Origin of the sequence: uncultured Martelella sp. (assembly GCF_963677965.2) — a bacterium.
In the GTDB taxonomy this organism is placed as follows: domain Bacteria; phylum Pseudomonadota; class Alphaproteobacteria; order Rhizobiales; family Rhizobiaceae; genus Martelella; species Martelella mangrovi.
The window spans coordinates 918755-976425 of the sequence record NZ_CAXXFM010000001.1 but is presented as its reverse complement, the minus strand read 5'-3'; the positions used below and the strand labels follow the sequence as shown (position 1 = coordinate 976425).

General features: G+C 58.9%; 53 protein-coding genes (2 of these 53 running past the window's edge). 31 read left to right on the top strand and 22 right to left on the bottom strand.

Annotation, left to right across the window (positions count from 1 at the left end):
• The 6 genes from ACHZCU_RS04750 to ACHZCU_RS04725 form a co-directional block, all read left to right on the top strand.
• Positions 1–143: the 3' portion of a hypothetical protein gene (locus ACHZCU_RS04750; protein WP_319517865.1), read on the top strand. 70 nt of this gene lie to the left of the window's left edge; only the last 143 of its 213 coding nucleotides appear in the window; the start codon falls outside the window, past its left edge; the stop codon is at positions 141–143.
• A gap of 198 nt (positions 144–341) precedes the next feature.
• The gene (locus ACHZCU_RS04745; RefSeq protein ID WP_319517864.1) at positions 342–677 is read left to right on the top strand and encodes a DUF883 family protein; all 336 of its coding nucleotides are present in this window, start codon (positions 342–344) and stop codon (positions 675–677) included.
• 3 nt (positions 678–680) lie between these two features.
• Positions 681–1097 carry a hypothetical protein gene (locus tag ACHZCU_RS04740; protein ID WP_319517863.1) on the top strand — a complete coding sequence of 139 codons (417 nt, stop codon included), beginning with the start codon at positions 681–683 and terminating at the stop codon, positions 1095–1097.
• A 113-nt stretch (positions 1098–1210) separates the two neighbouring features.
• Positions 1211–2227 carry an aldo/keto reductase gene (locus ACHZCU_RS04735; protein ID WP_319517862.1) on the top strand — a complete coding sequence of 339 codons (1017 nt, stop codon included), beginning with the start codon at positions 1211–1213 and terminating at the stop codon, positions 2225–2227.
• Between the two features lie 36 nt (positions 2228–2263).
• Complete coding sequence (locus tag ACHZCU_RS04730; RefSeq protein WP_319517861.1) at positions 2264–3076, top strand: aldo/keto reductase; 813 nt, start codon at positions 2264–2266, stop codon at positions 3074–3076.
• A gap of 137 nt (positions 3077–3213) precedes the next feature.
• Positions 3214–3486: an usg protein gene (locus ACHZCU_RS04725; protein WP_319517860.1), complete on the top strand. Its 273-nt coding sequence runs from the start codon at positions 3214–3216 to the stop codon at positions 3484–3486.
• Between the two features lie 4 nt (positions 3487–3490).
• On the opposite strand, the gene deoA is transcribed toward ACHZCU_RS04725, so the two are convergent.
• The 11 genes from deoA to ACHZCU_RS04670 all read right to left on the bottom strand — a co-directional run bounded on the left by deoA (position 3491) and on the right by ACHZCU_RS04670 (position 13572).
• Complete coding sequence (gene deoA / locus ACHZCU_RS04720; protein WP_319517859.1) at positions 3491–4807, bottom strand: thymidine phosphorylase; 1317 nt, start codon at positions 4805–4807, stop codon at positions 3491–3493.
• Between the two features lie 8 nt (positions 4808–4815).
• Complete coding sequence (gene deoC, locus ACHZCU_RS04715; RefSeq protein ID WP_319517858.1) at positions 4816–5589, bottom strand: deoxyribose-phosphate aldolase; 774 nt, start codon at positions 5587–5589, stop codon at positions 4816–4818.
• A 3-nt stretch (positions 5590–5592) separates the two neighbouring features.
• The gene (locus tag ACHZCU_RS04710) at positions 5593–6387 is read right to left on the bottom strand and encodes a purine-nucleoside phosphorylase (RefSeq protein WP_319517857.1); all 795 of its coding nucleotides are present in this window, start codon (positions 6385–6387) and stop codon (positions 5593–5595) included.
• Positions 6384–6782, bottom strand: a complete 399-nt coding sequence (gene cdd / locus ACHZCU_RS04705) for a cytidine deaminase (protein WP_106302934.1) — start codon at positions 6780–6782, stop codon at positions 6384–6386. The genes ACHZCU_RS04710 and cdd overlap by 4 nt, the downstream gene beginning before the upstream one ends.
• A gap of 4 nt (positions 6783–6786) precedes the next feature.
• Entirely contained in the window at positions 6787–7758 is a 972-nt protein-coding gene (locus tag ACHZCU_RS04700) for an ABC transporter permease (RefSeq protein ID WP_319517856.1), read from the bottom strand.
• A gap of 3 nt (positions 7759–7761) precedes the next feature.
• Positions 7762–8874, bottom strand: a complete 1113-nt coding sequence (locus ACHZCU_RS04695; RefSeq protein WP_319517855.1) for an ABC transporter permease — start codon at positions 8872–8874, stop codon at positions 7762–7764.
• A 7-nt stretch (positions 8875–8881) separates the two neighbouring features.
• Entirely contained in the window at positions 8882–10393 is a 1512-nt protein-coding gene (locus ACHZCU_RS04690) for an ABC transporter ATP-binding protein (RefSeq protein ID WP_319517854.1), read from the bottom strand.
• A gap of 134 nt (positions 10394–10527) precedes the next feature.
• A complete protein-coding gene (locus tag ACHZCU_RS04685; RefSeq protein WP_319517853.1) occupies positions 10528–11517 on the bottom strand; it encodes a BMP family ABC transporter substrate-binding protein in 990 nt (329 codons plus the stop codon).
• Positions 11518–11806: 289 nt separating this feature from the next.
• Positions 11807–12610 (bottom strand): hypothetical protein, encoded by an 804-nt coding sequence (locus ACHZCU_RS04680; RefSeq protein WP_319517852.1) that lies wholly within the window; start codon positions 12608–12610, stop codon positions 11807–11809.
• 137 nt (positions 12611–12747) lie between these two features.
• Positions 12748–12888: a hypothetical protein gene (locus tag ACHZCU_RS04675; RefSeq protein WP_324292337.1), complete on the bottom strand. Its 141-nt coding sequence runs from the start codon at positions 12886–12888 to the stop codon at positions 12748–12750.
• A gap of 30 nt (positions 12889–12918) precedes the next feature.
• Positions 12919–13572: a TetR/AcrR family transcriptional regulator gene (locus tag ACHZCU_RS04670; RefSeq protein WP_319517851.1), complete on the bottom strand. Its 654-nt coding sequence runs from the start codon at positions 13570–13572 to the stop codon at positions 12919–12921.
• Positions 13573–13659: 87 nt separating this feature from the next.
• Here ACHZCU_RS04670 and ACHZCU_RS04665 point away from each other — a divergent pair, with 87 nt between their 5' ends.
• The 3 genes from ACHZCU_RS04665 (at position 13660) to ACHZCU_RS04655 (ending at position 17483) form a co-directional block, all read left to right on the top strand.
• Positions 13660–14547: an aldo/keto reductase gene (locus ACHZCU_RS04665; RefSeq protein ID WP_319517850.1), complete on the top strand. Its 888-nt coding sequence runs from the start codon at positions 13660–13662 to the stop codon at positions 14545–14547.
• Between the two features lie 158 nt (positions 14548–14705).
• A complete protein-coding gene (locus ACHZCU_RS04660; protein ID WP_319517849.1) occupies positions 14706–16217 on the top strand; it encodes an aldehyde dehydrogenase family protein in 1512 nt (503 codons plus the stop codon).
• 81 nt (positions 16218–16298) lie between these two features.
• Positions 16299–17483 (top strand): MFS transporter, encoded by a 1185-nt coding sequence (locus tag ACHZCU_RS04655; RefSeq protein ID WP_319517848.1) that lies wholly within the window; start codon positions 16299–16301, stop codon positions 17481–17483.
• 131 nt (positions 17484–17614) lie between these two features.
• Here the strand turns inward: ACHZCU_RS04655 and ACHZCU_RS04650 are convergent, their stop codons facing one another.
• The gene (locus tag ACHZCU_RS04650; RefSeq protein ID WP_319517847.1) at positions 17615–18526 is read right to left on the bottom strand and encodes an AraC family transcriptional regulator; all 912 of its coding nucleotides are present in this window, start codon (positions 18524–18526) and stop codon (positions 17615–17617) included.
• A 162-nt stretch (positions 18527–18688) separates the two neighbouring features.
• Here ACHZCU_RS04650 and ACHZCU_RS04645 point away from each other — a divergent pair, with 162 nt between their 5' ends.
• A complete protein-coding gene (locus tag ACHZCU_RS04645) occupies positions 18689–19408 on the top strand; it encodes an SDR family NAD(P)-dependent oxidoreductase (protein WP_319517846.1) in 720 nt (239 codons plus the stop codon).
• A 198-nt stretch (positions 19409–19606) separates the two neighbouring features.
• A complete protein-coding gene (locus ACHZCU_RS04640) occupies positions 19607–19789 on the top strand; it encodes a hypothetical protein (RefSeq protein ID WP_319517845.1) in 183 nt (60 codons plus the stop codon).
• A 97-nt stretch (positions 19790–19886) separates the two neighbouring features.
• Here ACHZCU_RS04640 and ACHZCU_RS04635 read toward each other — a convergent pair whose 3' ends face one another.
• A complete protein-coding gene (locus tag ACHZCU_RS04635; protein WP_319517844.1) occupies positions 19887–22034 on the bottom strand; it encodes a glutaminase domain-containing protein in 2148 nt (715 codons plus the stop codon).
• 170 nt (positions 22035–22204) lie between these two features.
• Here ACHZCU_RS04635 and ACHZCU_RS04630 point away from each other — a divergent pair, with 170 nt between their 5' ends.
• From ACHZCU_RS04630 to ACHZCU_RS04600, 7 genes are all read left to right on the top strand, one after another.
• Positions 22205–23245, top strand: a complete 1041-nt coding sequence (locus tag ACHZCU_RS04630; protein ID WP_319517843.1) for a LacI family DNA-binding transcriptional regulator — start codon at positions 22205–22207, stop codon at positions 23243–23245.
• A gap of 362 nt (positions 23246–23607) precedes the next feature.
• Positions 23608–24789: an extracellular solute-binding protein gene (locus tag ACHZCU_RS04625; protein ID WP_319517842.1), complete on the top strand. Its 1182-nt coding sequence runs from the start codon at positions 23608–23610 to the stop codon at positions 24787–24789.
• A 76-nt stretch (positions 24790–24865) separates the two neighbouring features.
• Entirely contained in the window at positions 24866–26299 is a 1434-nt protein-coding gene (locus ACHZCU_RS04620; RefSeq protein ID WP_319517841.1) for a sugar ABC transporter permease, read from the top strand.
• A gap of 2 nt (positions 26300–26301) precedes the next feature.
• Positions 26302–27381, top strand: coding sequence for a carbohydrate ABC transporter permease (locus ACHZCU_RS04615; protein ID WP_319517840.1), 1080 nt, complete (start codon positions 26302–26304; stop codon positions 27379–27381).
• On the top strand, positions 27378–28469 hold the full coding sequence (locus ACHZCU_RS04610; RefSeq protein WP_319517839.1) for a sn-glycerol-3-phosphate ABC transporter ATP-binding protein UgpC: 1092 nt from the start codon (positions 27378–27380) through the stop codon (positions 28467–28469). The genes ACHZCU_RS04615 and ACHZCU_RS04610 overlap by 4 nt, the downstream gene beginning before the upstream one ends.
• Positions 28470–28507: 38 nt before the next feature.
• On the top strand, positions 28508–29527 hold the full coding sequence (locus ACHZCU_RS04605; protein ID WP_319517838.1) for a Gfo/Idh/MocA family oxidoreductase: 1020 nt from the start codon (positions 28508–28510) through the stop codon (positions 29525–29527).
• A complete protein-coding gene (locus ACHZCU_RS04600; RefSeq protein WP_319517837.1) occupies positions 29524–30588 on the top strand; it encodes a Gfo/Idh/MocA family oxidoreductase in 1065 nt (354 codons plus the stop codon). Before ACHZCU_RS04605 ends, ACHZCU_RS04600 begins: the two co-directional genes overlap by 4 nt.
• Positions 30589–30786: 198 nt before the next feature.
• On the opposite strand, the gene ACHZCU_RS04595 is transcribed toward ACHZCU_RS04600, so the two are convergent.
• Positions 30787–31755: a 2-dehydropantoate 2-reductase N-terminal domain-containing protein gene (locus ACHZCU_RS04595; protein ID WP_319517836.1), complete on the bottom strand. Its 969-nt coding sequence runs from the start codon at positions 31753–31755 to the stop codon at positions 30787–30789.
• Positions 31756–32133: 378 nt separating this feature from the next.
• On the opposite strand from ACHZCU_RS04595, the gene ACHZCU_RS04590 reads away from it, so the two are divergent.
• Positions 32134–33063 (top strand): aldo/keto reductase, encoded by a 930-nt coding sequence (locus ACHZCU_RS04590; protein ID WP_319517835.1) that lies wholly within the window; start codon positions 32134–32136, stop codon positions 33061–33063.
• Between the two features lie 17 nt (positions 33064–33080).
• On the opposite strand, the gene ACHZCU_RS04585 is transcribed toward ACHZCU_RS04590, so the two are convergent.
• Complete coding sequence (locus ACHZCU_RS04585) at positions 33081–34067, bottom strand: LacI family DNA-binding transcriptional regulator (protein WP_319517834.1); 987 nt, start codon at positions 34065–34067, stop codon at positions 33081–33083.
• 201 nt (positions 34068–34268) lie between these two features.
• On the opposite strand from ACHZCU_RS04585, the gene ACHZCU_RS04580 reads away from it, so the two are divergent.
• Positions 34269–36113: a sugar-binding domain-containing protein gene (locus ACHZCU_RS04580; protein WP_319517833.1), complete on the top strand. Its 1845-nt coding sequence runs from the start codon at positions 34269–34271 to the stop codon at positions 36111–36113.
• A gap of 106 nt (positions 36114–36219) precedes the next feature.
• Here ACHZCU_RS04580 and ACHZCU_RS04575 read toward each other — a convergent pair whose 3' ends face one another.
• The 5 genes from ACHZCU_RS04575 to ACHZCU_RS04555 form a co-directional block, all read right to left on the bottom strand.
• Positions 36220–37536, bottom strand: a complete 1317-nt coding sequence (locus ACHZCU_RS04575; RefSeq protein WP_319517832.1) for an extracellular solute-binding protein — start codon at positions 37534–37536, stop codon at positions 36220–36222.
• A 46-nt stretch (positions 37537–37582) separates the two neighbouring features.
• Positions 37583–38434, bottom strand: coding sequence for a carbohydrate ABC transporter permease (locus ACHZCU_RS04570; RefSeq protein WP_319517831.1), 852 nt, complete (start codon positions 38432–38434; stop codon positions 37583–37585).
• Positions 38427–39389 carry a sugar ABC transporter permease gene (locus tag ACHZCU_RS04565; RefSeq protein WP_319517830.1) on the bottom strand — a complete coding sequence of 321 codons (963 nt, stop codon included), beginning with the start codon at positions 39387–39389 and terminating at the stop codon, positions 38427–38429. The genes ACHZCU_RS04570 and ACHZCU_RS04565 overlap by 8 nt, the downstream gene beginning before the upstream one ends.
• Positions 39386–40489 carry a sn-glycerol-3-phosphate ABC transporter ATP-binding protein UgpC gene (locus ACHZCU_RS04560; RefSeq protein ID WP_319517829.1) on the bottom strand — a complete coding sequence of 368 codons (1104 nt, stop codon included), beginning with the start codon at positions 40487–40489 and terminating at the stop codon, positions 39386–39388. The genes ACHZCU_RS04565 and ACHZCU_RS04560 overlap by 4 nt, the downstream gene beginning before the upstream one ends.
• A gap of 78 nt (positions 40490–40567) precedes the next feature.
• Positions 40568–42052, bottom strand: a complete 1485-nt coding sequence (locus ACHZCU_RS04555) for a sulfatase (RefSeq protein ID WP_319517828.1) — start codon at positions 42050–42052, stop codon at positions 40568–40570.
• 115 nt (positions 42053–42167) lie between these two features.
• On the opposite strand from ACHZCU_RS04555, the gene ACHZCU_RS04550 reads away from it, so the two are divergent.
• Entirely contained in the window at positions 42168–43148 is a 981-nt protein-coding gene (locus ACHZCU_RS04550; protein ID WP_319517827.1) for a LacI family DNA-binding transcriptional regulator, read from the top strand.
• Positions 43149–43829: 681 nt separating this feature from the next.
• On the opposite strand, the gene ACHZCU_RS04545 is transcribed toward ACHZCU_RS04550, so the two are convergent.
• Positions 43830–44615, bottom strand: a complete 786-nt coding sequence (locus ACHZCU_RS04545; RefSeq protein ID WP_319517826.1) for a methyltransferase domain-containing protein — start codon at positions 44613–44615, stop codon at positions 43830–43832.
• Between the two features lie 113 nt (positions 44616–44728).
• Between ACHZCU_RS04545 and ACHZCU_RS04540 the strand changes: the two genes are divergently transcribed.
• The 8 genes from ACHZCU_RS04540 to ACHZCU_RS04505 all read left to right on the top strand — a co-directional run bounded on the left by ACHZCU_RS04540 (position 44729) and on the right by ACHZCU_RS04505 (position 54353).
• The gene (locus ACHZCU_RS04540) at positions 44729–45865 is read left to right on the top strand and encodes an ABC transporter substrate-binding protein (protein ID WP_319517825.1); all 1137 of its coding nucleotides are present in this window, start codon (positions 44729–44731) and stop codon (positions 45863–45865) included.
• A gap of 6 nt (positions 45866–45871) precedes the next feature.
• Entirely contained in the window at positions 45872–46942 is a 1071-nt protein-coding gene (locus tag ACHZCU_RS04535; protein WP_319517824.1) for an iron ABC transporter permease, read from the top strand.
• Positions 46936–47691: an ABC transporter ATP-binding protein gene (locus tag ACHZCU_RS04530; RefSeq protein WP_319517823.1), complete on the top strand. Its 756-nt coding sequence runs from the start codon at positions 46936–46938 to the stop codon at positions 47689–47691. The genes ACHZCU_RS04535 and ACHZCU_RS04530 overlap by 7 nt, the downstream gene beginning before the upstream one ends.
• Before the next feature lie 941 nt (positions 47692–48632).
• Positions 48633–50141 carry an alpha-N-arabinofuranosidase gene (locus ACHZCU_RS04525; protein WP_319517822.1) on the top strand — a complete coding sequence of 503 codons (1509 nt, stop codon included), beginning with the start codon at positions 48633–48635 and terminating at the stop codon, positions 50139–50141.
• Between the two features lie 4 nt (positions 50142–50145).
• Entirely contained in the window at positions 50146–51228 is a 1083-nt protein-coding gene (locus tag ACHZCU_RS04520; protein WP_319517821.1) for an ABC transporter ATP-binding protein, read from the top strand.
• Positions 51229–51301: 73 nt separating this feature from the next.
• Complete coding sequence (locus tag ACHZCU_RS04515) at positions 51302–52579, top strand: extracellular solute-binding protein (protein ID WP_319517820.1); 1278 nt, start codon at positions 51302–51304, stop codon at positions 52577–52579.
• Positions 52580–52647: 68 nt separating this feature from the next.
• A complete protein-coding gene (locus tag ACHZCU_RS04510; RefSeq protein ID WP_319519743.1) occupies positions 52648–53526 on the top strand; it encodes a sugar ABC transporter permease in 879 nt (292 codons plus the stop codon).
• A complete protein-coding gene (locus ACHZCU_RS04505) occupies positions 53523–54353 on the top strand; it encodes a carbohydrate ABC transporter permease (protein ID WP_319517819.1) in 831 nt (276 codons plus the stop codon). The genes ACHZCU_RS04510 and ACHZCU_RS04505 overlap by 4 nt, the downstream gene beginning before the upstream one ends.
• 3 nt (positions 54354–54356) lie before the next feature.
• Here the strand turns inward: ACHZCU_RS04505 and ACHZCU_RS04500 are convergent, their stop codons facing one another.
• Positions 54357–55136: a FadR/GntR family transcriptional regulator gene (locus ACHZCU_RS04500; RefSeq protein ID WP_319517818.1), complete on the bottom strand. Its 780-nt coding sequence runs from the start codon at positions 55134–55136 to the stop codon at positions 54357–54359.
• A gap of 315 nt (positions 55137–55451) precedes the next feature.
• Between ACHZCU_RS04500 and araD1 the strand changes: the two genes are divergently transcribed.
• Together araD1 and araD are read left to right on the top strand one after the other, a co-directional pair.
• Positions 55452–56456: an AraD1 family protein gene (gene araD1 / locus ACHZCU_RS04495; protein WP_319519742.1), complete on the top strand. Its 1005-nt coding sequence runs from the start codon at positions 55452–55454 to the stop codon at positions 56454–56456.
• A gap of 13 nt (positions 56457–56469) precedes the next feature.
• Positions 56470–57671, top strand: the 5' portion of a protein-coding gene (araD, locus tag ACHZCU_RS04490; RefSeq protein WP_319517817.1) for an L-arabinonate dehydratase. Its footprint extends 541 nt past the window's final position; the window shows 1202 of its 1743 coding nt (coding positions 1–1202); the start codon lies at positions 56470–56472; the stop codon falls past the right edge of the window.

Sequence of the window (57671 nt, the reverse complement as noted above, 5' to 3'; positions counted from 1 at the left end):
GATTTGTTGCCGTCAAGTTTCACGTTCATGCGCTTGATGGCGGCCTCTACAGCTCGATGGAGGAATTGCGCCGCGCAATCCGCGATCATATCGCGCAGTGGTCCGGAGACGGTCCCGATGAGCAGGTCGCGGCCGCGAGCTGATCCCTCCCGAGCCGTCTGCATTATTCTTCGCTATTGTGTGCGATGGTTCCCCGGCGTAGGCTTGATGTTGATAGCAGCCGTTTTTGGCCTTTCGCAGGCCGAGACCGCAACCCGGAGCGCAGCGGATGACGGCTGGAACAATAGCGGAACTGATGCGTTGAAGGGATCAGTAACCGTTTAAGCATTGGGAGATCCAACATGGCAGAAAGCAAAAGCACCGGCGGACAGGGTTCTGCAGGCAAAACGACCGAGGCCGATATTCAGGCCCAGATCGACCAGTTGCGCGATGATATCGCCGGGCTGACGAAACTGATCGGTTCTCTTGGTGGCGAGAAGGCTTCCGAAGCCCGTGAGCGAGCCGAGAAATTCCGCGATGACGCGACCAAGAGAGGCCAGGAGGCCTATGACCGGGCGCGCGAGGAAGCGATGTCGCTCGAAGAGGATTTCGAGGACCATATCCGCAGCCGTCCGCTGCAGTCCGTTCTGGTGGCTGCGGGCGTCGGTTTTCTTGCGGCGCTTCTGACGCGGCGTTAAGGCATGGATCGTTTCGTCTCACTGGTGGCGACCATGATGGCGGTCGATGGCCGCGTCATGGCGCGGTCTGCCAGGCGCAACTCCATCATTGTTGTCATTCTTCTGTTCCTGTTCATGTCGGCCTATGTGAGCGGGGTGATCGCGGTTGCGATCTGGCTGGCAGAAATTTTCGGTCCCCTTGGTGCGGCACTGACCATTGCAATCGCCTCCCTGACATTGGCGGTCTTCGTGCTTGCCTATGCCTTGCTGATGAACCGTGCCGAGCGTCGGCGCTATCGCGCGGCAAAATACGCGACCGAGGATATGTTGCAGGGGCTTGTCGGCGTCGTTCCGACGATGATGCGGGAAAAACCGATTTCCGGTCTGGCCGCTGTTGCCGGCCTCGCCTTCGTTCTGGCGCGGGCCTACCAGAAAAAGTAAAGCCGGCTTCCGGCCGGCTGCGGCCTTGACGCCCACTGCCGGAACGGGGCCGGCGTCAAGCCGGAACGAGACTGACGTGCCTTCTTTTCAGGCGCGGTTTCCGGGGAATTTTCATGACAATTTCATCCGCAGATTTACCCAAAAACCAGCTTGGTGTGACGGATCTCGCAATCACGCGCACCGGGTTCGGGGCCTGGGCAATTGGCGGCGGTGGCTGGGCGGCCGGCTGGGGCGTACAGGACGACCGCGATTCCATTGCCGCGATCCACAGGGCCGTCGATGCCGGCATCAACTGGATCGATACCGCTGCCGTTTATGGTCTCGGGCATTCCGAGGACGTGGTTGGCCGGGCAATTGCCGGTATGGCCCGGTCGGAGCGCCCCTTCATCTTTACCAAATGCGGCATGGTCTGGAACGACGACAAGCCGATGGAAACACCGCAAAGGATCGGCAATCCGGACAGCCTCAGGAAGCAGACCGAGGCGTCGCTCAAAAGGCTTGGTGTCGAAGCCATTGATCTGCTCCAGGTCCACTGGCCGTCGAACGATGTGCCGCTTGGCGAATACTGGGGGGCGATGTGCGACCTGAAAAAGGAAGGCAAGGTGCGCGCCATCGGCCTTTCCAATCACGGTCTTGAAGACCTTGAGGCAGCCGAGGCTATCGGCCATGTCGACACGTTGCAGCCGCCGTTTTCCGCAATCCGCCGTGATACAGCGGCCGAACTGTTGCCTTGGGCGCGAAAGAATAAAACCGGCGTCATCTGCTACAGTCCGATGCAGGCCGGACTTTTGACCGGGCGGTTTTCGAAAGAACGCGCCGCATCCCTTCCCGAAGACGACTGGCGCAGGCGGAACCCGAATTTTAACGGCGCGGCGCTCGAGGCCAATCTGGCCCTTGCCGAGGCGTTGAAACCGGTGGCGCAGCGTCACGGTGTCAGCCAGGCAGCCGTTGCCATTGCCTGGGTTCTGGCCTGGCCGGGGCTCACGGGCGCCATTGTCGGGGCGCGCAAGCCCGATCAGATCGACGGCTGGATTGCCGCATCAAAGCTGGAGCTTGATGACGATGACCTTGATGCTATCGCTTCGGCGATCGGCAAGACCGGCGCGGGAAGCGGGCCGGTCAGACCATAAAACCAAGAGTGAATAGAATATTTCGGAGACAGGACCATGAAAACCATCAACGGTATTCCCCAAATCGGTTTCGGCACCTGGCGCCGGCGTGGCGACGAGGCCTACCGGACGGTTCTTGCGGCCCTTGAGGCGGGCTATCGCCATATCGATACGGCGCAGGCCTATGACAACGAGGCCGAGGTGGGCCGAGCGCTTGCCGATTCTGGCCTGAAACCGGGCGATGTTTTCGTCACCACCAAGGTCTGGATCGATAATTACGATGAGAGCGCCTTCCGCAAAAGCGTGGAAGAAAGCCTCGACAAGCTCCGCCGCGACAAGGTCGACCTTCTTTTGCTGCACTGGCCGGGGCGCGCCGGAGGTCCGGCGTTCGATGATTATATCGGTCGGCTGGCAGAGGTCCATGATGCGGGCCTTGCAGCGCAGATCGGCGTTTCGAATTTTACCCGCGCGCTGATGGACAAGGCCGCCGGTCTTCTCGGTGACCGCAAGATTGCCGCCAATCAGGTGGAGTGCCATGTTTTCCACCAGAACCGGCTGGTTGCAGACTACTGCGACAAAAACGGCATCGCCTTCACCGCCTATTCGCCGCTTGCCCAGGGCAAGATTGCCGGAGATCCGGTGCTGAAGGCGATCGGCGAAGCTCACGGCGTGTCCGAAGGCGAGATTGCGCTGGCCTTCCTCATGGCTGAAGGCCATGTGGTGATCCCGACCTCGAGCAAGCCGGAGCGGGTCAAATCCAATCTTGCCGCCGCCGACATCGTGCTCAGCGATGACGAGATCGGCCGTATCAGGAACCTCGACAGGGGCGAACGCCTGATCAACCCGGAATGGGCGCCGGACTGGGACTGAGGGTCGCTCGGCTTGGCAGCACTCGCTGTGACGTGCTGCCAAGTCTTTGAAAAATATATCAAAAAGCAAATTTTCGGATTGAAGCGGTCGCGAAAATACGTCAGCCTCTGAAATTGTCAACGACAATGAGGTGGAACATGCGATTTGCGTCCGAATTCGAAATGCAGCTTGCCGGCTATGGGCTGACGACGGCCCATATCCTTTATCGTCTCCCTGATTTTGGCAATCTGCTCCAGACCTATCTCTGGCAGGACTACGACCTCGCACCCGATTTTCCGCAAATGCACAAATTCCTGGATTTCTGGAAGCAGAATCTCGACGGGCCGCTGCATTCGGTGCGGTATGCCCACAAGCGGTTGATCGGCCCCAATGAATGGCGCCAGGTCTCCGGCGAAATCACCATACACTGACCGGTCAGGCTCCGCCGATCCGTTCGATGACAAGCGGGCGCTCCTGCGGATGCTCGGCGGTGATCGTGAATGCGTTGCGCAGCGCATGGGTTGCGGCCGCGCAGTCATCCTCGTTTGCGGCATGGACGAAACCGAGCGGTTCGCCCGCCTCGATCGCGGTACCCAGCGGCTGCAGCCCGGAATAACCGACACGGTGGTCGATCCGCGCGCCCGGCTTTTTTCGTCCGCCACCAAGCGTGACGACGCTCATGCCGATGGCCCGGGCATCGGCTTTCGCCAGATAGCCGGAGACCGGCGCGGCGACAGGCCGGATGATCGGGGCCTGCGGCAGGCGGGTATCGGCGTTCTCGATGAAATCGGCGGCGCCTCCGAGTGCGGAAATCATCCGGGCGAAGGTTTCCAGTGCGCGTCCGCTTGCAAGGGCATCGGCAGCGGCCGCTTCCGCCGAAGGCCGGTTGCTGGCAAGTCCCGCGCCGAAAATCATCTCGGCGGCAAGTGCCAGCACGATCCCTTCAAGTCGTGTTCCCGTCTTCTCGCCCTTGAGAAAAGCAAGCGCGTTTGCCACTTCCACGGCATTGCCGACAGCATCGGCCAGCGGCTCGTTCATATCCGTCACCAGAGCCGACGTCGGCAGACCTGCTCCATTGGCAACCTTGACCAGAAGCCGTGCGAGCTCCATTGCACCGTCGGCGTCCTGCATGAACGCGCCGCCGCCGAACTTGACGTCGAGCACAAGTGTCTGAAGCCCGGCCGCGAGCTTTTTCGACAGGATCGAGGAGACGATCAGCGGCATGGATTCCACCGTTGCCGTCACATCGCGGATCGCATAGAGCCGCTTGTCGGCGGGCGCCAGCGTTGCCGTCTGGCCGACAATGGCGCAGCCGGTTTGTGCGATTGTGCGGCGAAGGCGGGCCTCGTCCGGGCTGACATCATAGCCGGGGATCGATTCCAGCTTGTCGAGCGTGCCGCCGGTGGCGCCGAGCCCGCGGCCGGAAATCATCGGCACGGCAAGCCCGCAAGCCGCGGCAATCGGCGCCAGCATCAGCGAGACATTGTCGCCGATGCCGCCGGTCGAATGTTTGTCGGCGATGGGCCTGTCGATGCCCGGCCAGGTGAGAACCGTGCCGCTGTCGCGCATGGCAAGGGTCAGCGCCACGGTTTCCGCCTCATCCATGCCGCGAAAATAAACGGCCATGGCAAAGGCGGCGGCCTGGGCTTCGGAGAGCGTTTCGTCGGAAAGCGCGCGGACGAAATCCGCAATTTCTGCGGCGGTTAGTGAAAAGCCGTCGCGTTTCTTGCGGATCGTCTCCTGTGCCAGCATGAGCGGCCCTAATAGTCGCTGCCGGAAACGGTCGACTGCTTGCCCGCGAGCACGCCCTGAATATCGTCGAGAAGCCCGGAAGCCCCGAAGCGGAAGGTGGTCGGCATGACCCAGCCTTCACCCATCACCGTTTCGGCAAGGCTCAGGTAAAGCTGGGCATCGCGCACCGAGGAAATCCCGCCTGCCGGTTTGAACCCAACCCGGCGGTCTGCCTCGCGGATAACGCCGAGCATGATGTCGGCGGCCTCGAGCGTGGCGTTGACCCTGACTTTGCCGGTCGAGGTTTTGATGAAGTCGGCGCCTTCGGCAATGGCGATCGTCGCAGCCTTGCGGATCAGCGCGGCATCGGCCAGTTCGCCGGTTTCCAGTATGACCTTAAGGGTCACCGGCTCGCGGCACAGGAAGCGGATGGCATGGACCATCTCGCTCACCGCCCAGTCATTGCCGGCTTTCAGCTTGTTGTAGGGAATGACGAGGTCGATTTCGTCAGCCCCGTCGCGGATTGCCTGTTCCGTTTCTTCTTCCACGGCACTGATCGACATGTCGCCCGACGGGAAGTTGACCACGGTCGCGATCTTGATCATGTGGTCGGCGCCGAGCATCTGCCGGGCAAGGCTGACAAAGCGCGGCCAGATGCAGATCGCCGCCGGCGTGCCGTAGGGCGTATAGGCGCGCGCGATCAGCGCCTCGATGTCCTTGTCGGTGCAGTCATCGGAAAGGTTCGTCAGGTCGAGGAGCGAAAGCGAAACCGAAGCGGCCTGCTGCTCTGTGTGATGTTTCATGGCCTACCCCCCGCCAATCATGCGTTTGACAATGGCAGCCAGCTTGCGGCCGCCGATCGGCGCCATTTCCTTGGTTTCCTCATGGCCGAGTTCACCCTGGCTCATGCCGGCGCCGAAGTTGGTGATGACGGAAGCCGCGACGACTTTCAGACCCAGAAAGCGCGCCAGAATGACCTCGGGAACCGTGGACATGCCGACAGCGTCGGCACCCAGTATCCGGGCCATGCGGATTTCCGCCGGAGTTTCGAAACTCGGACCTGAAAACCACATATAGACGCCTTCGGCAAGGTCAATATCCAAATCTCGGGACGCTTCACGCATCGCATCAGCCAGACCGGCATCATAGGCTTGGCTCATTCCGGTGAAGCGGCGGTCGGATTTTTCCCCGATCAGCGGGTTCATGCCGGAATAGTTGATGTGGTCAGTGATCAGCATCACCGCGCCCGGCGGCATGTCCTGTCTCAGCGATCCGGCGGCATTGGTCAGCAGCAGTTCCTCGATGCCGAGAGCGGCAAGCGTTTCGAGCGGCACGCGCATGGCCGCCGCATCGCCCTGCTCATAGTAATGCACCCGGCCGGAAAGCATGATCACCGGCTTTTCGGCAAGCTTGCCGATGACGACGGAGCCCTCGTGGCCGCTGACGCCGCCGACCGGAAAGCCCGGCAGTTCGGAAAAGGCAAAATACTGTTTGTCGGAAAGGGCGTCGGTGACGCCGCCGAGGCCCGAGCCGAGCACCAGAGCGGTGCGGGGGCGAAGGTCGCCAAGCGCTTCGCGCAGAAGGAGAGCAGCGTCGCTCATCCGATTTCACCGGTGGCAAAGGCATGCGGCAGCAATTCCGCAATCGTCACCGTTTCACGCACGCCGCCGTCGTCGCAGAGATAGACCTTCGTGTCCGGATCGGAGAATTCGGCCAGTTTCTGCCGGCAGCCGCCGCAGGGCGGGCACAGTGCCAGCCGGGGTGCATAGACGGCCGCAGCCCTGATCTTCAGCGCGCCGCCCATCACCATATGGCCGATGGCAACGCCTTCGGCGCAGATGCCCTCGGGAAAGGCGAGGTTTTCGACATTGGCGCCGGTAAAGACCTGGCCGTCTTCGGTCAGAAGGGCCGCGCCCACCGGAAACTTCGAATAGGGCGCATAGGCCTTCTCACTGGCCGCGCGGGCCCTGTCGAAAAGGTCGTCGGCGGTTGCCATTTCTCTACCGCTCCTTGGTATAGGGAATGCCACCGGCTTTCGGCGGGCGGGCCGTGCCGATGAAACCGGCCAGCAGCACACAGGTGAGAATATAGGGCAGCGCCTGGTAGAACTGCACCGGCACCTCGCCGACCAATGGCATCGACTTGCCCTGCATGAAGTTCGAAAACGCTTCAAGGAAGCCGAACAGAAGGCAGGCGAACATCACCGGTATCGGCTTCCATTTCGCGAAAATGAGGGCGGCAAGCGCGATATAGCCCTTGCCCGCCGACATGTTGTTGATGAAGGAGGCCGACTGGGCGATCGCCAGATAGGTGCCGGAAAAGCCGCAGAGGAAACCGGCGATGATGATGGCGCGGTAGCGCAGCCAGATCACCGAGATGCCGGCTGTATCGACCGCGCCCGGGTTTTCGCCGACAGCACGCAGTCTCAGGCCGAAGCGGGTCTTGTAGACCACCCACCAGACGATCGGCACGGTGATGAAGGCGAGGTAGACGAGGATGTTCTGGCCCGAGATCACATCGGCGTAGAGCTTGCCGAAAAAGCCCATCTCGCTTGCCGCCTCGGCGCCCGGAAACTCGATGCCGGTAAAGCGGGCTGTGTTTTCAAGCTGCGGCGTGCGCCCGCCCTGACGGAACCAGGCATTGCCGAGCACCACGGTCAGACCGGCGGCGACGAAATTCAGCGCCACGCCCGAAACGATCTGGTTGCCGCGCGCGGTAATCGAGGCGTAGCCATGGATCAGACTGAAGGCGATGGAAACGAGGATGCCGCCCAGAAGCCCGAGCCACGGAGAACCGGTGTAATAGGCAACCACCGCCGAAGCGAAGGCCGATGCCAGCATCTTGCCCTCAAGCCCGATGTCGAAAATGCCGGAGCGCTCCGAAAACAGGCCAGCGAGAGCCGTGAAAATGAGCGGGATCGAGAGGCGAATGGTCGAGCCAAGCATGCCGACAATGATATCAACCGTATACATGGCTCAGGCCTCCACCAACATCTGTTGTCTGGAAAACATCCGGACAAGGGCCGGGCGATAGAGGAACTCAAGCGCACCGGCAAACAGGATGACGAGGCCCTGGATCATCACGATCATGTCGCGGGTGATCTGCGGCATCATGAAGGAAAGCTGCGCGCCGCCCTGATAGAGAATGCCGAACAGGATTGCAGCCAGCAGAATGCCGAGCGGGTGATTGCGTCCCATCAGTGAAACGGCGATGCCGACAAAGCCGGCGCCGCCGACGAATTCCACCTGCAGCCGGTCGGCGGACCCCATCACCACATTGAGCGCCATCATGCCGGCAAGGCCGCCCGACAGCAGCATGGTGATGATCACCGTGCGGGCATAGGGGATGCCGGCATAGGTGGCAGCCGCCTTGTTCATGCCAAGCGCGCGCACCGCATAGCCGAACTTTGTGCGCCAGATCAGGAACCAGGTGGCAACGCACATGACGAGCCCGATGATGAAGGAGACGTTGAGCGGTGCAGGGCCGAGCCTGGAGCCGAACATCGACATCAGCCAGTTCAGGTTCGGCAACTGGCCGCCGGGGGCAAAACCACGGGTTTCCGGCGACATCGCGCCGGCGGGTTTGAGAACATGGACCAGAAGATAGACCATCAGCGCCGCGCCGATGAAATTGAACATGATCGTGGTGATGACGATATGGCTGCCGCGCTTGGCCTGCAGCCAGGCCGGAATGAAAGCCCAGGCCGCGCCGAAAATGCCAGCCCCCAGAATGGCAAATGGCATGGTGACATACCACGGCACATACTGGTCGAGCGCCAGCGCCACCAGCGCACATCCAAGGCCGCCGACATAAGCCTGGCCCTCCGAACCGATATTGAACAGACCGGCGTGATAGGCCATCATCACCGAAAGTCCGGTGAAAATGAAATTGGTGGCATAGTAAAGGGTGAAACCGATGCCCATGCCGTTGCCGAGTGCGCCGTTCAGAAGAACACTCAGGGCTTCGAAGGGGTCCTGTCCGATCATCCAGATCACCAGGCCCGAAATGATCAGGGCGGTGAGAAGGTTCAAAAGCGGCATCAGGAGGAAAGTAACCCAGCCGGGCAGGGGCGTGTTGGCGGCGCTCATATCAACCTCAAGACGCTATGCCGGCCATCATCAGGCCGAGTTGCTGTTCGTCCGCATCAGGCTTTGCCTCGCCGACATTCTCGCCGGCGAACATCACCAGGATACGGTCGGCAAGAGCGCGGATCTCGTCGAGTTCAACGGAGACCAGTAGCACGGCCTTGCCGCTGTCGCGCATGTCGATGATGCGCCGGTGGATGAATTCGATCGCGCCGATATCGACACCACGTGTCGGCTGGCCGACAAGCAGAATATCCGGATCGCGCTCGATTTCGCGCGCCACAACGATCTTCTGCTGGTTGCCGCCGGAGAAATTCGCCGTCTTCAACATCGGGTTCGGCGGACGGATATCGTATTTTTCGATCTTGTCGCGCGCGTCATCGAGAATGGCCTGGCGGTTGAGGATGCCGCCCCGGCCATATTTTTCCAGCTGTTGATAGCCGAGAATACTGTTTTCCCGTTCCTCGAACGGCAGGACGAGGCCCATATGGTGCCGGTCTTCCGGGATATGAGCGACGCCGATCTTGCGATAGGTGGCGGGATTGGCGTTGACGATCTTCTTGCCGTGCACGTAGATCTCGCCCGAATGCGGCTTGCGGATGCCGGAAAGCGCTTCCAGCAGCTCCGACTGGCCGTTTCCGGCGACACCGGCAATGCCGACGATCTCGCCGGCGCGGACATCGAAGGAAACATTCTTGACCATCGGCACGCCGCGATTGTCGAGAACGGTCAGGTTGCGCACCGAAAGGGCGACATCACCGGGATTTGCCTCGCCCTTTTCCACACGCAGCAGCACGTGGCGGCCGACCATCAGCTCGGCCAGCTCTTCCACCGACGTTTCCGCGGTCTTGCGGGTGGCAACCATCTCGCCGCGGCGCATGACGGAAACCTCATCGGTGACCGCCATGATCTCGCGCAGCTTGTGGGTGATGAGAATGATGGTGTGGCCCTGATCGCGCAGCATGCCGAGAATGCGAAACAGGTGATCGGCCTCCGCCGGGGTCAAAACGCCGGTCGGCTCGTCCAGGATCAGGATTTCCGCGCCACGGAACATCGCCTTGAGGATTTCGACACGTTGCTGCAGGCCCACCGGCAATTGCTCGATAATGGCGTCGGGATCGACCTCCAGCCCGTACTCGCTCTCAAGCCGTTTCAGCTCCTTGCGGGCCTTGCTCACGCCCTGCCTGAGAAGCGCGCCCCCTTCGGCACCCAACATGACATTTTCAAGAACGGTAAAGTCCTCCACCAGCATGAAATGCTGATGGACCATGCCGATGCCGGCGGCAATGGCGTCGTCGCTGTCAGTGATCTCGAGCTGTTTGCCATTGACGCGAATTTCGCCGCGATCGGCCTGATAGAAGCCGTAGAGGATCGACATCAGGGTCGATTTCCCGGCCCCGTTTTCGCCGATAATACCGTGAATGGAGCCCTTCTCGACCTTCAGATTGATATTCTTGTTGGCGTGGACGGGCCCGAAACTCTTGTCGATGCCGATGAGTTCGATTGCGGGCGGTGTGCTCAAGAGCCTAAAACCTCCGAAACGGGGATTACGCGCAATTGCTGTTGCGCTCAAACGGCACTGCCGGGGGCAGGGGATCGGTATGCCGCAGGACGGGCGGACACGGCAAAACGTGTCCGCCCGAACCGGTTACGGGATCAATAGGGGCAGGTGTTGTCGACGGCGTAGTCGTGCACCTCGATCTCACCGGAGACGATGCCTTCCTTCGCCTTTTCGACGGCGGCCAGCATATCCTCGGTGATCAGCGCCTTGTTGTATTCATCATAGGCCCAGCTGACGCCATTATCGGCAACGCCGAGCGAGTTGATGCCAGCTTCGAACTCACCGTCCTGGCTTGCCTTGAAGGCGTCATAGACGGCGTTGTCGACGCGCTTGACCATGGAGGTCAGAACCGAACCGGGATGAACATAATTCTGGTTGGAGTCGACGCCGATCGAGAACTTTTCGGCATCGGCAGCGGCCTGCAGCACACCGAGACCGGACGCGCCGGCTGCCGCGTAGATGACGTCGGCGCCCTGGTCCATCTGGTTCTTGGTCAGCTCGCCGGCCTTGACCGGGTCGTTCCAGGCAGCACCGGTGGTGCCGACGAAATTGCGCAGGATGGTGACATCGCCATTGGCAGCCTTCGCGCCCTGGGCATAGCCACAGCCGAATTTGTGGATCAGCGGAATATCCATGCCGCCGACAAAACCGACGGCGCCGGTTTCCGATTTCATCGCAGCCAGCAGGCCGACGAGGTAGGAGCCCTGTTCTTCCTTGAAGACGACGGACTGGACATTCGGCGCTTCGATCACATCATCGACGATGTAGAATTCGGTGTCGGGAAACTGCGGCGCGATCTTTTCGACAGCCGATTTCCACGCGAATGACAGGGCAACCACCGGGCTGAAGCCCATGGAGGCAAAGTTCAGGATCGCCTGTTCGCCCTGCGCATCACCGGTCGGCTCGAAGTCGCGATAATCAACGCCGGTATCGGCCTTGAACTTTTCCGCGCCGTTATAGGCCGACTCGTTGAAGGATTTGTCGAACTTTCCGCCTGTGCCGTAGACAAGTGCGGGCTTGAAATCGGCCAGCGCGGATGTCGACATCGCGGCAACGGCAATGAGGCTCAAAATAGTTTTTTTCATAACGCAGCTCTGTTCCCTGTGAGTGTGCTCATGGACCCTGTTCAGCGGCAGGCTCGACGCCCCCTCCTGATATAAGACCGGCTGCAGAAAGCCAGTTTGATGCATATCGTTGCACGGCTTCGACAAAATTTCATCACAAAATTTACCCGATGGGCAAAAATGGCGTGCATTGTCCAAAGGCCTGCCTGTCCAGCGCTATTTCCGGCTCAAGCCTGATGCAGCAGCGCTTGCCTGGCGCTGCATGTAAAGGTCATCCCTGACCGAGGCCTGCCGCACTCGTCGGCGCGACCTAAAATTGCCCCTTCAGTATCGTGCGAAACTTGTTGGGAAGCGCACTGTCAGGCTCGCCGAATATCTCGCCTTCTCCTTCTTCCCAGTGCGCAACGATAACACGGCCATCCTTCGTCGAGATCGCCACGCCGGCCGTCTCGCTGCTGCAGGCATGGGGTCTGCAGCCCGTGGCCGCATACCAATCTCCATCCGGGGTCATGCCCTCACTGGCGACGGCCGACGAAAACCGCACCGTCTTCAGATCCTCCCAGGACATGATCTCCAGCAGGAGCGGCTCCATCTCGGCAGATGTCAGAACCTCATAGGCGGGCTTGTCGGCCCAGGCCGTGGCATCTGTCGGATCGGACACGCCGGCTTCCTTGAGCCCAAGCTGCACCTCCCGCACGGCAGCGCCATCGAAGACATAGCCCATTTCGTCACCGCCGCCGGCGGCAAGAACAAGCATGGGGCCTTCATCGGTCATCTCGATTGGTCCGCCGCCGGCGCAGGTGCCGAAAGGTTCCGTTGCCCTGAGCCCCTCTTCATCAAGCGTGACCCAGGAGAAGAACCCGGCGCAGGCGTTTCCGCCCGTTGCCATGAACAGCAGTGCAGAATCCTCGTAGGTTTCGACAACATCCGGCAGATAAGCGGAATCGAGCCGAACGCGCGTTTCACCGTCAGAAATAATTGCCTCGAAGTTGGACCTGTCGAGATCGATCTCGATAGCGCCGGCAGGCAGCTCGACCGTGCGGCTGTCGTCAGCAACAGCGTATCCCGTCAAAAGTACCGTGAGCAATGAAGCAAATGCAACCGTCGTTTTCATGCGTCTCCCCAGCATCGAATTTCAGTTCAGCAACTGGTGGCAAAATTTCGCGGACGAAGCAATCGCTGCGGTTATCAGGCACGGCGGAATGGTGTCACCGGCGTATTTCTTTCATCGCGGAAAGAGGCGGCTTGCTCTTATGCAGCCATTCGTTCGAACTGATTTTGGTTCTTGTAGGCGAGCGATGAGTGTTGCCGGATAGGATTGTAAAAGCCTTCGATATATCGGGCAATTGCCGTTTCAATATTGCGCCTTGTGTGGAATCTGGTCCTCCAGATTTCCTGTCATCTCAAGAAACCCCTCCGCGTTTACGAAGCGTGTCCAACGCCCCGCAGGGCATAGTCGATGGTTTCGTTCAGCTGATCCAGCGTCGCGCCGTCGCGGGCCTGAACGCTCATCCCTTGCAGTATCGTATTAAGAAAGCGCGCCAGTTTCGCGGCATCTTCATCCGTGGGGACCCATTTCCGAAACGCCTGAGCGATGCCTGCCTGAAACCGCGCGCGGCGCTCTGCCACATCCTGTGTAAGCGCGGCATTGTCTGGATGCGATGCGAGCATGCCGACATTGATCATGCACCCGATTTCGCCCTCGGGGTTCACAAGCGCTTTCGCGGTCGAGCGAAGGAACAGTTCCGCGGCTTCGGAAAGGGAGTTGGCGGCGTCCAGATAGGATAAGCCGCCGACCCAGTTGCGGTAATAATGATCAAGGGCATGCTGATAGAGAGATGCCTTGTTGCCGAATGCCGCATAGACGGTCGGGGGCGTCACATGCATGGCTTCCATCAGTTGCTGATATGACACGCCGTCATAACCATGGCGCCAGAATAGCCGCATGGCGCTCTCAAGCGCTGCGTCCCTGTCAAAACTGCGCGGCCTGCCCATAGGGCGTCCTTCATTCTTTTTCATAAAGATCATTAAAAAACTCCTTGACGAAAAATGCAAGCGCTGTTTTATAACGATCATTATTAAAGTCTTGTGCGGTCGAACCGGAAACCTCGCCGACCGCTCGCAACCCCGCCACATTGGCGGCCCCATGCTCAGGAGCAGATAATGACAGACATCAACGCCAAATCCGCCGGCACATTCAAAATCGGCGGCGAGATCGAAATCGCCCGTCTCGGTTTCGGCGGCCTCCGTCTTGCAGGTCAGGGAGGGGGTAGCTACGGCCCGCCCGAAGACAGAGAGGAAGTGCTCAGAACGCTTCGCCGGCTGCCCGATCTGGGCGTCAACTTCATCGATACGGCCGACAGCTACGGCCCCGATGTTTCCGAAGAGCTGATCCGGGAAGCGCTGCATCCCTATGGCGATGGCCTCGTGGTCGCGACCAAGGGTGGTGTGGTGCGCCCCTCCGCCGAAATCTGGATGCCGGTCGGACGGCCGGAATATTTGATCCAGCAGGCGCACAAGAGCCTTCGAAATCTCGGTGTCGAACAGATCGACCTCTGGCAGCTCCACCGGGTCGATCCGCAGGTTCCCGCCGATGAACAATATGATGCCGTCAGGCAGCTGATCGACGAAGGCACGATCCGTCACGCCGGTCTCAGCGAAGTGGGTATCGCGGAGATCGAGGCGGCATCGCAGTTCTTCCCCGTCGCCACCGTGCAGAACATGTACAACCTCACGACCCGGGTGCACGAGGCCGTCGTCGATTACTGCACCGATCACGGTATCGGCCTCATTCCGTGGTTCCCGCTGGCGGCGGGCGCTTTGGCGCAGCCCGGTTCAATCCTTGAGGCGATTGCCGTGAAGCATGGCGCGTCTCCGAGCCAGATCGCGATTGCATGGTTGCTCAAGCGCAGCCCGACCATTCTGCCGATCCCCGGCACATCGAAGGTGCGCCATCTGGAACAGAACGTGCAGGCCGCATCCATCACGCTGTCTGACGAGGACTTCGCGGAACTCGATGCGGCAGGCCGGAACGTCTCGGACGCCGGCTAACCGTCAGTAAAGCGGGCGTAGCCGTCTCCGTTTGACGGCTGCGTTCCTTCCTTCATTGCCTTCCTGCCGGGCGGCCCCTCGGCCGCCCGATGGAGAAGTCTTGCCTGCAAACAGCGATCCGGTCGCTTCGACTGGCATTGTTCATGAGGAACCACATCATGTCATCTCACAGCAAGCCGCTCACGCAGCTTCCCTATTCCGACGAGGCCACACGCTTTCTGGCGCGTCCGCCCCGACTGTTCATCAATGGCGAGTGGACGCCGTCTTCCAGCGGCAACACCGTTGCGGTGATCGATCCTTCCAGCGGCAAGGAAATCACCCGTATTGCCGAGGCCTCGGAGGCCGATGTCGACCGGGCGGTCGCAGCCGCCAGAACCGCTTTCGACGACAGTCGCTGGACGGGCCTTGCGCCAACCGCGCGGGAGCGGCTGATCCATCATCTCGCCGACCTGCTCGAACGGGATGCGGACAAATTCGCCGAACTGGAAGCCATCGACAACGGCAAGCCCAAAGCCTTTGCGGCCGCTGGCGATCTGCCGTTCGCAATCGCCAATCTGCGCTATGTGGCTGGGTGGACGACCAAGCTCGCGGGCGAGACGATCGAGCCGGGCCTGTCGCCGGAGGGCACCTTCCACGCCTATCTGAGACGCGAGCCCATCGGCGTCGCGGCGCAGATCGTGCCATGGAATTTCCCGCTGTCCATGGCAATCGACAAGATAGCGCCTGCACTGGCGGCGGGCTGCACGATCGTGCTGAAACCGGCCGAACTGACATCCCTGACGGCGCTGCGTCTGGCCGACCTGATCATCGAGGCGGGCTTTCCCGCAGGCGTGGTCAACATCGTGACGGGGCGTGGAAGCGTTGCGGGCGAGCGCCTGGTGCGCCACCCGGATGTCGACAAGGTTTCCTTCACGGGGTCAACCGCCGTCGGCAAGCATATCAATACCGCCGCCACCGAGACGATGAAACGCGTCACGCTCGAACTGGGTGGCAAGTCGCCCGTCGTGGTTCTGCCGGACTTCGACGCGGATCAGGCCGCCGCCGGCGCGGCGCAGGCGATCTTCTACAATGCCGGGCAGGTCTGCGTGGCGGGATCGCGGCTCTACGTCCACAGTTCGATCTTCGACAAGGTGGTCGAGGGGTTGGCAAGCCACGCGTCCTATTGGGCGCCGCGGCCGTCGCTCGATCCGGATGCCCATATGGGACCGGTGGTCTCGCAGGGCCAGTTTGACCGGGTCATGGGCTACATCGAAGCCGGGACGAAAGCGGGAGCTTCGCTCGCCACCGGCGGCGATGCGCCGTCCTCGGATGGCGGCTACTACATCAATCCAACCGTTCTTGTGGACGTAAAGCCAGATATGGGCGTTGTCCGTGAGGAGATTTTCGGCCCGGTGCTCGTCGCCCAACGCTACGACGATCTGGATGATGTGGTCCGGCAGGCCAATGACACGCCTTATGGTCTCGCTGCCGGAATCTGGACGCACGATCTGGGCGCGATGCACAGGCTTGCCTCGAAGATCAAGGCCGGCACCATCTGGGGCAATACCCATGGCGCCGTCGATCCGCTGATGCCCTTTGGTGGCTACAAGCAATCCGGTATCGGCCGGCAACAGGGCCGGGCAGGCGTCGAGATGTACACCGAACTCAAGTCGGTCATCATCAGGCTGTGATCCTTGCACGGACCATCGGGGCACCGTCAGCCGCTGTCCCGATGGTCGCGATGAAGCGCATTCGACTCCGGAAAACATGACATGATTCCCGAAAAACGGCTCGGCCGGTCCCGGCTCCTGATGCTTGCCGCAATCACCGCCTGCTCGGTCGCAAACGGCTACTATATCCACTCCATTGTCGCTCAGGTCGGTCAGGATCTGGGCGTGGACGCGGCGACGGCGGGCATCGCACCAGCTGCAAACCAGATCGCGCTCGCCATCGGCGTTCTGCTGTTGCTGCCCCTGGGCGACATTCTCGACAATCGCAAGCTCTGCCTCGTTTTCTCGGGCCTGCAGTGCCTGTTTCTGGTGGCAATGGCGGCCGCGCCGGATTTTGCAATATTTTCTCTCGCCTCGGGAATGGTCGGCCTTGTCACTATCGTGCCTTATCTTCTGCCTGCCTATGCCGCGAAGCGGGTTGGCGGAGAACAGCTTGGACAAGCCACGGCCTATCTGGCCGTTGGCGTCATCATCGGCATCTTTTTCGCCAGAATAAGCGCCGGTCTCGTCGTCGCCTACTGGAACTGGCGGGTCATCTACCATGCCGCTGCTGTCGCCATGCTGGCAAGCTGTGCGCTGATCTGGCTCGTCATGGATGCGGATGCACCCGTATCCCCGCGGCCGCGATATCGCGCTCTTCTTGCCTCGACCGTCCGGTTGTTCCTGTCCAGCAGGCCCTCATTGCTCGCCGGCGTCAGGCAGGTCCTCAATTTCGGCATACTGATCTCGATGTGGATCGCTCTCGCGCTGCATGTCACCGGCGCGGCGTTGCGTTATGGCGCTGACACTGTCAGCTATCTGACAATCATCACCCTGGTCAGCGCGCTTGTTACGCCGGGCATTGCCAGATGGGCGGGACGGTTTGGGCGCGACAAGGCTTTGACGGCCTTGGTCGCGGCGCAGATTGCAGCCATCCTTGCATTGCTTCCGGTAGAAGACAGTCTGATCTGGCTCGCCCCGCCGATGTTCCTGCTGAGCGCCACCGCCGGGCCGGTCGACGTCATCAACCGGATGGTGGTTCTCTCGTCGGAGCCAACCGAACGCACCCGCCTGATGACGGGCTATATATTCGTCATGTTCCTCGGCGGGGGCGCGGCAAGCTGGACCACAACGCGCCTTTACGCCGATGCCGGATGGATTGGCGTGCTGCTTCTGAATGCAGTTCTCGCCGGCATCGCGCTGCTGCTCGCGCTTGTCCCGCGCGCGAAACCGACGTCAGGCGCATGACCGATGAATCGCGGGCCGGGAAGTGGACGTCCGATGTCCTTAGACCTCCGTTCTGCAGGGCGCGCTTCGCCGTTTATTTTTGTATTGGAGAATCTGTGCGTTGAAGCTCAAATTCTTCCTAAATCACGTTCTCAAATCTGCTCCGTTGGTGCTGATCGGCTGCCCGCCGCTCGCGATAGCGCCGCGTCGCGTGCTGGCGGTAGCCCGAACATGCGTGTGTATTCACGGCTGAACTGCGAGGCGCTTTGATATCCCACCTGAAACGCCACACTGCCGACGGTCGCTGCCTCACCTGTCAGTAACCGGCGTGCTTCCGACAGTCTGAGTTGTTTCTGGAACTGCAAGGGTGTCATGGAGGTCACGCGCTTGAACTCCGTATAGAATGATGATGGGCTCATGCCGACCTGGGAGGCAAGATTCTCGACGGCGAAGGGGCGGTCGAAGGCATCACGGATCAGCTCGATTGCGGTGGCGATCCGTCCGGCTGCCCCGGCTAGCGCAATCTGTCGGGCAATCTGATGGCCGCATGGGCCGGTCAGAAGCCAGTAGTAGATTTCGTTCATGATAGCCGGCCGCAGCACCGTCATCGCCGCTGGTCGATCTGACGCCGTGATCAGCCGCACCAGACACTCTTCCACAGCCTTTTCCGTGTCCTGTACGAAAAGGCGGAAATCGCCGGCGGATTTCTGTGTCTTCGGGAGTGACAACCGTTCGGCGACCCGGCGCAATTCGTCGATGTCCAGTTCCAGCCCAAAGCCGATGAAAGGACGCGCCGTGCTGGCCTCGACCACATGACCCAATGTCGGCATTTCGGCTGTGACGATCAGTGACTGGTCCTGTCGGTAGCTGCAGCGGGCCTGCCCCAGCGTCACCTCTTTTGCACCCTGAAGGATCAGGCACAGAGAGGGACGATACAAAATGCATTGCGGTCGCGTCGGTTTGCGGTGACGCATCAGCATCAGACCGGGAATGGCGGTATCGAACATCCCGTCGCATTGGCCTCGTTGCTGCAAGAGCATATCCGCGCAGTTGCGCAACTCCATGCCTCTCCCTTCTCGATTATCGCCAGGCCGTCGGCGCAGGCTGGAACAAGAGTCATAGGATCAGGCATAAATCACGCGGGATCCGGCATGACAAGCCCACGATCCAATCATTAACTTTCACGCGACGCGCAAGGTCGCAGTGAAAATACCAGGATTGGAAATATGACGAAAACTGTCGTGATCACCGGAGCAAACAAGAGCATCGGCTTTGAAACCGCTCGCCAGCTGAGCCAACTGGGCCATCGTGTCTGGCTGGGCGCGCGCGATCCCAAACGCGGTGAGGCCGCAGCACAGGCGCTGCGCGAGGAGGGGCACGATGTCCGCTATCTCGACATCGACGTGGTGGACGACGACCGGGTTCGCGTTGCCGCCGAGAGGGTCATGGCCGAGGATGGAAAGCTTGACGTGTTGATCAACAATGCTGGTATTCCCGGCACTTACGACGGGCCCTTGGATGAGGGCGTCGACAATGTTCGCAAGGTCTACGATACCAATGTCTTTGGCACCTTGCGTGTCAGCTACGCGTTCATCCCTCTCCTCAAGGCTGCAGAACAAGGTGTGATTGTCAATGTCAGCACCGGGCTAGCCTCCTTCGGCTGGCTGACCGATCCGGAAAGCCGGTATTTTGGAACCAACCTGCTTGGCTACAACAGCTCGAAAGCGGCGGTTAACGGCCTCACCGTATCGCTCGCTAAAGCACTGGAGCCTTACGGCATCAAGGTTAACAGCGCCGATCCGGGCTGGACCAAGACGGATTTTACGGGCCATACCGGAAATCATGGCCCCGAAGACGCCGCGAAAATAATCGTCCGGCTTGCGACCATCGACAAGGACGGCCCTACCATGGGATTCTTCAACGAGGCCGGCTCGCTGCCCTGGTAGAACATGAAGGCGTCAACGGTAAACCTGCAGAGCGCTAACAATAAACGGGTATTGCCCGGATCTCTTCGTATGCTTGAGGTAGGGCCGCTGCCGGGTATGCTTTCGCAATCGCTGCGGCGGCCATGGATGATCCGTGACTCGCCGACATCCATATTCACGGTTTTGTGGCAGACGATGTTGGCGTAACCGGGGTCTTCAGTGCAGGGGGCAACCAGGAGCTATGTGACCACGGCGGCAAGGATGGCCGTGCAGGTCACGCTGCAGCAAATCTGCCTCTTCCTTCCGCAGGATTACACCGCCACCGCCGATGAAGCAATCGGCGTGGTTTTCGACACCGCCAAGGCAGGCCTGTTCGATGAAGATGGAAAACGGGTTCACTAGGCGTCCTGCCCCGGAATTTGTTGGATCCGATGTCAGACTTTCTGGATAGTTGGAGTGGTTGCCGCTCTTCCTACCCAGCGCGTACACTGAGGATGGGTCATCCCCGAGCAGTCTTCTCATGCGCTCGATCGGAAAGCAAAGGCATGAATACACCGCCAACGACCGGACGTCCGCGAAAGCCGCGCTTTTTTGCTGGCTCCCCGGTATCGGTATCGTACCAGTCATTGAGCGGAATTTGGGTTGTGGTTTCCGCTAGCCAGCGGCCGATCGGAGCCAAAAGGGCGTCTTGATCGTCGCGTTTGCCCGTCAGGCAGGCGGCCCATACGAGCCAGTCGAGCTTTGTATGTTTTGCCGCCGAATAGAGCGGTGTGCCGTATCTGCCGGACATGTCACGATATTTCTGTGTTTCCGTCGTTGCGAGAGACATGGGGAACAGGTCGAGCTTGAGAATACAGTCCCAGACCAGATTGTATTTGAGGCTCCAGCTGTCGGGCATGTCGAAGCGCATGGGATAATGTTCGTCACTATGCTTGACCGCGAGCCAATCGGCGGTGGCTGCGCGCGCGGCGCTTTCATAACGTGACGCTTCAACTGGGTCGCCAAAGTGTTCCGCCAGGATAGCCGCTCCGCCAAGTGCTATTATCGCCTTGATGGAGAGGTTGGTGTTATGCGGCATGTGCCCGTCGAAATCGTCTGTCGAAAGCTGGTTGGCGGGGTCGAAACCGGCCTCGAGCAGATAGTCGGCCCACTGCTTCAGAAGTTGCCAGTCACCGGCCCGAAGCGACGTATCCCCGCCGGCGCGTATCAAAGCGGCAGAGAGGATGAGCATATTGCCGCATTCCTCATAAGGCATCTGGTTGACTTCGCTTTCCTCGCAGCCGCCATAGACCTGGCCGTTGGCTAGCGGATAACGGCCCACATCATGGGGGGCAAAAGGGAAGGTCCAGCGCGGGCTTGACGCATAGTCGAAGATGAAGCGCAACTGGGCGGCCAGAAGTTGGGGGGCGTAAAGCAGAAAGAACGGGGCGGCGGGGTAAGTCAGATCCACCGTTCCCATGCAGCCGTTCGAGGAGTTTTCCTTGGAGAAATGAAGTGGCGTGCCGTCGATATCGGATACCAGGGCATGACCGCCAAGGCATTGCCGCCACGAGAGGGCCCCGAGATCTTCAAGTATTGTGCCGCCGCATTGACGCAGTTCCTTCATAACCGATTGATCGAGGGCTGTACAGCGAGCGTCAATCTCGGCAAACTCGGCCCAGGCCGTGGCGATCATGGAGATGGCTGAGTTGTGGCGTCGACGCCACCAGGGCGGTAACTTGCGGCCGAAATATTCAACGGCAAAGGTCTGGTCGAAGGCAAGCGCCAAGGTCCAACTGCGCTTTTCCTTTCTATGGCCAAGGTCGGTGGAAGCGGCAAGCGAGACAAAGGGCGGACGATAATTGTTGACCGGATTTTCGCCGATGATCTCGCCACCGGCCGCTTTGGCCGGCATGACCAGGTCTATGCCTTCTGCAAAACCATCACGTTCGGGAATAACACCGTCCCGGGCAAAGGCACGGCGCAGGCTGCGCCCTTCGCCGATACACAACGATGCATCGCTTCCAGGCACAGCGGAAAGATGCAGATAGCCCCAGTCCGTGAGTACATTGTCGCCGCCGCGCGTCAAGATGCGCTGGTCGAGCGCTCCGGTCCAGAGGGACGTCACTTCGTGATCCTTGTGTCGCCCCCAGATCACATTACCTTCTGTTTCGTCGATACACAGTGCGGCGGCGATGTCGACATAAAGCTTGATGTCATGGGCAATCCCGTCGGTTGAGCTCGCGTCGAGCGAAATATAGCTCAACGGCCGGGAGAGCACATCAAGATCATCTGGCAGAGCAGGTGTGATGAAGGCGACGTCAAGCCTGACGCCACTCGCCTCGAAACTATAGAGTGTCCGGGTCGGCGTGACGCGCCGCCTTGTCTGTTTCATTGCGGGCAGTGGTTCGGATAAAAGCGTGTCCGTGCCCATCCATCGAAAACACACTCCGTCGATCAGTGCCAACCCGCAAAGCGGCAGAGTGCGACCGCTCCAATGCGTCGGCCATGCATCGGTCAGCCGATCCGTGGTGGACCAGATCGAAAAGAAAGGATCGTGAACGATGAGCGGATAGGCTGGCGCCTTGGTGTTTTCCGAACGGCGCGGGATCGCACCCGCTGTTTCTTGTCTCGACGTGGTGTTCGGTCCGGCGTTGCGTTCGGTCATGATCCGTGGCCTCCTCAGCGCTTTCGGCTCAGCCGCAAGCGTTCCTCAATTACGTGTGAATCATATGATGATCCAAAATGAAAGCGCTTCCATTTAGGGATCTCATTTGAATTTGTCAAACACTGCATTGTCAGGCATCATGCGTTCGATTCTGTTTCAGAGGTATTGTTTTGGGCGAAGTTGAAAACTCCAAAGCCCCTTCTTCGCCGAAAAAGCCGACGCTTGCCGATGTCGCTCGGTTGTCGGGCGTTGCGCCCGTAACGGTCTCCCGCGTGCTCAATACCCCGGATCAGGTGAAGGAGAAAACGCGCCTTCGGGTAATGGAAGCCGTCAACTCGCTTCAGTATCAGATCAATGTGGCGGCGCGTGTTCTCGCCGGCAGCAAATGGGGGGCCGTCGGTGTTGTCGTGCCCTCGCTCGATCACCCGATGATCGCAAGGCAGGTGCGTGTGTTCGAGGCCGAAATGCAGGTACGGGACATTTCACTGCTGATATCGGCTTCAAATTATGACGCTGAAACAGAAGCAAAAGCTTTGCGCAAACTCGTTTCGCGCGGCGTTGACGGCATTCTGATCACCCATCTCGAGGAAGCCGAGTTCGCGCTGCCCTTTCTGGCGCAGAATGATGTGCCGACGGTCAGTATCGGCAGTCGCAGCCAGATCCTGACGCCGAACTGGATTGCCTATGACGATTTCGGCGGCATGGAAAGTATCGTGGATCATCTCCATACTCTCGGCCATGGTAGGATCGGGCTTATCGGCGACAGGCGGGCGGTGCGAAACGGACAAGGGCGAATCGACGCTATTGTTAAGCGGGCAGCCGAACGGGGGCTCGACCTTTCCAGCGAACGAATTCACAGATGTGGTGCCGACGAGACAGAGGCTTTCGATGCGTTCCGGACGCTGCTGGCAACGAATCCACGTCCGAGTGCGATCATCTGCGGTAACGACAATCTTGCCCTTGCCTGCATGGCCGAAGCGCGGCGACTTGGTGTGAGGATCCCGGAGGACGTTTCGCTGACGGGATTCGATGATCTTCAGGTCTCCAGTCATCCGCTGATTTCACTAACCACAGTGCGTCCGCCCTGGCAGGAACTGGGTAGTGTGGCGGCGGAAGCTATGCTGGCCGGAATCGCCGGCGGCGAACCGCAACAACGCCTGATGCCTACGGAAATAGTCTGTCGTGAATCGACGGCAAAGCCACACGCATAAGCCGTAATCCGTAAGGTCCTTTTGTGCTTTCTGCCGATGTCTCCGTGGCACGGTCGGCAAAAGATTTTTTCGATAAAAAAATGGAAGCGCTTTCATTTTTCTTCGAAATGTGTATGTTGCGCTCTATCGCACTACTGAGATCGGGTCTTTCGACGAAAGCTACGACTTATGTGGCGTGGTGAGAACGGCTGCGGCAGATGCGTCCAGGTTGCTCGGTGCGGGGAGTGGGAGAAGGCTTTTCGAAAGTCAGATGAAGGAGGAGAAAAATGCAGTTTTCAGGATTGAAAGTCTCCACAGGTGGAGCTTTTCTGCTGGCGGCAATGTCCACGGCGGGCTATGCCCAAACGGTGGAACTGGAATTCATGCTCAATGCCGGCCCGACGACGATGCCGGTGTGGCAGGATCTGATTGACCAGTACAAGGATGTAGCGCCTGACGTGACGATCAACGTCAATCAGGTTGGGTACAACGTCATTCGCGATCAGCTTCCGATCCAGCTCGAAGCCGGGACGGGTCCCGATCTCGCGACGGTCACCAATCTTGGGGGACTCAACCCCTATTATCTTGACCTGACGCCATATGTTGATGCCGAGCAATGGGAAAGAAACTACGGGGATACGCTGCGCTGGTATCGCGCCGGCAAAACCGGCGGCATTTATGGCTGGCAGACCGACTTGTCTGTGTCCGGCCCCTATATCAATCGCACTCTTTTCGAAGAAGCAGGCGTGGAGATCCCCGAGCCGGGCGCAACATGGGACGACTGGGCCGATGCTACCGGTGCCGTGCAGGGTGAGCTCGGCCTTTATGCGGGCATGGTCATGGACAGGTCCGGTCACCGGTTTGCCGGTCCTGCGATGTCATACGGCGCGCAATATGTCGATGAAAACGGCAATCTCGTCGTGGACGAGGGCTTTCGCGCATTTTCCCAACGCATGCTCGACTGGCACGAAACCGGCCTGATGCCGCCGGATATCTGGCCTGCGGTTTCCGGGCAGACATATGCCGATGGCAACAGTCTTTTCTTTGCCGAGGACGTGCCGTTTTATATGTCCGGATCCTGGAATCTCTCGACTGTTGAGAATACCGTGGGTGACGGGTTCGACTGGGCTGTTGCGCTGGTGCCGTGCGGGCCGGAAGGGTGCGGCGTGATGCCGGGCGGTGGCGGACTGGTGAGCTTCGCTGACACTGAGCATCCCGAGGAGGTCGCAGCCTTCATCGACTGGATGGCCTCGAATCCGGTCGCGCGTCAGTTCTATACGCGCACTTTCCAGATTCCCGCGAACCAGAAACTGCAGGAAGAGGGCTTGGATTACGGCTCTGCCGGCGCGAGTGAGAAAGTGCAGGACGCTCTCAATCTCTTTGGTGAAATGGCGGCAACCTCTGCCAGGGAAACGCCTCAGGCTTTCCGGATTCAGGGTGACAATCGCAGTTCGGCGATGTTCAGCGCTACGGCAGACTATCTCGGGGCCGCGATGAACGGCGAGTTCACGCTCGACGAGGCTCTCGACAAGATCCGCGAAGCGATCGCTCAAAACGAGAACTGAGCCACCGGATTTGTCGGCGCCGACCCGGCCGCTTTTCAAGCAGCCGGGTCATCAAGAAACCTCTCGGAGAACGAAGATGAATCTTGCCGCCATATCCCTTTGGATTATCGGTATAGTATGGATTGGCGGGGGCAGCATCTGGTTGTTGACCACCCGGGCCTACAGGCCTCGTCATGTGCCTGTGTTTTTGATGGACCTGATGGGGTCTCCCGTTGAGTTTGTCCAGAAAAGATGGGGCCGCAATGCCACTCCATACCCACTGCTTCTGCCAAACATGCTGATTTTCGGCCTGTTTACCTTCGTGCCACTGGCATTGACGATCTATGTATCGATGACATCGGGCGATTCTATCCGGGTGTTCAGCCGGCCGTGGGTCGGGCTCGAAAACTATCTCCGTATCTTCGACTGCGTATCAATCCTCGATCCGGGAAGCTGCTCCAATGAGGGGTATGCCTTCTGGTCGGGCATGTTCAATACGCTCATCTATGTCGTCATTCAGGTGCCGGTTTTGCTGGTTGTTTCCCTGCTGACGGCCATCGTGGTCAACAAGGCGATGGCGGGGCGTGGTTTTTGGCGGGCGATGTTCTTCTATCCGGTGATGCTGTCCCCCGTCGTCATCGCCAATATCTGGCACTGGGCGCTTGACCGGAAGGGTGCGCTCAATTTTCTGATCGGCACTGCTTCGGATTCCATGACCGAACTTTCCGCTACCGCCTATTTCGATCTTTGTGTGACGATGCTGATCGCGTTCGCGCTCATGATTTCGGCGCTGAAAACGGTGTCAAAGGGGCGCAACCCGTCGCTCGGCTGGGCTATGGCGTTCTCGTTCTTGTTCTTCCTGGTATTCTGGTGGTCGAATGTCACCGAAGCCATTCTGCCTGACGTTGGTTTTCTGACACCATTGGTCGGTGTCGTCCTTGTTGCAGTTCTTTTGTGGCTCGTTGCAACAGCCCGCCCGGGCGTTGGCATCGCGATGCTTGCCTTCAGCGCCTTAGCTGCTGCGCTGCTGTTGATGATCCAGTTCGATTCCGTCTTCAATTTTGGCCGCTTTCGCCCGATCAACTGGCTGGTTACGCCTAATACCGGCTGGCCGATGTTCTGGCTGGTTCTCGTCTATACATGGTCGCATATGGGGTTCTACATGCTTATTTTGCTTGCAGGACTGCAGGCAATCCCGAGCGATCTCTATGAAGCGGCCAGAATGGACGGCACACGGTCCGTTCGAATTTTTTCACGGATTACCGTTCCGCTCATGATGCCGACCATCATCGTGGTATTGGTTCTGACGCTCATCCGATGCTTCCAGATGTTCGACGAGGCCTATCTTCTTACCGGAGGCGGGCCGGGCCGCGAAACGCAGATGATCGTTCAGACCATCTACCAGACGGCCTTCGGGACTGAGACGCCCGACTACGGCATTGCAGCAGCAGGTTCACTCCTGATGGCGCTTGTGATCGGCGTCTTCGCTCTCACACAACTTTTCCTGACACGCCGGCATTCGGGGTTCTAGAGATGAAAATAATACGCTTCCTGACACGAACGGCCGGATCGGCAGACGACGCCGGCAAGGTCGGAGCAACCGATGTCATGGCCTATGCCTATCTTGCGATCGGCGTTCTTATCATTTTGCTACCGGTGCTCTGGACCTTCACGACGTCGCTAAAGACCGAACGCGCGATTAATGATTTCGATATGCGGTTTCTACCCTATGCGCAGGTCCAGGAGACGATTCCGGGGTATGGAGAAAAGGATATCTGGACGTTTGTCGATGAGGATGGCGTCCGACATGACGTCTTCAAGACCGGGCCGACGCGTGCCATGACCGAGGTCGCCGAGCTTACCGCGCCCCAGACCCTCTTCACCGTTTCCCGGCGGGCTCTTCACCCCAAGGAAACGCTGCATGTCTCGGTCGAGAATTATCTTGACCCGATCCTGAAACGAAACGGTCAGGATAATTTCCACTTCGGCACCTATGTGTTCAACAGTGTTTTTGTAACGTTAATGGCCACGCTGATCACGCTTGTCATCAATGCCATGGCCGCCTTTGCATTGTCGAAATATCAGTTTCGAGGCCGTATGACGGTGACATTGCTGATCATTGCCACGCTTCTGATACCCGGAACGATCACACTGGTTTCAACGTTTTTCGTAGTCTGGACGCTTGGCATATTCGGCTCGTTGTGGGGTGTGATCATTCCGGCCGCGGCGACGCCCACGGGCGTGTTCCTGCTCAGGCAGTACATGCTCACCATCCCGGATGAACTGCTTGAGGCGGCGCGTATGGATGCTGCCACGGAATGGCGGATCTTCTGGCGGATTATCATCCCGCTTTCGATGCCTGCGCTTTCCGTACTTGCGATCCTGTCGGTGATCTGGCGCTGGAACGATTTCCTCTGGCCGCTCATTGTGCTGATCGCCGACCCGACCAAGCATACGATCCAGATCGGTCTTTCGACCTTTACCGGCGAGTTCAATTCCAATTTCAACTACATCCTGGCCATGACGGTTGTGTCACTGATCCCGGTCACGCTCATCTTCGTGTGGCTGCAGCGCTTCATTACCACCGGCATTGCAAATACGGGGCTCAAATGACATCCAATCTTGCTCTCGAACTTCGCAGCGTGAAAAAAGCCTATGGCGCACTGACGGTCATTCACGGGATCGATCTGGCAATCGAAGAGGGCGAATTCATCGTATTTGTCGGTCCTTCGGGGTGCGGCAAGTCAACGCTTCTGCGGCTCATCGCCGGGCTCGCCGACACGAGCGATGGCGACATCATGATCAGGGGCGCGCGCGTCAACGACGTGCCGTCGTCGGACCGTGGCCTGTCCATGGTGTTTCAGTCCTATGCGCTCTATCCGCATATGTCGGTGCGCAAGAATTTGTCCTTTGGGCTGGAGAACTCCCGGATGGAAAGGGATGAAATCAACGCCCGTGTGGCGGAGGCCGCCCGTTTGCTGCAGATTGAGCCGCTGCTGGAGCGGCGTCCGGGCCAGCTTTCCGGCGGTCAGCGCCAGCGCGTTGCCATCGGTCGGGCAATCGTGCGCGAACCTATCGCCTTTCTGTTCGACGAGCCGCTGTCGAACCTTGACGCCGAACTGCGTTTACAGATGCGCGTCGAAATCTCGGACCTGCATGCCAAGCTCAAGAACACGATGATCTACGTGACCCATGACCAGGTCGAGGCCATGACCATGGCCGACAGGATCGTGGTGCTCAGGGATGGGCGCGTCGAGCAAATCGGCAAGCCGCTCGATCTCTACAACAACCCGGCAAACAAGTTTGTTGCCGGCTTCATCGGCGCTCCGCGTATGAATTTTCTTGCCGGCAGGATCGTTGGTGATGGATCGAAACTGCGTCTTCGGCTCGATTGTGGTTACGAACAGGCTTTGATGACCGATCAGTCCCTTGCGAGCGACATGGCGGTAACAGCCGGTATCCGGCCCGAAGCCATCGAAGTCTCACTCGAGGCAGACAGCGGGTTCGAGGTGCGCGTCGACAATTTCGAACAACTTGGCGCCATCACCTATATCTATGCGCGGTTCGCCTCCGGAGAGACGCTGACCGTTCAGCTTCCCAAACAGGTGCCCCTGACGCGCGGTCAGGCAATCTATGTCGATTTTCCCTCGAGCAGCATGCATCTCTTCGATCAGGATGAGACGGCCATCGGCCTCGTGTGACCCTTGCTCTCCTTACCACAATCCGAAAGGCAACAATCGTGGATACCCCTCTCAAAATGGCTGCGCTCGGCATCGAGCACCGGCATATCTTCGGCATGGCGGGCAATATGATTGCCGCCGGCGGCGAATTGGTCGGCTGGTGGAACGACGGCACACCGGAGACGCTGGACAGCTTTGTCGAACGTTTTCCCGCCGTGCCACGTGTCGACGATTACGACAAGCTTCTCAGCGATCCGGAAATCGGCCTTATCCTGATTGCCGACATTCCCGCACACAGAGCAGAGCTTGCCATTGCGGCGATGGAAGCCGGCAAGGATGTCATGACCGACAAGCCCGGCTGCACCACACTTGCCCAACTCGATGAGATACGCGCAGTGCAGGCCAGAACCGGACGGATCTGGTCGGTTGATTTTTCCGAACGTTTCGAAGTGTCCTCCGTCACCCGCGCCGCCGAACTCGTGGCTGCAGGCGCCATTGGCAAGGTGGTTCATACCTGCGGACTCGGTCCGCATCGGCTGAACAAGCCGACACGCCCGGACTGGTTCTTCGACCGCGTCGCCTATGGCGGCATCATTTGCGATATCGCCTCGCACCAGATCGATCAGTTCCTGTATTTCACCGGCAGCGAGGATGCCGAAGTTGCCATGGCCTCCGTCGGCAATTACGCCAATCCCGAAACACCCGGCCTGCAGGATTTCGGCGAGCTGTCGCTCCGCAGCACTAAAGGGCATGGCTATATCCGTGTCGACTGGTACACGCCCGATGCCCTTCCCAACTGGGGTGATGGCCGCCTGACGATCCTTGGCACCGAAGGTTATATCGAGATCCGCAAATATATCGATATCGCTAACGACACGGGGACGGACCATCTCTTTCTTGTCAATGGCGACAGTTACGAGAAGATCGATTGCAGTGATTCCGGCCTGCCTTTTTTCCAGAGATTGCGGCATGACATCGATAATCGCACCGAAACGGCGATGCCGCAGAGGCACGCTTTCAAGGTTATGGAGCTCGCCATCAGGGCGCAGCAACTGGCTGAACAGGGAGGAGCGGCGTGATCAAGGCTGCAATCATCGGCGCCGGAATCGGGCGCGACCACTATGCCGGCTATCGCGCCTTGCCGGAGCGTTTCGAAGTGCGTGCATTCTGCGATCTCGACGAGGCCCGCGCCAGAGCGGTCGTCGGTGACGACGGTGTTGCGGTCACCGCGGATGTTCAATCCGTGATCGATGATCCGGAGATCGATGTGATCGACATCTGCCTGCCGCCATTCCTGCATTTCAGCGCCGCCAAAGCTGCACTGGAAGCTGGCAAGCATGTCATTTGTGAAAAACCGCTGGTATCTTCCATGAAGGAGGCGGACACTCTCCTTCGCCTTGCCGGACAGACTGGCCGCATGCTCACACCGGTTTTCCAATACCGCTACGGCCTGGCGATGGCGCAACTCAACGCATTGCGCGCTGCAGGGCTGATAGGCAAAGCGTTTGCCGCCAGCATGGAAACACACTGGAACCGGGGTGCCGATTATTATGCCGTGGACTGGCGCGGAACTTGGGCCGGCGAGAACGGCGGCGCCATTCTGGGCCATGCCATTCACAACCATGATCTTCTCACCGTGCTTCTCGGGCCAGTTAGCCGGGTCGCGGCGACGCTTGCCACAAGGGTTAACGATATCGAAGTCGAGGATTGCGCCGCCATTTCCTTTGTCATGGAGAGCGGGGCTGTGGCCACGAGTTCGGTGACGCTGGGCGCCGGGCTCGATACGTCCCGCATCAGGGTCTGCTTCGACGGCGTGACGGCAGAAAGCGGCACAGAGCCATATTCTCCGATGACGGACCGTTGGCGCTTCTTCGCACGTGACCCTGTCAGACAGGATGACGTCGATGCGGTTCTTGCCACTGTGGAAGAGCCGAAAAGCGGTTTTTCCGGTTTCCTCGCAGCCTTTGCCGACAAGCTTGAACGTGACGACGGCGAAGCGGTCAAGGCAGAGGAGGGGCGCCGATCCATCGAACTCGTCACCGCGATCTATCAGGCGGCCCGTTCCGAACAGTGGGTGCAACTGCCACTGGATAAAACGAGCGCGCTTTATGCCGGCTGGGGTTCGTCTGAGCCTTCCTGACTGAGCCAAAAAGCTGCGTCTTCTGGGCGCAATATCCGCCTTGTGGCAAAACCCGACGGAACTTTGACTATGATGGGTCCGCCTGTTTTTACGCGTTGGCATCACGCCAAACTCAGTTCGGTCAGCAGTTATGTGGCGCTGGAGACGTCTCTCGGCCTGGGCATCGGGGCGACCATCAACAGACGATATGAGGCCAGATCAACCGGATGTGGCCACTTCGCGCTCAATGTCGGCATCGGTCAGACTTTGTGGAACGATTGCCCCGGCGGCCATTCGCCGCGAAAGACGACAAATGGCAGTGTTGACTGGTGTCTGGATACCGTGCAATCGACCGAGCAGTGCGATTTCGCCATTCAGATAATCGGTTTCAATCGAGCCGGCGGCCCGTTTCAGGCTCTGCAATGATGACGATCCGATACGGTCGACGCCGGCAACCGCGCCTTCCTGCATCAGTTCCTTGCGATCCAGAGACTCGCCATCCTCCCAGGCGATGCCGGCCGCCCTCAAGACGGTTTCGGCCTCCGCGCGCGCGCGTACATACCACTTCGCGTCGGTTTCCTCATCGGTGAGTGCTGCCCCGGTAGCGTTGCGCAGATTGGCCAGAAGCTTACGGTATTTGCTCTGCATTACCTCGTCGCTCGAACTGGCGACGAACCCCGCTGCGTTCAGAATGTCGCAAAGGCCAATGGTGACGTCATCAATGCCGCGCGGATAACGGCCAATGTCGAACAGGCCGCGTTTCGGAGTGCCGAACGCGGCGACCGCGCCTGCAACCTGATAGACGGCGGGCATCATCACAGTCACGCCGTAGACATTCGGAAAATAGCGCTGCGCCATCCGTTCGTTGGCCACGCCATTCTGAAAACAGAACACGGCTTGATCGAAGACCCCGGTTTCTGCAAGACGTTCCAGCGCTGCGGGACTATCCTGGCTTTTCATGGTCATCAGGATTACGTCATCCGGTTGGAAGTCGACCTCCGAGGGATCCGAATGAACCGCGAAGCGGGCTGTTTCGATGCCTTCCGGCGTATGCAAGGCTAGACCCGTTTCGCGGACGGCGGCAAGTTGGCGGCCGCGCGCGATGGCGACGACGTCATGGCCTGTCAGCGCCAGTCTGACCGCAATCGCGCCGCCGATCGCTCCGATACCGTAGATAATGATGCGCATGAATGTCTCCAGAACGTCGACCGGTGATAGAAGGCAATGGGCAGGAAGTGCCGGACGGTATTTGCAGGATGCACTAATATTATAACAGGCATGATACTGAGGTCCAATGTCCGCATCGCGACCCTTTCTCGTCAGTTGGACAAGTCGCCGTTTTTCAGCGCTCGGGGTGTGCGTGCCGAACGATAGTTGTGGCGTGCAGCAATCTGCCCGGTGCAACACTACAGCCTTGAACGATTGCCATATGACTGTTTCGCTTTTCCGTGCGGGGGGGTGTCCATATTGTGGACAGGTTTGCCGGGGCCAAGCCGCCAGACCGTTTCATTTCGAGTCCCGCCGCTCTGGATTCCGGCGGACTAACCTCACAAACGAGAGAAGCCAATGAAATATTATGCACTCCCGAACGCCGAGCTCGAGGTCTCAAGCATCATTCTCGGCCTGATGCGCATTGCCGAGATGGACAACGCAAAAATCCGCGAACTCTTTGACGCGGCGCTCGAGGTTGGTATCACCTGCTTCGATCATGCCGATATATATGGCGGAGCCCCGCATCGGTGCGAAACTCGTTTTGCCGAGGCCGTCGAACTGTCGGCCGGTGAGCGCGAGCACATCATGATCCAGAGCAAGGTTGGCATTCGCAAGGGATATTTCGACTTTTCGAAGGAACATATCCTGAAAACGGTCGACGGTTCGCTCGCCTCGCTGAAAACAGACTATCTCGATGTTCTCTTGCTTCATCGCCCGGATACGTTGGTCGAGCCGGAGGAGGTTGCTGATGCTTTCGATAGGCTGTATAGCGCCGGCAAGGTGCGCGCTTTCGGCGTCTCGAACCATACGCCGGGACAGATTGAGTTGCTCGCCGCCGCCGTTGCGCAGCCGCTCCTTTTCAATCAGGTACAGTTCAGCATCACCCACGCCAACCTTGTCGCGCAGGGTATCGCCGCAAACATGACGGGGCTTGAGCAGTCGATATCGCGGGATGTGGGACTTCTCGACTATTCGCGCCTCAAGGGTATGATGCTTCAGGCGTGGTCGCCATTCCAGAAAGGCTTTTTCGGTGGTGTTTTCGTAGGCGACCGCGACAACTATCCCGAACTCAATGATGTTCTCGACGAATTGGCGGCGAAATATGAAGTAACCCCCACCGGAATTGCGGTTTCCTGGATCACGCGTCATCCGGCGAACATCCAGGTTGTTCTCGGCACAACCAGTTCTCAGCGCGTGCGTGACAGCGTGGCCGGCTCCGACGTCATGCTGACCCGTGAGGAATGGTATCACCTGTTCCGGGCCGCGGGTAATATACTTCCCTGACAATCGGAAAATGCAGGCTACTCCGGCGTGTGGCGTTGTGTGCTCTCGCGAGCGATGAGCTCGCCTTCGACAAAGCGTCTGGCCGATTCGATCTCGCCGTCACCGGATAGCGCTTCGAGCGCGAGTTCGGCCATTTCTGCGTGCGGCAGCGTGATTGTCGAAAGTGTGGGAGAGGGCCAGGCGGCGACCTCGCGGTCGTCATAGCCGATGATCAGGATATCTTTCGGGCAGGTGATGGCTGATCCCGGTAGAGCCGAAAGCGCGCCGCGCGCCATGAAATCATTGTGACAGAAGATCGCGTCAGGGGGGCGGGTTTCGCAGAGCCAACGACCGGTGAGTTCGCGCGCATGGCCGTAATTCCAGGCACCGGGATCGACGGCGAAGGGGGAAAGGTTCACTTCGGCTAGGGCGGTCTCAAACCCTTGCAGGCGCTCGCGTGTGTCAACCTGCCAAGGATCTCCCGTAATCGTAGCGATACGGCGGCATCCTCTTTCGATCAGGTGTCGGGCAGCGGCATAACCGCCGCTCCGACTGTCGCCGACAATGGCATGCCCCCTGCCATCCTCCCGCTGGCAATTGACGAAGACATGCCGGAACATGTCGAGCTCAATCGCCGGTGTGACCATGGCGTTGAAGCTCATGGCATAGATGACGCCTTTGACGCCGTAATTGCGAAAGTCGACCAGAGCGGCGCGTTCGCGTTCGGGTGTGCCTCCGGTCATCTGGATGACGATCCGGCTGTTGCGGGCTTCCGCCGCGGTCTGCAGGTCCTCCAGAAGGTTGATTGGATAGGCGGCGGAAATCTCGTTGATCAACACGCCGATAACTGAGGTTCTGCTGCCGTCGCGATTGAAGGTTGAGGGCAGGGACACGTAACCCAGTTCGCGCGCCACGCGGAATACATGCGCACGCGTGGCGTCGGGGATGCGCGCTTCCAGAACGTGGTTCAGGACCAGCGATACCGTGGTCTTCGAAACATCGGCGGCTTTCGCCACATCGGACATTCTCACTCTTTTTGACATGGCGATTTTGTGGCCCGGAAATACCGTCTTGACAAGTCCAGGCTCGTGTTTCAAGGTGATAAACAAGTTTAGCAAAGCTTTGCCTAACGTGCGAAATGCACTCACCTGCGGGCGACGAATAGACGGGAGGGAGACTTTCGGACGCGGGCCGCAGGGCCAGCGGATCGAATTTCCAGAAATGGTATGACAACAATCACTGCAATGGACGAAACGGCGCTTGCGCCCAATCCGCGTATGACGCGCGAAAACTGGACCTCGCTCGACGGAGAATGGGCGTTTGCCCATGATGACGCGGATGAGGGCATTCACAACGGCTGGAGTGACGGCGGAATTGTCTTCGACAAGCGCATCACCGTGCCCTATCCGCCGGAATCGGTCGCTTCCGGCATCAACGCCAAGGGCTTCCATCCGGTTTCCTGGTATGGCCGACAGTTCGAAACGCCTGCGATGACGGAAGGCGAACGCCTCATCATCACCTTCGGTGCGGTCGATTATGCTGCCAGTGCCTGGGTCAATGGCAAGCTGGTGGCCACGCATGAAGGTGGGCACACGCCGTTTTCGGCCGATATCACCGAAGCGCTTGCGGCCGAGGGCCCACAGTCGCTCGTCGTGCGTGCCGCGGACCCGTCGTCTGATGTGCGCATTCCGCGCGGTAAGCAGGATTGGCGGGAGAAGCCGCACGACATCTGGTATAATCGTACTTCCGGCATCTGGCAGCCGGTCTGGCTGACGGTAGTGCCGAAACTGCACCTTACCGATCTCGCTTTCGTTGCCGATATCGCCAATGGCCGGGTGAAATGCGAAGTGCGGCTTTCCGCTGCGCCCAGGACGGCGGTGCCGCTCAGGGTGAGACTTTCCGCCGGCGAGACGCTTGCCGACGTGACCGTGATGATTGACGACAGCGAAGCCGAATTCGACATTGCGATAGCGGCGCTTCGCCACGGTATGGATCGCAATCGCCTGATCTGGTCGCCAGGTAATCCCGCCCTGATCGACGCGGAGCTTACGCTCGATGGCAGAGACCGGCTGCAAAGCTATCTCGGACTGCGCACGGTGGGGACCGACCACGGCCGCTTTCTGCTGAACGGGCAGCCGAAATTCTTGCGTCTCGTTCTCGGACAGAACTACTGGCCGGACACTCATCTCGCTGCAAGGCCGGGCGAGCTGCGCCGAGAGGTTGAGCATATCAAGGCGCTTGGCTTCAACGGCGTGCGCGTGCATCAGAAGATCGAGGATCCGCGCTTCCTCTACTGGTGCGACAGGCTGGGCGTCATGGTCTGGGAAGAGATGCCAAGCGGTTATGCCTATTCCTCTTCGCTGGTGGAACGTGTGAGCTGCGAATGGAGCGAGGTCATCCGCCGCGACAAGGGGCATCCCTCGATCATTGCCTGGGTTCCGCTTAACGAAAGCTGGGGCGTTACTGACATTTCCGAGCGCGAGGACCAGCAGCATTTCGCAAATGCGCTCTATCACCTCACCAAGGCCCTCGACCCGTCGCGGCCGGCAATTTCCAACGATGGCTGGGAGCTTGGTGTGACCGATATCATTTCCATCCACGATTATGCGCCGGACGGCGCGGAACTGGCGACGCGTTACGGCGATGGCAAGGGGCTTACAAGGATGATCGCGGGCATCGGCCCGGCCGGTCGGCCACTGCTGCTCGATCGGGGCGCGGCCGGTGATCGCCCAGTCATGCTGACGGAATTCGGCGGCGTTTCCTTTACGCCAAAACAGGGTGTCGAATGGCATGGTTATGCTACCGTTGCCGATGAGGCTGCGCTCGAAGACAGGTTGGTCGAGATGTTCACAGCGATTGCTTCCGTGCCGAATCTGATGGGATATTGCTACACGCAATTGACCGACACGCTGCAGGAAGCAAACGGGCTGCTTTACGATGACCGGACACCGAAGCTTGCGGTTGAAAATCTGCGTCGTGCTATCACGTTACCCGCTGCCGCCTTCCCGCCTGAACGGGTACACGCCGAGCGGGAATTCGCCAGAGCGCGTTCGAAGGGCAAGGCAGAGTAGTCTTCCGGCATAAGACGGTCGCCGTTCAGACGGCGACCCGCTTTCACACCCTGCATCGTGAAAACTGCGGCCGGTTTGCGAACCGGCCGCAGTTTTCAATCCCGCATCAGCGGTTTCGGCGCAGAATGCGCTGTGTCGCATCATTGGCATTGGCGACAGATTCTTCCGGTGGAATGCCGGCCTGCCACATCGTCGAAAGCTCGGCGGCGACGTCGTTGAAAATGCCGCGGGCATTCTTGACCGGAGGCAGGGAACGTGCCGCGTCCGCAGTGCCGGCGTAACCCGTGCGATCGGGCAACGCACGGAATTCCTCGCTTTCGATGACCGAGCGGCGGACCGGTAGATGGCCGGTGCGCGCCCACTGGTATCCGTTTTCGTTCAGGAAGGTCAGGAATGCGATTGCGGCTTCCTCCTCTTCCGGCGTCCGGCTTTCGTCTGTCGGGATGAACCAGGTGTGCGAGTTCGAGAAAACGCCCGGTTCGTCGAAGAATGTCGGTATGTCGTAAACGGCATAATCGATCAGTCCCGTGCCGTTTTCCGCCTGTGTGGCGTAGCTGTTGACGACCCAGGTGCCATTGATGAAGAGACCAGCGTCGCCATTCAGGAATGCCTGCTCAGCGCCGTTGTAGTCGAGGCCGGGGTCGATCAGGTCATTGTCGTATAGTGCCTTGATGAATTGCGCCGCCCTCAGTCCTTCTGGCGTGTCGACCGTCGCGGTTTTGCCGTCCTCGCTCACGAGGTCATCGCCCTGCTGCCAGATCAGGCTCATGAACAGGCGCATGCTGGACACATCTGTAGCCTGACTTTCCATGGCGATGTAATGCTTGCCGGTTTTCTCCTGAAACGTTTTGCCCATGGAAATGACCTCGTCCAGCGAGGTCGGAAGCTTGGCGGAACCGTCTTCGTTCACCAGCCCTGCTTCCTTCATCAGTCCGAGATTGACATGCATGAGAACGGCGTGAATGTCGAAGGGTAGCGCGTAGATTTCGCCGTCGCTCGTGACGCTGTTGCGGGCCTGGTCGACCCAGTCCTCAGGATCGACGCCGGCTGCGGCAAGCTGCTCGCCAATGGGAGTCGCCAGTCCCCGGTCGGTGTAGTTGACAAGATCGGACGCATGCATGACGCCGATATCCGGAATATCGCCTGTCGTATAGGACGCAGAAAGCTGGGTATAGTAGGCACCCCAGTCGACGGTTTGGGTGTCGACATGCGCGCCGATCTTGTTTTCGGCATTGAACTGATTGGTGAGCGCGGTTATGATTCCGCATTCGCCATAGGCGTCATCGGGATTGGTTACGGTGCCGAACTCGGCTTGGCAATCGCCGAAGAAACGGACAAGCTTGATGTCGGCCGCTGAAGCCATTGTCGTCGTCGCCATCAGCGAGAGCGCGACAAGGCTCGCTCTTTTACTCAACTCATTCATCGGGTACCTCCTCCTTTGATAATGCGGTTGCGCCGGAAATCCGGCCTTATTTCCCGGCGCTCATGGCCACTCCCGCCACGATGTAGCGCTGGAAAATCACGAACAGCAGCACGATGGGCGCGGAAGCAAAGACGGCGGAGGCCATCAGCGTTCCTATCCCCTCGGACTGTGCGAAATTGCTCTGGATCGATGCGAGGCCAACCGTGACGGTGTACATGTCCTTGTTGGTGGCCGAGACCAAAGGCCAAAGATAGTCGTTCCAGGCATGAAGAAATGTGAAAAGTCCGAGCGTCGTCAGCGCCGGCAGCGATAGGGGCAGCATGATTTTCGTGAAGATCGTGAAGTGTCCGGCATAGTCAAGACGGGCGGCTTCCTCCAACTCCTTGGGTACGGCCCGGAAGAACTGTGTCATCAGGAAGACGCCGATCGGCGCGGCCAGGCGCGGCGTTACCAGAGCCGTGTAACTGTTGTGCATGCCCCAGTCCGCGAACATCGTATGCAGCGGAATGAAAATAACCTGTTCGGGCACCATCAGGCCGGCGATGACGAGCACGAAAAGAACCGGTTTGAAGGGAAAATCGAGACGGGCAAAGGCGTAGCCCGCCATTGATGAAATCATCAGCACCAACGCGGTCATTGTCGTCGAGACGATTGCCGAGTTTAAAAGCCAGCGTGGAACCGTCGCGATCTTGATGACGTTGATGAAGTTCTCAAGCGTGAACGGGTAGGGTAACAGACCGGCCGTGGAACGCATCAGCTCTTCGTTCGGTTTGAACGACATCACCAGCACCCATAACATAGGTATCAGCCAGACGATCGCGAAGGCGATTGTTACAAGCAGGATGAGCTTGTCGACTGGACGGCGCGGCATCAGGCGCGCGCGTTTGGCGTCAGTCATCGGAATCCTCCCCCCTTCTGCCGATCCACAATTGCAGCATCGAGAAGACCAGCATGATGACGAATAGCGCCAGCGCGATGGTGGTGGCGTAGCCGATCTGCCAATCGCGGAAACCGGTGTTGTAGATGTACATGACGATGGTTTCTGTGCTGTGTGCGGGGCCGCCATTGGTCATAAGCTGCGCCTGTCCGAAAATCTGGAATTGCAGCACGATCTGCAACACCAGGACCAGAAGCATGGTGCGGCGAATGCCGGGCAGCGTGATCGAGACGAATTTCTGCCATCGGCTTGCGTGATCAAGCTCGGCGGCTTCATACAGTTCGCCGGGAATCTGGCCCAACGATGCGAGAAACAGGGCCATCGGCAATCCGATCCCCCACCAGAGCGTAGCAATCACCAGCGAAGGCATCGCCCAGGTGAGGCTGCCAAGAAAATTGATCGGTTCAAGACCGAATGCGGTAAAGACCGGGGCGATCAATCCACGATCAGGTGCAAGCACCATGCCCCAGACAAGGGTCACGACCGTTACCGAGAACACCGAGGACGAGAAAAATACAGGCCGGAGAAAGGCGCGTATGCGGTCCTGGCCCCGAAGCGCCAGCGCCAGCAGCAGCGAAAGCGCAGTCATTGACGGAACAGCCATAATGACAAAGCGGAACGTATTGCCCGCTGCACGCCAGAATGCTGAATCGTACCAGAGGTCCTCATAGTTGAAGAACCCGATCCATTCGCGGTAACCGCCGGCAAGTTCCCAGTCATGAAAGGAGATGTAGATGCCCTTGAACAGCGGAAAGACCAGAAAAATAGCATAAAGTGCCATGAACGGCCCGAGGAAGGCCAAGGCCGCGAGCTTGTCTTTGTGCCGACGCCGTTTCAACGGCGGTGTGGACTGAATCTCATCGGCCGGGAGCGTGGCGGTGCCGCCTGCGCCGGTCCTTGCATCGGTCATGTTCATGCCGCGTTTTCCTTGCCGGAAAGGCCGGCGCCGACGGCACGGCCCTCGCCGTTGAAGACATGCAACGCGCCGTCTGCTGAAAAGCGAACGGTCTCTCCGATGGCCGGAACGGCGCGGTCCCTGCTTTCGGAGACGATTTGAATGCCCTCCTGCGTCGTTGCATAAAGCAGAACGACGCTGCCGAGCTGTTCGATAAGCGAGACGGTTGCCGATATCGGACCGTCCGGCGAGATTGTCAGGTTTTCGGGCCGGATGCCGAGGGTGACCGGGTCGCCCGTGCGAAGCTTGCCGGCAAGGGCGGTTGCGCTTATCCTGTCGCCGGCGGTTGTGCAAACGACAATTGCACTGTTTTCGACGCTGTCGACGTGGCCAGTCAGGAAATTCATCTTCGGTGCGCCGATGAAGCCCGCCACAAACAGATTTTCCGGGGTGTCGTAAAGTTCCAGCGGCGCGCCGATCTGCTCGATGCGGCCCTCCCGTAGCACGACGATCCGGTCGGCCATGGTCAGTGCTTCCGTTTGGTCATGAGTCACGTAGATCATTGTCGCACCGAGGCGGGCGTGGAGCTGGGACAGTTCGGTCCGCATCTGCACTCGCAGCGCGGCATCGAGATTGGAGAGCGGTTCGTCGAACAGGAAGACCTGCGGTTCACGCACGATCGCGCGGCCGATGGCGACCCTTTGGCGCTGGCCGCCGGAAAGCTGTCTGGGCTTTCGCTCCAAGTAATCCGTCAGTTGCAGCGTCGCGGCGGCCGATTCCACGGACCGGATGATTTCATCCTTTGCCACCCCCAGATTGCGCAGACCGAAGCCCATGTTCTCACGCACCGTCATATGCGGATAGAGCGCATAGTTCTGAAACACCATGGCAACGCCGCGATCGCGCGCGGCGACATCGTTCATGGCTCGCCCGCCGATCGAGAGTTCGCCGGCGGATATGTCTTCCAGACCGGCGATCATCCTCAGAAGCGTCGACTTGCCGCAGCCCGAAGGTCCGACAAAAACGACGAATTCGCCCGGCACGATGTCAAGTGTCGCTCCGAAGATGACCTCGATCGCGCCATAGGATTTGCGTAAACCCTTAAGGCTCACTCCGCTCATACAACTCCTCCCTTTCACCCGCGTTGCCGTTGTCGCGCGGGCTTATTCAAACTGGCTGCCGCTGGGCTGCGGTTTTTGCTATTCGCCTGCCTGCAGCACGGCTGTGCCCGGTGGAACGGCAGGTCCGAATTCCATCGTTTCGGACCTGAGAATGCAGCGGTCGTCGTCCGTCCAGTGCGTTTCGTAATAGCTGGAAGCGCGGAACCCGTCGCCGATGCGCGCCATCTCGGCTGCCATCCAGCGTTCAAGCCGGTCGCGTTGTTGGCGATAGGCTGGGTCCTGCGAAACGTCCCGCATCTGCCAGGGATCGCTATCGCGGTCGAACAGCAGGGTGCGGCCGTCAACGCGGTAGCGGGCAAGTGTGAAGCGGGCGTCACGGGCTGCTCGCCACTCGTGACCGTCCTCCCACGCGGCTGTCGCGCCACACCCCATCATGAGCGATATTTCCGGGCCGCCGCCTGCACCCTTCACCTGCGGCGAAAGGTCATTTCCCTCGACATCGTCGGGTACATCGAAGCCCATCAATCCGCCGAGCGTCGGCAAGACGTCGACCGATCCGATGGCCGCGTTGCTGAAGCCGGCGGCAGGTATGTTTTTCGGCCAGCGGATGAAGAAGGGGACGTTTACGGCCTCCTCATAGAAGATGAGCTTGGCGCGGCGTCCATGCGCGCCAAACATTTCACCGTGATCGGAGGTGAAAACCACAATCGTGTCGTCGGCAATGCCCGCCGCCTCAACCGCCGCCATCAATCGTCCGAATTCGGCATCCAGGGAGGCGACTTGCGCATGGTATCCGCGCCGCCATTCTTCGAGTTCCTCCCGCTCGGCGGTGCTCAGTCGCGCCCAGCTGTCGGCGTATGGATCGTTTTCCTCGGCATAGTTCGGCGGATCGGGAAACCGTTGGTTTTCGAACATGCGCCAGAATCGTTCGGGAACGTTGTCGGGGCCCCAGGGATCATGCGGCGGTCCATAGGAAAGGACCAGCGCGAACGGCGCGCCGGACCGGCTCATCCGACCGATGGTATCGATCGCGAAATCGGTTTGCGCCGTCGCCTCGTAGACGCCTTCCGGATAGAATTTCTTTTCAGGCGTATCCTCGTGATAGTAGGCCGACGGGCTGAAATTCTCATGGTGGAAATTGTAGGCCTTCCACTCGCCGTCAAATCCCAACCTGTGCGGTCCCGGCGGCACGAAGGAGTTTGCCGGATCGAAATGATTGCCGAGGTGGTTGGCATAGAGGTGCCACTTGCCGATATAGCTCGTTTCATAGCCTGCTCTGGTCAGGAGATGCCCCAGGCAAGACTGGTTCGGATGCATGCGCAATTCGTTGATGACCATGCCGTGAGATGACGTGTGCTTGCCGGTCATCAGGGAGGCCCTGTAGGCCGTACATACGGGCGTGTTGGAGACGAATTGCGGAAAATTCATCGCCTGTGTGGCAAAACGGTCGATGTTGGGCGTGGCGGCATTCGACATGCCGGTGCAGCCGAGCGCGTCACGCCGCAACTGATCGGCAAAGACATAGATGAGATTGGGACGCTCAGTGGCAGGCGAAGTCGGCACGCTGTTTTCCTCCTAAATTTGCAACGTTGCAAATAGCGTCTCACAGATTTTGCAACGTTGCAAGAGCTTTCAGACGCTGCCATAAGTGAGACAAAACTGCTGTGAGGTTAGTCATTTGGATTCGTCTGGGCCGACAGTGAAAGACATTGCCCGTGCCGCCGGTGTTTCTCCGCGAACGGTTTCGAATGTTGTCAATGGTTATGTGCATGTTTCTGATGCCATGCGGGCGCGCGTGTTGGCGGAGTGCGAGCGGCTGGGTTATCGTCCCAACCGTGCGGCAAGACAGTTGCGTACGGGGCGCAGCGACATGATCGCGCTGGTCGTTCCGGATATCAGGCAGCCCTATTTTGCAAGCCTTGCCGGCGCTGTGATTGAGTCGGCGCATGCGCGTAATATTGGTGTTTTCATCGAATCGACGGGGGCGACGCTTGAAAGCGAGAGAGCGGCCATTGAACGTATCCTCGCACTTGGCCGTTTCGACGGGTTGTTGCTGACTCTGACCTGGCTGCCGCCGGAAGAAGCACAGGCGCGTGCCAGGGTGCCGTGCGTGTTCATGGGGCCTGCGAGCGTGCCGAAAGACCTGGTTCATATCGGTATTGACAATGTTGAGGCGGCAAGACAGGCGACCGGCCATCTTCTTGATCGTGGCTGTCGCAGGGTTGCTGCGATTGGCGTGACCGGTGAACAAACCGGGGCATCGGAAAACCGACTGAAAGGTTTCCTGCTCGCCCACGAGGAACGCGGTCTGAAGCCCGGTCCGCAGGTTAACGTCGAGCATTTTTCCAGGTCAGCCGGTGTTGAAGCGATGCTGAAACTGATCGCCACCGCTGACAGGCCGGATGGCGTCTTCTGCTTTTCCGACCTGCTGGCGCTCGGCGCGATTCATGCCATCCGCAAGGCAGGGCTCGATTGCCCCGACGATGTCGCTGTCGTCGGTTATGACAACATCGAGGAGGGGCTGTATTCCCTGCCGACTCTCTCGACGGTCGGTGCGGATATGACTGAACTTGCCGAACGAACGCTTGCCGCAATCTCCGATGAACACCCGCAAAGCTATGCTTTGCCGATGCGGTTGATCCTGCGGGAGTCGACATAAAGCCCGATCGCAACAAGGTCGGACATGTAGAGAGGCTATCTGATGAGCCTTATTCTTAGACTCCTCCCAACGAGGTCTGCCAAAATTGATTAGGCGCGTCTCTACTCGACGCCGACCGCGCCTTCGAGGGACGGCTATCCTTCATAATCATGCCTCAGTGTCTTCGCCAATGGTCCGAGTTTACAGGCCTGCTGCAAAAAAAAGGAGGAGGAACTCATGTGTTGCGCCGGTATTTTGTAGTGCCAACTCTTATCCGACAGGGAGATATGCGGCGACAGCTCCTCCGACATTTTGTATCGCAGTGAGCCGGGTCCCACCTACAACGGCTTCAGCGTGGACAGAGCGTCGCGTGTTTTGCCTATTGGGCCAGCCGACCTCTCTTCTGTTGACTGCACCTAAGTTTGAGCGCTGGAAGTTGCGAATTTGTGTTGGCGCAAAGCACAAAGTGACCACGGCGCCGCCAGACGGTCTTCTTCATTTTGAGCAAGTGGACATTCCGCCGAATTGCTCTCCTGTTGCAAAAACTCTCCCTAAGCGCGCCAGTCTGGATGGCCGCGTCCTTTCTCGACCATAGATGCAGGATGTGCCATTCAAACCGAGTTTATCGCTAAGCCTGTGCTTCCGATAGCCTCCTTTCAAGGCTGAGAACTGAATGGATGCAAGGGCCTGCGCCCCGCGTTTCTAGCCCGGTTTTGAGGCACAAATGGCAAACCGCTCCTGAACCATGCGGTCAAGACCGCGCATGAGGGGCATGCGGCGGGCCTGCGCCCAGTGGATATCGGAAAGCTTGCGATCAATCACGATATTCTCAAATCCGGTTTGCTCCAAAAGGTCGGCGACGGCTTGCGCCGGCATCTCGCCTGAGAAATAAACCCGTTCGCGGATTTTCTGGAGCCGCTCTACCATATCGGGGCTCACCGGGCCGGTAACCTGCTTGCCGACAATGCGTGTCCACAGTTGCTGCAGGCTCTTGACCCAAGTCTCTTTGCCCATATTGCCATCGACGATCAGGACCTTTCCGCCCGGTTTCAGGAGTGAGAACCATTCGTCGAATGCAGCGGGGGGATCCACCAATGTCCAGACCAGGTGGCGATTGGTGATCACGTCGTAGCTTTCCGGTGGCTCCAGCGTGTTTTCGGCATCGCCGGCAATGAAGCGGATGACGGAGCCACGTTTTTGCGCCTTGGCCCGCGCCTGCGCGAGCATGGCGTCCGACCAGTCGAGGCCGGTTACCGAAAAATCGAGATCGTGCAGCAGGTGCGAAATGACCGCCGTGCCGCAAGCGAGATCGAGCGCCTTGCGCCCATCACCTTCTCCCAGGTGCTTTCTGATAAGCCTTTGCCAGCCCTGCCGCTCTGCCCTGGAAAAGATCTCGTGGCCGACGCTCTGATCGAAGGTTTCAGCGCGCTCGGACCAGTAATCGCGGATTTCGTCACGAATGGAGTAGTTGCTGTTGGCCGTCGTCATAAGGGGTCCCGCATAGTGCTATCTCTTTGGAAGGGCTCTAAAACATAAAACTTGATTCAACAAGTCATGTTTTATATGCGTCGGTTCATTCCATGAAATGAGGGAGTTTCAGAATGAATTTCGCGAAGATACTTGCCGCTTCGGCGCTTGCTGCGGTGAGCCTGATGCCGTTGTCGGCATGGGCGCAGTCGTTCACGGTTGAAGACGTTGCAGGCCGAGAAGTCAGCTTCGACGGTCCCGTGGAGCGTGTGATCCTCGGGGAAGGACGCATGATCTACGGGCTGGCGCCGATCGAAAGGGAAAATCCCTTTGAGAAAGTGGTTGGGTGGCGCAACGATCTCTACATGAACGACAAGGGCGGCTATAAGGCTTATGTCGCGAAATTCCCTGAAGCCGCGGATATCCCATTCCTGGGGCGGCTTTCAAATGGCACGCTTTCGATTGAGACCGTTGTCGATCTAGATCCCGATGTTCTACTGCTGCCGATCGGCGACAAGGAAGCCGCAGACGAAATCAATCTCGAGCAGACCCTTGAGGGTACCGGCGCCAGGATCGTCTATATCGATTTCCGCGAGCACATCCTGAAGAATACCGAGCCGAGCCTTGAAGTGCTCGGAAAGCTGTTCGGTCATGAAGATCGCGCCCAGGCCGTCGCCGATTACTGGAATGAGCAGATGGCGCGCGTGACCGACACGCTGGAAGAGGCCAAACCGGAAGAGCCCGACGTCTTCATGTATCGCGCAGCCGGGTTGGTGGAGTGCTGCGGCACCTTCGGACCGAACAATTTCGGCCTGATGGTGGATTGGGCCGGCGGCCACAATATCGGTTCCGACTTCCTGCCAGGTTATACCGGCACGATCAATGCCGAGCAGGTGCTGGCTTCCAATCCTGATGTGATCGTGATCACCGGTGCTAACTGGTCGAATACGGAAAACGCCAGCGATTTCGTCAATGTCGGCCCAGGTGCTGCCTCTGTTGCCGATGAAAGCGGCGAGGTGCTTGCTGCCCTCATGGAGCATCCTGCCTTTACCGGCTCCAGTGCCGTGGCGAATGACGACGTGCATGCCATCTGGCATCAGTTCTACACCAGCCCATACCAGTTCGTTGCCGTGCAGCAGCTTGCCAAATGGTTCCACCCGGACCTGTTCGCAGATCTTGACCCCGATGCCACCTTCGCGGACTTCCATGAAAAGTTCCTGCCGATTGCCTATGAGCCCGGCTATTGGGCCGACATCAAGGCTTCGAAGTAAGCCATCATGATGGACGTTTTGACAACAGCGTTCGAGACTGAAACAGGGGGAGTGCGCTATCGCGCGCTCGCCCGTCGCAAGATCATGATCCTGATCGGCCTGACGACGCTGCTCTGTCTCTCGTTCGCCGTCGATCTTGCCTGGGGGCCGGCCCGTTACGGTCTGGGTGAGGTTGTCGCAGCACTTTTCAACCCATCCTCGGTATCGCCTCAGGTCCGAACCGTGGTCTGGGACATCCGCATGCCCGTCGCCGTCATGGCGATCGTGGTGGGGGCGGCCTTGTCTGTCGCCGGCGCGCAGATGCAGACCATTCTCGCCAATCCGCTTGCAAGCCCGTTTACGCTGGGAATATCCGCGGCCGCCAGTTTCGGTGCGGCTCTCGGCATTGTCACGAGCATCGCGCTGGTTCCGGTCGCAGCCGGCATGCTGGTTCCCGTCAACGCCTTCATCGTCGCCCTTGCCGCAACGCTCTTCATCCATTTCGTTTCACAAATTCGCGGCGTTTCCGTTCAGACCGTGGTTCTGCTCGGGATTGCCCTGGTGTTCTCGTTCAATGCGCTTCTGGCCTTTCTTCAGTATCTCGCCTCCGAGCAGGCGCTCTCTGCCGTGGTGTTCTGGACCATGGGCAGCCTGACCAAGGCGACCTGGCCGAAAATCTGGGTGACCCTTGCCGTGCTCATCGTTGCGCTTCCGCTTTTTGCCCGCAATGCCTGGGCGCTAACAGCCATCAGATTGGGGGAGGACAAGGCCGCCAGCTTCGGCATCAATGTCCGTCGCATTCGCCTTGAAACCATGCTGATCATCTCGCTGCTTTCGGCCGTACCGGTCAGTTTCGTCGGCACGATCGGTTTCGTCGGACTGGTCGGGCCGCATATCGCGCGCATGATCCTCGGCGAGGACCAGCGGTTCTTCCTTCCAGGCTCCATCGTGTCCGGTGCGCTCCTGCTCTCGGTCACATCGATCGTTTCGAAATCCATCGTCCCTGGCGTGGTCTTTCCAATCGGCATCATCACTGCCCTTGTAGGGGTGCCGTTCTTCTTCTCGCTCATCATCTCGAACAGGAGCCGATCATGGTAGCCCTGCAACTTCAGTCGGTAGGGGCGTATCATGGCAGAAAGCTATTTGTTGAAGAGGTAACGACGCCTGTGATGACGGCGGGTGAGCTTGTTGCGGTGATCGGTCCCAATGCCGCCGGAAAATCGACCCTGTTCAAACGGATCACGGGAATCCTGAAGGGGCCGGGCAATGTGCATATCGAAGGCGCGAGGGCGAAAAGCCCGATTGCCTATATGCCGCAGGACACGTCCGCCAACGCCGTACTGACGGTGTATGAATCGATCCTCCTGGCGCGCAAGCAGGGAAAGTCATGGTCGGTGAGCGACGAAGATACGCAGCTGATCGATGCAATCCTGCAGGCGCTGGACATCGCTCCGATTGCCTTCCGGGACCTTGGCGCACTGTCGGGTGGCCAGCGCCAGCTTGTATCAATCGCACAGGCCCTGTCACGCCAGCCTGACATCATGCTGATGGACGAGCCGACCAGCGCGCTCGATCTTCACCGGCAGATCGAAGTCCTTGCCCTGATGAAGAAGCAGGCACGACAGAATCGGATGATCGTGATGATTGCTATCCACGATCTCAACCAGGCGCTGCGCTTCGCAGACAAGGTGCTGGTGATCGAACAGGGTCGTATGCGCGCCTGTGGCGTTCCGCGTGACGTGGTGACAGTCGACATGCTGCGTGAAGTCTACCGGATTGAAGCGCGCATCGAACAATGCTCGATGGACTATGACCACGTCATCGTGGATGGAACGACAAGACGGTAGGCTCTCCGACCAAGAACGCTTTCTGCAAACATGCCGTTCGACGATGAGCTCACAATTTCGACACTGGCATTCAGGTGAACGGGCAATCGACAGGTGGTTGTCGGTTATATTGTCATTACCCTTTTAGGACGGGTTTTCAATTATCTATCGAATTACATTTTTATACTATGGCGTTTTAAGAATAAAATGGGTCGCCTACATGAAACACCTGATATCGATGCCCCGGAGGACTATGGTTTCGTTATGCTTGCCCAGGAGGCAGCGGAAATGGATAGTCACATGAAGCCACTATCGCAGACCTTTAGGTATTTAGTCCCGGCATTTGAACGATGATTGTGGTGCACTCTTTCGGCTTGATGGTCATGACGAGGTGGCCGGTGGCCCCCACATTTCCTCGTCGGTTTAATTCTGAAGCATACACGTCCAGTGATTGATTTTGGCGGAAGCCTGCTAGATCGGATTGAGGTCCGGCGAATAGAACGGCAGGAACCGGCGAAGTAGCTCGGGAAAGCTGAACAAGCGGGATAAGTGGTTTTCGGTCATGGAATTCGACATTATGCCGATAGCAGGATCTACCATGACAAGAAAACCTGCCGTGTCTTTCGTGGACATCCGGTCCGACATTGCTTTTTTACAGCTTCGCGAACGCTTCCTGCGTGACATCCTCGGCATCTTCCCATGCGACAGTCGCAGCCCGCTTCTGGACCGAGCAAGGGGTCTCGATGCTGACGATCGTCAGGCCGCCGTCGAGAGGCGGTAACGGTTGGCATATCTGCCCTGACTAAACATCAATTATGCCGGACGAGGCTGTGAAAGCGGCGATCTGCACCTTTCGCACGGGCGGATGGGGCGCGGTGGGCGCAGATTGCAGCCGGGTCGCGCCGCGTTGACAGCATATTTTCTTTAATGTATTTGTCAGACAAATGGGAGAGGATAACAGCATGAAAATAAGCGCTGCGGTGCATCGTGACTTCACGATTGCCCGAATAGACGACCGTCTTTATTCGGCTTTTATCGAACACATGGGTCGGGCAATCTATTCCGGTATCTACGAGCCGGGACATCCTCAGGCTGACGAACGTGGTTTCCGGCGCGATGTGTTACAGATGGTCAAGGATCTGAATATCCCCGCCATTCGTTATCCCGGCGGTAATTTCGTTTCCGCCTATCGCTGGGAAGACGGCATCGGTCCGAAGGAGAACCGGCCGACACGGCTCGATCTCGCATGGCGGTCGAAAGAGACCAATCAGGTCGGTATCAACGAATTCGGCGGTTGGGCGAAGGATGCCGGCATGGACATGATGCTGGCTGTTAATCTCGGCTCGCGCAGCCTCGACGAAGCGCGCGATTTTGCCGAATATGTCAATTATCCTTCCGGGACCTACTGGTCGGATTTGCGCCGCAGCCATGGTGTTGAAAATCCCTACGATGTAAAGATGTGGTGTCTCGGAAACGAGATGGACGGCCCCTGGCAGGTCGGTCACAAGGAAGCCAAGGAATACGGACGGCTGGCTGACGAGACCGCCAAGGCTTTGCACGGCTTGACGCCGGATGCGGAATTTATCGTGTGCGGCAGCTCGAATGACCAGATGCCGACCTATCCCGACTGGGAGCGGCAGGTGCTGGAGGAATGCTATGAGAATGTACATTACATCTCGCTGCACAAATATTTCGGCAATTCGAGCAAGAACACGCTGAATTACTTCGGCAAGATCGATGAAACCGGCCGTTATATCCAGGCCATTGCCGGCGTCATTGATTTTGTAAAGGCCAAGAAGCGCGCCAGCAACGATGTCTATATCTGCTTCGATGAATGGAACGTCTGGTATCATATCCGCGATCAGGATACGCAGCGCTGGAAAAACTGGGATTGGCCGGAGGCGCCGGACCTCCTGGAGGAGGATTACAATTTCGAGGACGCGCTGTTTATCGCCGGATTGCTCAACGAGTTCATCCGCCGCAGCGACCGCGTCAAGATTGCCTGCATCGCGCAACTGGTGAACGTCATCGCGCCCATCCGCGCGGAAAAAGGTGGACCGGCATGGCGCCAGACCATCTACTGGCCGTATCAGTTCGCCTCTCTTTACGGGCGCGGAGACGCGTTGCGCATCGCCGTCGATGGACCGACCTATGATTGTTCGGTTGCTCACGATGTCAATTATCTGGATATTGCCGGTGTGCATGATGCCCGCAGTGGCACGGTCACGCTCTTCATCGTCAATCGGCATTTGGAAGAGGCGGCGGAGCTGAATGTCTCCCTGCACGGGTTTGCCGGCGCGCGACTGGAATTCCACAAGGTGATGGAGGGGCACGATCTCGCAGCGACCAACGGGCCGGAGCGCCAGGATTTTGTTGCGCCCGTCGATGGCGTGGGGCTCGGGGTCGAGGACGGATCGTTGAAGGGCTCCCTCGCTCCGCTTTCCTATCACGTTGTACGACTGGCGGTGTAGTGCCATGGCCGGAGTTGCGATTCACAATGTTCGCAAATCGTTCGGTGCGATTGAGGTAATCAAGGGTATCTCGTTGACCGTCAAACAGGGAGAGTTCGGCGTGTTCGTCGGGCCTTCGGGGTGCGGCAAGTCGACCCTGTTGCGGATGATCGCCGGCCTGGAGGAAACCACCAGCGGAACGATCGAGATCGAGGGGCGGGATGTTACGCGTGTCGAACCCGCCGATCGCGGCGTGGCCATGGTGTTTCAGTCCTATGCGCTTTATCCGCATCTCAGCGTGTTTGAGAACATGGCCTTCAGCCTCCGTCTGGCACACGCTTCGAAGCAGAAGATACAGGAGGCGGTCGGGGAGGCCGCCCGTATTCTTCAACTGGACGATCATCTGCACAAGAAACCGGCGCAACTTTCCGGGGGGCAGCGCCAGCGCGTGGCCATCGGTCGCGCCATCGTGCGCAAGCCGAAGGTCTTCCTCTTCGATGAGCCGCTTTCCAATCTCGACGCCGAGTTGCGCGTCCAGATGCGTCTCGAACTGGCGCGCCTGCATCGCCAGATCGGTGCGACGATGATTTATGTGACGCATGATCAGGTCGAGGCGATGACACTGGCGAGCAAGATTTTCGTATTGCGCGACGGTATCGTCCAGCAACAGGGCAACCCGATCGACCTTTATGACGACCCCGACAATCGTTTCGTTGGTCGGTTTATCGGCTCGCCGGCGATGAATTTCATGAACGCCCACGTCAAGAAGCGCGAGGGCGAAAAGGTTACCGTTGCCATTGACAATGCCGGCGGCCAGACGATCGACGCGCATATGCGTGACGCCGGGATTGGCGAAGATACCGAAGTGGTGGTGGGCATACGCCCGGAAAGCCTGAACATTTCGGATAACGGCCTCGAAGTGACGGTGGAGATGGGAGAGGACCTGGGAGGCGTCTCTTATCTGCACACCCGAACATCGGATGGGAGCGAGATTGTCGTCGAGCGTCGCGACTGTGCGCGCGATCGCCTGGACGGAACCAAGGTCGGCCTGACTGTCAATCCGCGAAATGTGCTGATCTTCAGTACGGAGGGGCAAAGACTGCGATAGGTCCGATGACCTGTCGATTACCATGGAGGCGGCGGTCTTTACCGGCGCAGGAGATCAAAAAGGGAGGATACTGATGAGACTTCTGAAGACAATTCTGGCGGCATCCGCCGCGGGCTTTCTGGCATTTCCCGCAATGGCACAGCAGGATGTCGTTCTGTGGGACTTCTTTTCCGGTGGTGACGGCGTGCGCATGAAGGCACTTATCGACCGCTTCAACGAGGAACATCCGGAAATCAACATTGAGGCGACAACGCTTGAATGGGGCGTACCGTTTTATACCAAGGTCCGGACCTCGGTTGCCGTCGGCCAGGGGCCGGACCTGATGAGCTATCATTTGTCACGCTTGCCGCTGGGCCTTGAGGAAGACGTTTTCTCGCCGATAACGGATGAGGATCTGACGGCCGCCGGTCTGTCGAAAGAGGATTTCTTTCCGGCCGCAATCGAGGCGGCTTCAGGGCCGGACGGACAGCTTTATGCGGTTCCTTTCGATATCCATTCGATCATTCTCTACTATAACAAGAGCTATCTCGAAGGCACCGAGTTTCTCGATACCGACGGCAATCTGACGGGGATCGACAACCTTGACGATTTCGAGCAGGCGCTTGCAGTGGCCAAGGAAAACGGCTCGATACCGCCCCTTTCATATGCAACCGGCGACGATGGCGGCGTCTACCGCGTGTTCTTCACGCTGCTCAAGCAGCAGGGCGGCGACCTGATCGTGGATGGCGAGGTGCTTCCGGGCGATAACCTCGAAAAGGCTGCCAACGCCATAGAGATCATGACACGCTGGCGTGACAATGGCTGGCAACCGGAGCAGGCCGAATACGAAGCCTCGGTCGCACTCTTCACCTCCGGCAAGGCCGCCTTCCAGATGAATGGCGTCTGGGAAGTGCCGACCATGGTCGACATGGAGGCAGACGATACGCTTGGCTTCGAATGGGGCGCCGTGCAGATTCCGGTCCTGATGGGCGAGGAAGCGACCTGGGCCGACAGTCACAGCTTTGCCATTCCTTCCCAGGGCGACAACGAGATGTCCAGGGAAAAGCGCGACGCGGTGATGGAGGTGATCGGCTGGATGGAAAAGAACTCCATCGCCTGGGCCGATGCCGGTCACATCCCGGCCTACAAGCCGGTTGCAGAAAGCGCGGAGTTCGCTGAAATGGAGCCCAATGCGACTTATTCGTCGCTTGCCGATACGGCTGCCTACGATCCGCGCTCGGTCATCGCTGGCGTCGCTTCGCCGGTCTATGATGCTGCGATCAATATCATCTCCCCGGCAATTCACGGCTATCTGGATCCAATGCGGGCCGCCGAGCAGATCCAGAGCGAGCTGCAGGCGGCGATGCAGTAACCATCAACTTATATTTGCCGCCGCGCCCTTGAGCGCGGCGGCATATCCGGGGATTTCCGCCAGTGGCAATGCTTCACAACCGCCGCAAGCACTACCTGGTCGCGCTATCGCTTATTGCGCCCTTCGTAGTGACCTTCTGCCTGGTCTTTCTTTGGCCGACCATCCGGGTCGTGGAAATGAGTTTCACGAATGGCCCGTTGATCGGTGAAGGCGAGTGGGTCGGTCTTGCAAACTATAAACGCCTGCTGACCGACAGACTTTTTTATACATCTCTTAAAAATAACGGGTATTTCATCCTGTTGACTGTCGTGCCGACAACGGCGCTCGCGCTGATCATCGCCTTGGCTATCAACCGGCTTTCAGGCCGGATGCAGGCGGCGATCCTGGCGCTTTTCTTCCTGCCCTACATCCTTCCGGTCTCGGTCGTCACGATGATCTGGACCTGGATGCTCGATTTCCAGTTTGGCGTATTGCAGCCTGTGTTTGCATTCTTTACCGGCAAACCGGTTCCGGTCTTCAAGAATCCTTACTGGGTCATGCCCATGGTGGCGGTTGTCACGATCTGGTGGACGAATGGTTTCAACGTGTTGCTGTTTATTGCCGGACTGAGGAATATCCCCGGCGAGCTTTATGAGGCGGCAGCGCTTGACGGCGCGAAAAGGCGTCAACAGTTCCGGCGAGTCACCTGGCCGCTGCTCTGGCCGGTGACGGCGCTGGTGTTGACCCTGCAACTCATTCTGCAGCTCAAGATTTTTGACCAGATTTACCTGATGAGCCGCGGCGGGCCGTTCAATTCCTCATACGTCCTGCTGCTGATGGTCTACCGCGAAGCCTTTCAGTTGAACCATGGGGGCTATGCCGCGTCGATCGCGCTGGTATTGTTCGTCATCATCATGGCGGTCTCCGTCCTGCAGTTCCAGTTACTGCGCGCAAGGGGAACACGATGAGCAGCACACGCCGTATCGAGAACTGGCTCTTGACCGTCATCACCATCATCGGTGCTGCGATCTGGGTGTTTCCGCTTTACTGGGCTTTCGTCACCTCCATCCGCAGCGAGAATCGGGTGGTCAGTGACGAAGCCGGCATCATTCCCGACGAGTTCAATCTCAGCAGTTACATCGAGGTGCTGTTCGACACACAACTGGTCAACTGGTATATCAATTCCATCGTGACATCGGTGCTGATTACCGTCATCGTCATCATTTCGGGCATGATGTGCGCCTATGCGATATCGCAGATGCGGTTTCCGGGAAGGCGTCTGCTCTATGGCGTCGTGCTGGCCAGTTTCATGGTGCCCACGCAGGCGCTTGTGGTGACGCAGTTTATTCTGATGAACCAGCTTGGGCTGATCAACACATGGGCGGGTATCATCCTGCCGCAACTGATCGTGCCGGTGGTCATTATCGTCTACAAGCAGTTCTTCGATGCAGTGCCCAAGGAAATGAAGGAAGCCGTGGTGCTCGATGGCGGCGGCGATTATACGTTGCTTTTCAAGGTCTATCTGCCGCTTAACTGGGGTATAACCACGGCCCTGGCGATCATTACCTTCATCATGGCCTGGAACCAGTTCTTCTGGCCTTTCCTGGTCGTGACCACGGAAAACATGATGACCATACCGGTGGGGATCACACAGGTGAATGATGCCTTCGGCGTCTATTATGCGCGGCTGATGTCGGTCGCACTACTGGCCGCCATGCCGGTCATGGTCGCCTATCTGATTTTTCAAAAGCGCGTAACGGAAGCTGTGATGATCTCATCGGGCGTGAAAGGATAAGGATCACCGGATGATTCCGGTGTCGTCCAGAGCCATGCCCACAAGAGCCTCCATGGTTTTGCGCGCTGTTGCTCCGTCGCCGGCGGCAACAGCTTCGTAGACAGCGCGATGGTCCTCGACCGGGTCGCGCGGCAGGCTGGACGTTCTGTATTTCATGATTGTCGTCCATAACACCGCCGCGCCGATGCCGGTTGACAGGGTCTGCAGCAGCGCATTTCCGCTGGCTTCGAGAATGGTATGGTGAAATATCCGATCGGCCTGCCGGCCTTTTTCGTTTGCAAGCGTATAGCGCTTCATTTCGCTCAACGCCGCCTTCAGTCTGCTCAGTTGCTCGGGTGTGTGCCGCTGGGCCGCAAGTGCGGCCGCGGACGGCTCCACGATCATCCGTAATTCAAAAAGGCTTTTCACGAACACCTCGTCAGGTCGCCCGCCGGAAAAATTCCACTCCACGATATCGGGGTCCAGAAGGTTCCAGTATTTACGCGGCTTAACGCGCGTGCCGATCTTGGGACGGCTTTCCACAATGCCCTTGCTGGCCAGCGTGCGTATCGCTTCCCGATAGGCCGGGCGAGAGACCCCGTAGTCGTTGCTGGCGACCATTTCTCCGGGCAGGATGTCTCCCGGTGCGTATTGTCCATTGATGATCGCGATGCCAAGCGCGCGGGCAATATCCTTGTGCAGACGGGGAAAGGACGGACGGTCGGCATGTGACAGGTTGAACTCGATGGCGCTGTCCACGTCCGGTGAGGGCACGGTCTCCCGCTCCTTCGATTTCGGTTTCATCTGATGTTCCTCTCACAAGGCTGTCCGGCCTCGCACTTTGTCGTCTGACCGCGGTCGATAGCGGCTCTATATTATATTCCTGCTGCCGGGGCCAATCCGTCCTTCCAGACTTGACAGTTTAACATAGCTCAGTTTAACACACAGATTGCTTTATTTGTCAGACAAATAAAAAGCGGTTGACGCTGCAGGTGATGGATATCCTTTGCTTTCGGCAACCGGAAAGAAAGACAGGTGTTTCCGCAACGGGTCGTGACGTGGGGAGGCGACCTGGGAGCGCTTGTTCGGCGCGTCGGGAAGGAGGCAACAGGCTTGGTAATTTTACTCTCACAGATCGTAACGCCGGAAGGCGAAACAAGGGTCGTCGCGCACCGGGACGGGCAGGCGCATGAAGTGCCCGGCGTGACGGATGTTTATTCGCTGGCGATGGAATGCACGCGGCTTGGCGAGACGATAGCCGGGCGTATCGGAAGGGCCGGTCCGGGGGCGGCAGTCGATCTTGAAACGGCCTATGCCGAAGGACGTGTTCTTTCGCCGATCCATCATGACGATCCGGCGCATCTGCATTTGACGGGAACCGGGCTCACCCATCTCGGATCCGCTGCCACGCGTGATTCGATGCACAAATCGGAGACGCATGACGATGACGCCATGCTGACCGATTCCATGCGTATGTTCCGCATGGGAATCGAGGGCGGCAAGCCTGCCGGAGAGGCGCCGGGTGTGCAGCCGGAATGGTTTTACAAGGGCAATGGCAATATGGTCGCCGCGCCGGGCGCGCCGCTTGACATGCCGGCTTTTGCCGAGGATGGCGGCGAGGAACCGGAGATCGCCGGCATTTATGTCATTGCCGACAACGGCGCCGTTTTTCGCGTTGGCTTTGCGCTGTCGAATGAATTCTCCGACCATGTTATGGAGAGAGTGAACTATCTTTATCTCGCCCATTCGAAACTCAGGCCGGCTGCTTTCGGCCCGGAAATACTGGTAGGGGCATTGCCCGAGGATATTCGCGGCGTCTCGCGAATCCGGCGTGGCGGCGAAACGATATTCGAAAAGCCTTTCCTGTCGGGGGAGGCGAACATGTCCCATACAATTGGCAATCTTGAACATCATCATTTCAAATATTCGGTATTCCGTCAGCCGGGCGACGTGCATGTGCATATGTTCGGCACGGCGACGCTTTCTTTTGCCGACAATGTGCGAACCGCGCCTGGCGACGTTTTTGAAATCGACGCGCCGCCTTTCGGATTACCGCTTAAAAACGCGTTGAGGCTTTCTTCCAAGCCTGAGCGCGACAGGACCGTAACGGTCGAATCCTTGTGAACGAAGGTATGAAATGAGCTTCAAGAAGGCCCCCTGGCCGCGCGCGCTGCGCTCGCATGCATGGTATGTCGGCGACAGCCGCGACAATATCTATCATCGCTCCTGGATGAAGAATCAGGGGCTGCCCGCCGACCTTTTCGACGGCCGGCCGGTTATCGGCATCTGCAACACATGGTCGGAACTGACGCCTTGCAACGCCCATTTGCGCGATCTGGCCCAACGGGTCAAACACGGCATTTACGAAGCTGGCGGTCTGCCTGTCGAGTTTCCGGTTTTTTCCACCGGCGAATCCTCATTGCGTCCGACGGCGATGCTCTACCGCAACCTTGCGGCAATGGATGTCGAGGAGGCGTTGAGGGCAAATCCGCTGGACGGCGTGGTATTGCTGGCCGGCTGTGACAAGACGACACCGGCCCTGCTGATGGGGGCTGCGAGCGTCGATATCCCTGCGATACTCGTTTCCGGCGGACCGATGCTGAACGGCTGGTTTCGCGGTGAGCGGGTCGGCTCCGGCACGGCGTTGTGGCAGATGTCGGAAGATATCAAGGCGGGCAAGATGAGCCGTGCCGATTTTCTTGAGGCCGAACAGGCAATGAGCCGCTCGCCCGGCTCCTGCAACACGATGGGAACCGCCTCGACGATGGCGTCCATGGCCGAAGCGCTGGGTATGGCGCTGTCCGGCAATGCCGCAATTCCTGCCGTTGACAGTCGCCGGCGGGTCATGGCGCATCTGAGCGGCAGGCGCATTGTCGATATGGTCAAGGACGATCTGAAGCCTTCCGACGTATTGACGCGTCAGGCGTTTGAAAATGCCATCCGTGTCAATGGCGCGATCGGCGGATCGACGAACGCGGTCATTCATCTTTTGGCGCTGGCCGGTCGTGTGGGCGCCGAACTGACGCTGGATGACTGGGATCGGCTGGGGCGTGAAATTCCGACTATCGTCAATCTGATGCCGTCGGGCCGGTATCTGATGGAGGAGTTTTTCTATGCCGGCGGTCTGCCCGTGGTGCTCAAGATGTTGCTCGATGGCGGCAAGTTCAATGGCGATACGCTGACGGTTTCCGGCCGGCCTATTGCCAGCGAGTTGTCGGAGGTTGAAAACCTGAACGAGGATGTCATCCGCCCCGTCGAAAAGGCGCTGACGTCACATGGGGGAATTGCAGTCTTGCGGGGCAATCTGGCGCCTGGCGGTGCGGTGATCAAGCCGTCCGC

Excerpts from the sequence above, each read along its gene's own strand:
- ACHZCU_RS04745 (WP_319517864.1), top strand. The coding sequence starts at position 342 with ATGGCAGAAAGCAAAAGCACCGGCGGACAGGGTTCTGCAGGCAAAACG.
- ACHZCU_RS04740 (WP_319517863.1), top strand. The coding sequence starts at position 681 with ATGGATCGTTTCGTCTCACTGGTGGCGACCATGATGGCGGTCGATGGC.
- ACHZCU_RS04735 (WP_319517862.1), top strand. The coding sequence starts at position 1,211 with ATGACAATTTCATCCGCAGATTTACCCAAAAACCAGCTTGGTGTGACG.
- ACHZCU_RS04730 (WP_319517861.1), top strand. The coding sequence starts at position 2,264 with ATGAAAACCATCAACGGTATTCCCCAAATCGGTTTCGGCACCTGGCGC.
- ACHZCU_RS04725 (WP_319517860.1), top strand. The coding sequence starts at position 3,214 with ATGCGATTTGCGTCCGAATTCGAAATGCAGCTTGCCGGCTATGGGCTG.
- deoA (WP_319517859.1), bottom strand. The coding sequence starts at position 4,807 with ATGCTGGCACAGGAGACGATCCGCAAGAAACGCGACGGCTTTTCACTA.
- deoC (WP_319517858.1), bottom strand. The coding sequence starts at position 5,589 with ATGAAACATCACACAGAGCAGCAGGCCGCTTCGGTTTCGCTTTCGCTC.
- ACHZCU_RS04710 (WP_319517857.1), bottom strand. The coding sequence starts at position 6,387 with ATGAGCGACGCTGCTCTCCTTCTGCGCGAAGCGCTTGGCGACCTTCGC.
- cdd (WP_106302934.1), bottom strand. The coding sequence starts at position 6,782 with ATGGCAACCGCCGACGACCTTTTCGACAGGGCCCGCGCGGCCAGTGAG.
- ACHZCU_RS04700 (WP_319517856.1), bottom strand. The coding sequence starts at position 7,758 with ATGTATACGGTTGATATCATTGTCGGCATGCTTGGCTCGACCATTCGC.
- ACHZCU_RS04695 (WP_319517855.1), bottom strand. The coding sequence starts at position 8,874 with ATGAGCGCCGCCAACACGCCCCTGCCCGGCTGGGTTACTTTCCTCCTG.
- ACHZCU_RS04685 (WP_319517853.1), bottom strand. The coding sequence starts at position 11,517 with ATGAAAAAAACTATTTTGAGCCTCATTGCCGTTGCCGCGATGTCGACA.
- ACHZCU_RS04680 (WP_319517852.1), bottom strand. The coding sequence starts at position 12,610 with ATGAAAACGACGGTTGCATTTGCTTCATTGCTCACGGTACTTTTGACG.
- ACHZCU_RS04670 (WP_319517851.1), bottom strand. The coding sequence starts at position 13,572 with ATGATCGTTATAAAACAGCGCTTGCATTTTTCGTCAAGGAGTTTTTTA.
- ACHZCU_RS04665 (WP_319517850.1), top strand. The coding sequence starts at position 13,660 with ATGACAGACATCAACGCCAAATCCGCCGGCACATTCAAAATCGGCGGC.
- ACHZCU_RS04660 (WP_319517849.1), top strand. The coding sequence starts at position 14,706 with ATGTCATCTCACAGCAAGCCGCTCACGCAGCTTCCCTATTCCGACGAG.
- ACHZCU_RS04655 (WP_319517848.1), top strand. The coding sequence starts at position 16,299 with ATGATTCCCGAAAAACGGCTCGGCCGGTCCCGGCTCCTGATGCTTGCC.
- ACHZCU_RS04650 (WP_319517847.1), bottom strand. The coding sequence starts at position 18,526 with ATGGAGTTGCGCAACTGCGCGGATATGCTCTTGCAGCAACGAGGCCAA.
- ACHZCU_RS04645 (WP_319517846.1), top strand. The coding sequence starts at position 18,689 with ATGACGAAAACTGTCGTGATCACCGGAGCAAACAAGAGCATCGGCTTT.
- ACHZCU_RS04635 (WP_319517844.1), bottom strand. The coding sequence starts at position 22,034 with ATGACCGAACGCAACGCCGGACCGAACACCACGTCGAGACAAGAAACA.
- ACHZCU_RS04625 (WP_319517842.1), top strand. The coding sequence starts at position 23,608 with ATGCTCAATGCCGGCCCGACGACGATGCCGGTGTGGCAGGATCTGATT.
- ACHZCU_RS04620 (WP_319517841.1), top strand. The coding sequence starts at position 24,866 with ATGAATCTTGCCGCCATATCCCTTTGGATTATCGGTATAGTATGGATT.
- ACHZCU_RS04615 (WP_319517840.1), top strand. The coding sequence starts at position 26,302 with ATGAAAATAATACGCTTCCTGACACGAACGGCCGGATCGGCAGACGAC.
- ACHZCU_RS04610 (WP_319517839.1), top strand. The coding sequence starts at position 27,378 with ATGACATCCAATCTTGCTCTCGAACTTCGCAGCGTGAAAAAAGCCTAT.
- ACHZCU_RS04595 (WP_319517836.1), bottom strand. The coding sequence starts at position 31,755 with ATGCGCATCATTATCTACGGTATCGGAGCGATCGGCGGCGCGATTGCG.
- ACHZCU_RS04590 (WP_319517835.1), top strand. The coding sequence starts at position 32,134 with ATGAAATATTATGCACTCCCGAACGCCGAGCTCGAGGTCTCAAGCATC.
- ACHZCU_RS04585 (WP_319517834.1), bottom strand. The coding sequence starts at position 34,067 with ATGTCCGATGTGGCGAAAGCCGCCGATGTTTCGAAGACCACGGTATCG.
- ACHZCU_RS04580 (WP_319517833.1), top strand. The coding sequence starts at position 34,269 with ATGACAACAATCACTGCAATGGACGAAACGGCGCTTGCGCCCAATCCG.
- ACHZCU_RS04575 (WP_319517832.1), bottom strand. The coding sequence starts at position 37,536 with ATGAATGAGTTGAGTAAAAGAGCGAGCCTTGTCGCGCTCTCGCTGATG.
- ACHZCU_RS04570 (WP_319517831.1), bottom strand. The coding sequence starts at position 38,434 with ATGACTGACGCCAAACGCGCGCGCCTGATGCCGCGCCGTCCAGTCGAC.
- ACHZCU_RS04565 (WP_319517830.1), bottom strand. The coding sequence starts at position 39,389 with ATGAACATGACCGATGCAAGGACCGGCGCAGGCGGCACCGCCACGCTC.
- ACHZCU_RS04560 (WP_319517829.1), bottom strand. The coding sequence starts at position 40,489 with ATGAGCGGAGTGAGCCTTAAGGGTTTACGCAAATCCTATGGCGCGATC.
- ACHZCU_RS04545 (WP_319517826.1), bottom strand. The coding sequence starts at position 44,615 with ATGACGACGGCCAACAGCAACTACTCCATTCGTGACGAAATCCGCGAT.
- ACHZCU_RS04540 (WP_319517825.1), top strand. The coding sequence starts at position 44,729 with ATGAATTTCGCGAAGATACTTGCCGCTTCGGCGCTTGCTGCGGTGAGC.
- ACHZCU_RS04535 (WP_319517824.1), top strand. The coding sequence starts at position 45,872 with ATGATGGACGTTTTGACAACAGCGTTCGAGACTGAAACAGGGGGAGTG.
- ACHZCU_RS04530 (WP_319517823.1), top strand. The coding sequence starts at position 46,936 with ATGGTAGCCCTGCAACTTCAGTCGGTAGGGGCGTATCATGGCAGAAAG.
- ACHZCU_RS04525 (WP_319517822.1), top strand. The coding sequence starts at position 48,633 with ATGAAAATAAGCGCTGCGGTGCATCGTGACTTCACGATTGCCCGAATA.
- ACHZCU_RS04520 (WP_319517821.1), top strand. The coding sequence starts at position 50,146 with ATGGCCGGAGTTGCGATTCACAATGTTCGCAAATCGTTCGGTGCGATT.
- ACHZCU_RS04515 (WP_319517820.1), top strand. The coding sequence starts at position 51,302 with ATGAGACTTCTGAAGACAATTCTGGCGGCATCCGCCGCGGGCTTTCTG.
- ACHZCU_RS04510 (WP_319519743.1), top strand. The coding sequence starts at position 52,648 with ATGCTTCACAACCGCCGCAAGCACTACCTGGTCGCGCTATCGCTTATT.
- ACHZCU_RS04505 (WP_319517819.1), top strand. The coding sequence starts at position 53,523 with ATGAGCAGCACACGCCGTATCGAGAACTGGCTCTTGACCGTCATCACC.
- ACHZCU_RS04500 (WP_319517818.1), bottom strand. The coding sequence starts at position 55,136 with ATGAAACCGAAATCGAAGGAGCGGGAGACCGTGCCCTCACCGGACGTG.